The organism is Natronorubrum thiooxidans, from assembly GCF_900156475.1.
Classification (GTDB): domain Archaea; phylum Halobacteriota; class Halobacteria; order Halobacteriales; family Natrialbaceae; genus Natronorubrum; species Natronorubrum thiooxidans.
The window spans coordinates 1-57,671 of the sequence record NZ_FTNR01000011.1 but is presented as its reverse complement, the minus strand read 5'-3'; the positions used below and the strand labels follow the sequence as shown (position 1 = coordinate 57,671).

Below are 57,671 nucleotides of genomic sequence, written 5' to 3'. Positions count from 1 at the left end.
CACCGTCGTGACCAGCCATCGACCTCGGCCATCAACACCTTCTCTTCGTCGGTCCAGGCCGCCCGCGGCCCGACGACGCTCATATCGCCGACGAGAATCGTGATCAGTTGCGGAATCTCGTCCATGTGGGTCTTCCGGAGCACCCGCCCCACACGCGTGATCCGATCGTCGGCATCTCCGGGACGGGCGTCCTCGCTTTCGGGGAGCATCGAGCGGAACTTCCAGACGGGAAACGTCGCCCCCAGCTCCGCCGTCCGCCGCTGACCGTAGAGGACCGGCCCGGGCGAGTCGAGTTTGATCGCGACCGAGATCACGATGATCAGCGGAGCCAGCACGAGCAACCCAACCGTCGCGAACGCGAGGTCGAACGCCCGCTTGGCCAGCCGACTGTACCACGGCCACGGCTCGAGGTCAACCGTTACCAGCTCGTCACCGACCGACGGTCCGGCGAGCAGTTTCTCGCTAAGTGACTCATGGGCGAGCACATCCACCCCATACTCGTGACACACCCGCAACACGCCGAAACACTCCTCGCGGTCACCCTGGCGAAACGCGAGCGCCACGGTATCGACGTCACGTTCACGAAGGACGTGCTCGAGTCGTGAGAGCCCGCTGAGGCGGTCGACGCCGGCGAGTGATTCGACCATCCCACCGTCGGTCGCAACCGTCCGCTCGCCCTCGTCGACCACCGGCGGCTCACGTACCTCACTCGGACCGGAGAGGACGACCTCCTCGTCCTCGGTGACCAGTGCCGGCGAGAGGAAGCCAAGCGCCGGAACGGGCAGCGCTCGGATCGTCGACTCGAGCAGCGAGGGATCGTCGCCGACGACGACCACGCGCTGGGGCTCGCGACGCCGGCGACACGCCCAGAACCAGACCGGGAGTACGAGCGCGAGACCAGCCCCGATCGCGACCACCGTCGCCGGTGACGGAACGGCCCCAATGCCGAGGGCCCCGAGCGAGAGCAGGGAAAGACAGCCGATCCCGACCTGAACGCCGGTCTGTCGAAGGACTGTCAGTACCGGGCGCGGCCGGGGCGAGTACAGCGGTGTAAGCGCGGCCCCCATGATGGCACCGACGAGCACCACCGAGACCACTGCCGATTGTCCGTTCGTAATCGCAAGCGGCTCCGGCCCGACGGCGAAGAGTGCAACACTGGCAGTGAGAACTGAGAGGGCCACCACGCCCACAGCCGCCACGCCGCGATACGTCCATCCAAAGAACATTCAACAAGTCTTTTCTGTAACAGTATCTATTAAAGATTTTGAGACAGTTTCAGTGGCTGCTACAATCATACAACCGATGGTAATCGACACACAGCCAGTCGACAGGTTCCGGTTCTGAGAGCCGGTCGACGATGCTGGCGCGTCGGTGTGCTGTCGATCCGCTCCGTTTGCCGATCGTCACCACAGCAGAACATTATCTTCACACGGTAAATCGATATCACTGATCATATCGGTGTATTATACGGACTCTAGGTGACAACACCGGCCCGAGACCCTACCCGAACGGGGTCGTATCCGATCACAGTGTCACACCGGCAGAGCCCAGGCTACGACCAACAACACCGTCTCCAGACCCCATTCACCGGGGCGTCAGCTGAGCCAAGCCAATCAACGACTCACGCACCCGTCGTAACTCAAGGACGAACCGACCGACAGTCACAGGGTAGTCGTCGATGGTGCTCTCGAGAAGCGGATGATCGCACACGAGGACACAGCCACTCACGAGTACGGGGACGACGCAACTGAGACTGTCTCGCGCCCCCGTCTGAACCGATAGCGGCTGTTGCCGGCGAAGGCATCGAACTCAGCGGTACGCCCAAGACAGTCATGCACGGGACCCCGATCCGATGCGATACCGGCGAGCTGACAGCCACGAACAGCGACATGGGCGGAACAGGGCCCGTAGAGCGCACAACTGAAAGAGCACGAGCCACGACTGCGATGTCCGACGATCGTCTGACTGACATTCTTGAAGGAGATCGTGGACACACCTGCTATGGAGCTGTTACCGACCAACAACCACCCCCGTCTCGGACACCGACCGACGGACCACCGGAGGCGATAACCCATGTCGACGCGATCCGCAACGAGACGCCCGACCCGCCGCGCGCGTCTCAAAACGTGGCCGGCGTACCTCCTGACCGTCTGCTTCCCGGGCACTGGCCACCTCTACGCTCGAGAGTGGAAACGCGGCCTCAGCTGGGCCGCACTGTGCGGTGTGGCGCTCGTCTTTCTCAGCTCCGGCACGCTCCTCACCGACGGGTCGCTCACCGAACCGATCATCGTCACCGCCCTTCGACTCGAGCACACCACCTTCGCGGACATGGCCTTCCCGCTCACGGTCATCATCCTCAGTGTGGTCGACCTCTACGCACTCTCGGGTCGGAGTAGTGAGCCATACTAACCACGTCGCCCGAGTCGCCACCCGGAGAGCACCGCTCCCACCGCCGCAACCGAGAGGGCACAAATTAGGGCTGTCGCGTCCGATTTAGACGTCTCCTCGAGACGAGCGGCATCGGGTCGCCGAAAACACGTCCTCTCGGGCCCGTCACGTCGCGTACCGATCCGACCGAACCCGGGTCCGACTCCAGCGTATCGGTGCCACTTCGATAGCACTGTGGCGTAACGCGAGTCCCTCGCGGACGCCCGGTGAACCACCCAGCCGACCGACTCGACGGACAACATTCGACACGTGATCCGGCGATGATGGCCCACAGCCAGCCATCACCCTTCGAACTGCTGGATACACAAACCGAGTTCTGCGGCCGCTACGGCGCGTCGTGGATGGGGTGTCGGCCGAGTGCCGTCAAGCCTGCTCGACGATTTGGCTGGCGGCGATCATATATTATATCCATTCATTTTCATAAGCATGTAACTAGTTATTTGTACAGGCGGTCAAATCGGATAGTTATGTCGTACAGACGGTCACGAAAATATGAGTCTCTGTCCGGCGGGACGATCGCTGGCGCTATCGTCGCCGGGCTGTTCGCCAGTGTCTCGTTCGGCGGCGTGTTGGCCGCAACCGGACACCTCGAGGCCGTCGCGACGCTGTATGGCCTCGAGGGCCACGACTGGCTGCTCGTCATCATCCACGGCCTTGTCGGCGCGGTGGTGTTCGTCGCGGGGTTGACACGCATCGCGAACCATCGATACGCTCCGGTGCCGCTTACGGCCGCGCTCCGGTCGCCGTTTCTCGGCGGGTGTTTCGGAATCGCCTACGGCACTGTCTGCTGGCTTGTCATCGTCGCATACGGGCTGCCACTCTGGATAGGGGCCACCGGCGGGCACCTGCCACTGCCGTACCAACACGGCGCGAGTCTGCTGGCGTTTATCGGCTACGGCACCGTTCTCGGCGCGTGGTATCCGCTGGTTCGCACCGCCATCGACGACTGAGACAGCCGTCTCGCCCACGGCCATGCGACTCGTACGCCGATCTCTTCTCGCCTATCGATCTGGGTGTGCCCGACGACCAGCCAGTCAGGCATAGTGTCTCGCCGCCAGTGCCGTCCGTGACCCGTCGGCCACACCGCTGGTCACTCGAGCAACCACACCTGTTCTTCGGCGATCGTCCCGTCCGTGCTGATCACCCAGGCGATGATCGGACAGCCGTGACAGCCGCCCTCGAGCGTCAGCGCTGCGGTGTCGGCGGCCCCGCTGACGTCGCTCACACCGAGCAGGCGATCCACATGCCCGAGCCACCAGACTACGCGCTCGAGGTCCCCGTCGAGATGGGTGACGTCCAGTTCGAACTCGAGGTCCCCGTTGCGACCGGCCGCAAGCGAGTCGGCGGCCGGCCGTTTTCCATCGATCGTCGGCGCGGCAGTCCCAGTCGGAGTCACGTGGACCGTCCACGCCGCTCGCGTGATTCCCTCGTCGCCGTCGACGGCGGCCGTCACCTCGTAGGTGCCTGCCGTATCGAAGGTGTGCCGCCAGTACTCGGCCCCCTGGTGGCTGTAGTAGGCGGTGTGCCAGGGACCCTGTGCGTGTCCCGCGTACGCGCCGTCGACGAACCAGTGTGTCCTGCCACCGTACGCACCGAGTGCGTCGGCGGTGAGGTCGAACAGGACCGCTGTGTCCGGCCGCACAGTGATTTCGCGGGCGGGCGTCTGCGCGGCGGCCACCTCATCGGAAGCGAGCACGTCGGCCGTGTGTTCGGCCATCGCCGTCTCGCTCTCGAGTCGAACCGTGACGGTATCGGTATCTGCCACGGGAGCGGGCCGAACGCTCCCGATCTCGAGTGGCTTCGTCTCCCCGGGTGCGACCGTCGTCGTGATCGTCGATTGCCGCTCGCCATCGACGAGGGAGTCGATCGCTGGGCGGCTCACCGTCTCACTCGTGTTCTCGACTTCGGCGGTTATCTCGAGTATGTCACCACCCGTAACGGGCGCGTTCGTCGCCGTAATCCGGAGCGACACGTCACCGGTCGCTTCCTCTCGGTCCGTGTCTGCTGTCGTCTCGTCTTCGCCCCCAGTCTGGTCTACAGTCGTGTCGGCCTTGCTCTCCGCCTGCTCGGCCGGCGTGTCGGTTTCCTGTCCAGCCGAGTCTGTGGTCGTCTCATCCCCGCCACCATATCCGCGGCCCGCAACGAGTGTGCCGATACCCAGTGTGGCCCCGAAGAGATACGGTCGGCGGCCGAGACGCGACCAATTGGTTCCATCCATACTAACTCGAGCCACCAGCGCCGTCCCCTTCAGTATGCACCGCCGGTCGCTGGCTGTGAGAGATTCATCGAATCCCTTCTCTCTCGAGGGAGCCTTCCCGATCGTCCGAACTCTCTACGAAGGTGACTGTTTTGGGCCGCTATTTTCACCGAGGTGTCGGCACAGAAACCGACGGGCAGCAGGCGGAGACCACGCCGTTCAAATCGTCCTACAAATAGAACAGCAGCCCAATTGAGCATTATAGTGACTGTCTGGCCGATCAATACACTCACCTGGTCGCCAATCAAGGCGCGACAGCACACGGAAGGAGTGTGATCACATCGGCCCAGGCGGCGATGGCCAGTTGGGTCACCTACTCATTCAGCTGATCAATACAACACGAGAGACAGTGCAGTTCGTACGTGTTCGGTGCCTGCCAGTGCTCACATTCTACCCAGATCCCTTCCACCGCGTCGCCGTCGATCTCGGTGCCACAGCCAAGACAGTTGTTGGGCTGTCCTGGTGGTGTCGGTTGTGGCCGGTACTGTTGCATGGCTGTCGAAACTGAGAGCCATGGCATAAGCTTTCAGATATGTTTGCCTTCAACAGCATTGGCTACTATCTGAGCACGCAGGTCGTCGGCCATGGGACACCAGCGCTCGCGGGGTTTGTGGCGTTTCCGCGGTACTCACTTGCAACGGCACCGTCGAAAAGCGAGATTCCGACGGACAAAAGAAGTCACACGTCGGTCAGTCGTGCTTAGCTACGCCGACGGACTAACAGCAACGTTCCTGCGAGCAAGGCAGAGAGCGCACCACCGATGCCGAAACCGGGCACCGGTTCATCCTCTTTGGTCTCGCTGTCGTTGTCAGCAGCTTCGGTGTCGTTCTCAGCAGTGTCGTTGTCAGCGGCTTCGGTGTCGTCGTCAGCAGCGCCGTCGTCCGCGGTATCGGTGACAGTGAGGGTCCCTGAACGGATCTCACCACCGGCGGTGACTGTCCACTCGTAGTCGCCTTCAGAGAGGGCAATCCCTTCAGCAGTGAAGGTGACTGCACCCGTGTCGTCGGTGCTGGCAGTGAGTTCCTCCTGGACCTCCTCACCACTGATCTCGAAAACGACGTCAGTCGTGGCTGGCTCGCCATCGGACGTGGTCACGGTGACGTCGAACGTGGCCGATTCAGTTGTTGTGATCGAATTCGGTGCATCGACCGTCATTTCGAGGTCGGAATCAGCACCTCCATCGTCTGCAGCGGCCGCAGTTGCTGCGCCCGCAGCGACTGTCGATAGAGCGACCATCGACACGATCATCACTGCGGCGAGTACGGTCCATCGCGTTGCTCGAGTTGCTGGTTCGAATGTCATGTGTTGTGGGTGGTGTCTGCGCGGATATCCATCGACTCACAGCGCCGGCTGCAGTACCACGCCGGCAGCCTCCGAGTGCAGTACCGGTGGTTTCACGGCGGGCATTCGGCGAGAGTGCGGCGGATGATCACAGTCGGTGGTGGCCGCACGCGAATCCGGTAGCGGCGATCAGTCCTGTTTCTCGGCCGCATCGCCTCGAGTCGACGCCATTTCGCGACTGCGGTCGTTTCGAATCAGTGAGCGATCGCCGCTGTGGTCTGGATCCGTCGGCTATCGCTTCTGTCGGGACCACACGATTATATTTACACTCGAGTTAGCGATGATTTCAGGAAAGTTATACTCAACACATAAATGTCAGCGGACAGTTTCGAGCAACGAAACAACGATTCGAGACCGCGTCTCTCCCGAGCCACCAGGCGTACGCTCGAATATCCGGGTGAGAACGATTACTTTCACCGGCCGAATGGGGTGCAACGCGCTATCAGAACGATAATAAAGGTCTATTTCTCCGAAGTAGCGATCACATGGGGCCATTGCAGACATCTCGACGAACAGTATTGACAGCCGCAGTCAGTTGTACACTCGCCGGCGTCGCTGGTGCTGATTCGAGCGAAGAATCGGACACCGATCTCTCGAGACACTCATATCAAATTCTCGAAGGCACCGATCACGAAACGACAGTGTACCAGACGGCTGCAACCGCCGACGGACCGACCGTACTGGTCATCGGCGGGATACACGGCAACGAGGTTGCAGGATACGAGACAGCGAGCCGTATTGCCGAACGGGAGATCAACGTCGGCACGCTCGTAACAATCCCCTACGCGAACGCCGAGGCTGTCGAGCAGCGGACCCGCACAGGCAGTGATGGCGTCGATCTCAATCGTCAGTTCCTCGAGGGCGAGGAGCCACCGACGGACCTCGCCCAAGAGCTCTGGAACGTCGTCGCCCACTACGATCCCGACGTGGTTATCGACCTCCACGAGTCGATCGGCATCTACGCCGGTGGCCCCGTTGACGGCGTCGGGCAGGCAATCTTCCACTCGGACAGTACCGAGACCACTGCCGATGCCGAGCGGGCTGCCGACACCGTCAACCGAAATCATGTCGAGACACCGGGCCTCGAGTTCACGACCGATACCTTTGCCAAACCGGAACACGAACCGAGCGGGTTGCTCGTCCACAAGGCCGCTCGAGACTTGGGGGCACAGTCGTTTCTCATCGAGACCCTCTCGCGCGGCCCCGACCTCAAGACGCGCATTCACTGGCAGACACGGTTAGTCACAAACTTGATTGAAGAGGGACTGTTCACAAACGAGGCAGCAACTGACAACTCGACTAGTGAGACATCGGATACCCCTGATGAGGAGCCAGTCGTCGAACAGTGCCGCGAAGACGCATCCTGAAAACGCCGCAGGATTTCGCCACCGACGGTCAAATTGTTGAGCTCAACGCGACAGTGCAGCAGGCGACAGGTCCATTTCTGGTGAGAAGATACCATGACATGCAGACTATATTCTTCCGATTTGATGTACGATTAAAAGTCAAACAGCCAACGGTTTTAATTATAAGTAGCCGAAAAGGTCGCTTGGCGAGGAACTGGTGTACTGTCGACATAGACAGTCTCCACCGACACTGAGACATTATATCCCTCGCTACTGACCGCGATCGTGACACTGTCGACCGGCGACAGACGATCGCATCCCCGTTCGGTTGGCACTCCCACCGCGACCGAACAAGGGGGCTCTCACGTCGGCCCACAGCCGACGTTTCGATATCAGTGATGAGCCACCGGAACGCGATGGTACGTTCTCAGCACGAACTCGAAAACGTCGATCCATCATAAAACGTAGCCGAACAGCGACTCGGTCAGAGCTTTTCGATGCTGTCCTCGAGCAACGACTCGAGCGTTCGAATACGCTCTTTGAGAAACGCAACATCGGTCTCTGTCGTCGACTCCGGCTGATCCGTCTGAGAGTCTGAAACGTCGGGAGACCGAACTGCCTGTGCCAGAATATCGTCGAATGCAGTGTCAAGTTCCTGCAATCCAATAGCCATCTGGATACTGTCACGGACGAACTCACTCCGTGTTTGTTCTCGGTGTTCGGCAGCACCGTCAGCGCTGTCGACCAGCGCACGTGGCACACGGACCGTGATTTTTCGCGTCTCTTGGTGTTCGGACTCTGACGTCGTCTCTGTCTCTTGATACGGAGAATCATCTAGAATAGCCGCGACGGTGTAGTGTGTCGGACAGAGCAGCGCCGCTGACTCGGCATCGGACGACGGAGTGAACGTATACACCGAAAGCGAGTCCGTCGAACCACAGATAGCGCATGCATTCTTCGCGCCTTCGACGCGGTCTCGATCGGGATACTGGATGTACTCTTCAGCACTCGAACGTTCTGATGGCATGTGTCTCTCCCTGACCCTCGTTTTCTCAATCATCTCGTTCGATCCACATAATAGTAGCTGCTGTTACCAATCGATCACGTCGTTGTCCGAAGGCATGAGAACCGATAAGTCTGGGTACAGCAGCCAGCGCGCTAGTCTTCGGTGGCCAGAGTTTCAGTCTGGAAGGCATCTTGAATGGCGTTTCGAAACGCCGTGAACTGCTCTATCTGGTCTTGGACTGCCTGCTATGTCTCTTCGACGTCTTCGACTGTCCTTTCGAGTTGCTGCAGTTCACCGTCGACGGCCTCGTGTCGGTTCTCAGCGCTAGCTTCGAGCTGGTGGAGATCCGCATCAACGGTCTCCTGTCGACGCTCGAACGTCGACTCGAGCTGGTCAGTCCGGTCCTCAAGGGCGTCGAGCCGTGTGTCCAAAGTGGTTTGTTCCTCGCGAACGCACTCGAGTTGCTCGCGAACGGCGTGCAGTTCGTCCAGCACCTCGGTGAGCACGTCCTCCCCAGTCCCGTGGTCGTCAAGAAACTCTTCCATGGCATCGATGTAGGTGGCGAGGTCTTGCAACTGGGATTGCAAGTACATGACCCGCAACTCGAGGCTCGAGCGAGAGCCAGCGAGGTCGCTGAGTCCGTCAATTGGCTCATCACCGTCGACGACAGCTTCGTCAACAGCGCAAGCCGCCGCTCCCGTCGCTGTGGCGTCGCCACCATCGGCTGATGCGCGGGTCTCGCTCGAAGGCGAGGATATGCCAGTCCTAGAGTTACCCACCATATCTGTGACGGAGACCTCGTCGCCGGGCATCTCGAACTCCTCGTCTTCGTCGTACGTCGTTGCGTTGTCAGCACCGGCCTGCGTAGCTTCGCCGTCGATGATCAATGTCGGCGCATGGTGACTGGCGGTGTCACCCTCGTCAACAGTGTATTTGTACCCCGTCGTGATCGCCTCCTCCGACTCGAGTGTTCGTTCGTACTCGACCGTTTCATCGTCCGTCGACCAGCACGGTGGATCCGTTTTCGGAACCTGTATAGTCGTGTTCGTCGGGACCGCGTCCAACACACGGACTGTCAGCGGACACTCCCGCGATGAGTCGAGTCGCAGTCCGATCTGAACTACGTCGCCGTCCACATCGACGTGTTTCGTTACCGTGACCCCGGCTTCTTCAGCGGTGAATAGGTCTGGCATTCAAAATTCCCCCTTGTCTTTTGTAGACAATATCAACCAACTAAACTGTTCGTCATTCTTATAGCTATGCGGACGATATGACAACAGAACTATTTCTACAAATTATTTGATTAGTTATCAGTTCTTGGACAATATCACACAACGAGTACTCGAACCACTACATGCAGTGGACACGAAATCTCCAGTCGATGTTCTGCTATTCGACAGTGACGCTTTTCGCTAAGTTCCGCGGCTTGTCGATCGACCGGCCCATCCGATTCGCCACCCAGTACGACACCAACTGTAGTTGAATGTTCGCGAGAATCGGCGTCAGCAGCGGCCCCGCCGATGGCACCTCGAGGACGTGATCGGCGTACTGTCCGACCTGCTCGGGCGAGTCAGTCACCGCAACAACGGGTGCACCGCGAGCTTCCACTTCTTTGATGTTGCCGAGCGTCTTCGAGACGTTCGTGTCGCCAGCGATCACCGCAAACACCGGCGTCTGATCGGTCACCAGCGCCAGCGGCCCGTGTTTCAGTTCGCCGGCAGCAAATCCCTCCGCGTGTTCGTACGAGATCTCTTTCATCTTCAGGGCCCCCTCGAGTGCGACAGGCGCATTGTACCCCCGTCCAATGAAGAAGTACGCATCAGAGCCATCGTATTCCTCGGCGATCTCGCGTGCGTTCGACTCATCCAGAACTTTCTGAATCTGATCAGGCAGGTCGCGCAGTTGTTTGACGAACGCCTGGGAATACTCGCCGGAGAGCACACTCGAGAGCATGGCCAGTGCGACCTGCTGTGAGGCGAACGTCTTCGTTGCGGCGACGCCGATCTCGGGCCCGGCCCGAATGTACATGACGTGGTCACACTCTCGCGCAGCCGAGCTTCCGACGACGTTCGTCAACGCAAGCGTCGTCGCACCGGCGCGGTTGGCCGCTCGAAGGGCACTCATCGTGTCGGCGGTCTCGCCACTCTGCGTGACGCCGACGACCAGCGTCTCCTCTGATACCGGAATCGAGTCGGTCTCGTACTCGCTGGCGAGGAAACACTGAGCCGGAATGCCGCGCTCTCGTATCATTTTCGCCCCATACAGCGCGGCGTGATAGGAAGTCCCGCAGGCGACAAACTGCACTGGGCCGTCACACTCCAGTTCAGCCAACTCCTCGACCATAATGGTCCCCTCGAGTTCACTGACCCGTTCTCGGAGACACTTGCGGATCGCGGTCGGCTGTTCGTGGATCTCCTTGAGCATGTAGTGGTCGTAGCCTGATTTACCGGCGTCTTCTGGATCCCAGTCAATCGTCTCGACGGCTGTCTCGACGACAGCTCCCTGCTCGTCGGTGACGACGATCCCGGACGGGTTGACGCGTGCGAACTGGCCGTCCTCGAGATAGACCACCTGATCGGTGAACTCAATAAACGCCGGGACGTCGCTCGCCAGGTAGTGGCCGTCGTCGCCGATGCCGAGCACCAGCGGCGACTCGTTGCGCGCCGCATACACCGTCTCGCTGCCGTCGAACACGGCGGCGACGGCGTAACTGCCCTCGAGTCGGTGGACGGCTTTCCGAAACGCGTCCTCACGGTTGGCTCCCGCATCGAGTGCTGCCCGGATCAGATGCGGGATAACCTCGGTGTCGGTCTCGCTCGTGAACTCGTAGCCGTCGGCCTCGAGTTCGCGGCGGAGTGCTTGATAGTTCTCGATGATACCGTTGTGGACGACCGCCACTGTCGAGTCAGCGTCCGTATGCGGGTGGGCGTTCGAGTCTGACGGCGGCCCGTGGGTGCTCCACCGTGTATGGCCGATGCCGGCTAACCCGTCGAGATCGCCATCGGGAACGGCGGCCTCGAGTGCCGACACCTCCCCCTCGCGTTTGTGGACGGCCAGCGAGGAGTTCGACACGGCGACGCCAGCCGAATCGTAGCCACGGTACTCGAGGCCCGACAGACCGGTCATCAGAACGTCGAGAACGTTCCCTTGGTTGCCGGTGTAGCCGATGATCCCACACATTACGATCGCACCTCCGTCTCCGCCGGAAGAGTGCCACGAACGGTCGCCCCAGCCTCGACGTTGGCCTCCGGCCCGACGACGGCTCCGGGAACGTACGTCGAGCCACCCTGATCAGTAACACGGTCAGCGAGCAAGGCGCCGAGCGCTTCGCCTTCGAAGACGCGGTCTCCGACGCGGACGTCACCGGGACCGCCGGGAATCACCGTTCCGTTGCCGATCGTCACACCGACACCAGTCACACAGTCAGCGACGGTCGCCGATGCGCCGATACGCGTGTCCGTATCGATCACACTGCGTTCGACAACCGCGTTCGACCCAACAGTGACGTTTTCGCCCAGACAGGCGTAGGGCCCGACGACGGCCCCCGCACCGATCTCACAGTCGGGCGCGATGACGACGGGTTCGCGGATGACAGCCGAGTCATGGATTGCACCAGCGCTCGAGTCTTCGTAATCCCCGTCAACGAGTCCCGCCTCGAACAGTTCGAAGGAGACGTCGAGTAAGTCCCATGGATAGGTTGCGTCAACCCAGAGTCCCTCCGAAACGACACCTCGGACATCAGCACCCGACTCGAGAAGTTCGATGATACCGTCGATCAGCGACTGCTCACCGGCACGCGACTCGGCGGCGCGAATCGCATCGAAAATTGTCGACTCGAACGCGTAGACGCCAGCATTGAACCGGTAGCCGCGCTCGTCCTGTGGGTTTTCGACGAGTTCCGTGACGGCGCCATCCTCGAGAAGGACACCACCGTAGGATTCGACGTCACGGCGGTTGAGCAGTCCGAGTGTTGCCGCCGCATCATCGTGGGCCTCGAGGACGTCACTGATAATTTGGCTGTCGACAATCTGGTCACCGTTGACGACGAGTGTCGTGTCGTCGACCTCGGACTCGGCAGCCAGTAATGCGTGGCCGCTGCCGAGTTGTTGGTTCTGGGTAACGTAGGTCAGCGGGACGTTCCGATAAGTTGGTCCGAAGTACGCTTGCACGCGGTTACGGCCGTAGCCGACGACGACGGTAATCTCGGTGACGCCAGCTTCGAGCAGTTGGTCGAATACGTGCTCGAGGATCGGCGTCGTTGCGGCGGGAAGCAACGGCTTCGGCCGGTTGCGCGTCAGCGGCCGGAGCCGTTCTCCTTCACCGCCAGCGAGGACGACTGCGGAAACAGAATCCATATGACAAGTAGGGGAGGAGAACTATCTTATTAGTATTGGTTCGGAAGGTCGCTCTTTATAAAGAGTATTCAGAATATATACAGACGCATATTCATCACGGAAGAGTCGTAGAAGATACTTGACGGACAGCAAAGGCAAAAAACCGATGTATACGTTATCATGGGATTACCCATGCGAGTCCCCGCCCTGAGCTATCGAATAGCCAACTTGGTTACAGTCACTATTAATTATTTAGCTAACAATAGAGGCTTATTGAGGGTTCAGAAATCGGGACAATTAATTGGAGTGGGCCGACTATGCTCGGTATGGTGCCGCCTTCATCTCCTATTCCCTTGGTATCCGATGATGACCCTGCTGGCGTCGATTTCGAATCTCCAACTGCACCATCTCCTGTTGTCCGCGCTGCCAACGTGACCAAAATCTACACGCGGGGGTCTGACCCAGGCCGACTCGGAACGCTACTCGGTCGGCCGGACGCACCGAGAGTTCGGGCGCTCGAGAATGCGTCAATCACGATCAGCACAGGCGAAATCGTCGGGCTCGCAGGACCGAGCGGCAGCGGCAAATCAACGCTCCTCCACTTGCTTGCCGGCTTGGAACTGCCCACGAAGGGGACTGTGACGTTTCAGGAGACAGACCTTGAGACGCTCTCGACTCGAGAACGGACCCGCCTCCGGCTCGAGCATGTCGGGATCGTGTTTCAACGCTTTCACTTGGTCGAGTCACTCTCCGCGCGGGCGAACGTTGCCCTCCCACTGGTCGAGCTCGGCGTTGGGAAACGTGACCGGCGCAAGCGAGCCACAGCATTACTCGAACGAGTCGGACTCGGCGACCGAGTCGGCCACCGTCCTGGCGAGTTGAGTGGCGGCGAGCAACAGCGGGTAGCGATTGCCCGTGCTCTCGTAACAGATCCGACGCTGGTGATCGCCGACGAGCCAACGGGAGAACTGGACACGGAAACGGGCCAACGCATTTTAAACGAGTTCGAACGCATCGCGGATGACCGAGCGGTCGTTCTTGCGTCGCACGATCGACCAACGTTAGCGATTTCGGACCGAATCGTCCGACTCAAAGACGGGATGATCCGCAGCGACGGCAACAAATGAGTCTGCGACGGCGACTCACACGGTGGGTTGGTCTCACCCGTGTCGGCCTCCGTCAGACGATCACACGTGCGACCGGGACTGATCGAACACGCGTGCGATTTAGCCTCCTCGGCGTCGTGGTCGTGATCGCGTTGCTGGTCGTCGTGACTGGAATCGGCATCGGGCTCGCAACTGGCACAACAGTGTACGATGATGATGTTGACTATTGGATCGTCCCCGAAAGCGACGGCGAGCGATCATCGCTGCTGGCGACCGACCAGCCGCAGTTCGGCACCGTCCACGAGACCACCGAACGGATTCAAGCGACGGACGATGTGACGTTCGCATCGCCAGTTCTTTCGGAGGTGGTTCGTCTCGAGGTCGGAGATAGAAGCGAGTATGTCCTTGTAATTGGTGTCGTCAACTCGCCTGGCTTTGAGCAGATTGCCGGAGTCTCGACAGAGGGGCTGACCGACGACGATCCATACTACGCGAACGGCAGCTACGACGGTGACTGGACCGGCGAAGTCGTCCTCTCGCGGAGTGCCAGCAACCTGCTCAAGGTCGGCGCTGGTGACGGGGTGACAGTCGCCGATAACGACTCCTTCATCGTCACGGCAACTGATGATGGAACGAGTTCGGCCGGCGATATCCCGACCGCCGTTGTCCAGCTCAGCGAGCTTCAGACCTTGACCGGCAACGACGAGTATGATCAGGCCGACCAATTCGTCGTCGGGTCGAACTCGCCAGCGGTCGAGGACGAATTAGCAGGAATCTATCCACAGTCCGATGTCCTCACTCGAGGCGGTCTTACCGCCAGTGAGGTCACGGAGTCGGGGCTCCCGTTTGCACTCGCGCTGACGGCGTTCGTCGTCGCCATTTCTGTCGGAACGCTGTTCGTCCTCACGACGACCGGGCTCGAGGTCGTCGCCGATCGCCGACAGCTGGCGACGCTGTCCGCTCTCGGACTCTCGACACGCAGCCAGCTCGGATTGATCGGCGTCCAGACGCTCGTAATCACTGGACTCGGTGGATTGGTGGGCTCGATCGTCGGCCTTGGCGGCATCAGGCTGACCAACTATATCGCAACTGAGACAATTACTACCGGTCCGATCGCAACGTCCCATCCTCTCTTCGTCGCTTACGGGGTCGCCACCGGGCTCCTGATCGGTATCCTTTCATTACCGATTCTGCTCATACTGACGCGGCGCGTCACCGGAGGTGTTCCGTGATGGATCTCAAGCGCTGGCTTGCTCGCCTTCGTGCCGCCGGCGGAATCACAGTCAGCCAACTCCGCCATCACCGACTGCGACTCGGCCTCGCGATCATCGGCGTGGGGTTGGCCGTCCTCGCGATGACGCTCCTCGCCGGCGTCGGCGTGGGTGTCCTTGAGACTGGCGAACAACAGTTCGGGGCAGCCGACCGAGATCTATGGGTGACTGCAGGCGAAACACGACTCACGTCCGCTGGAGGTGGCGGTTTCGAGAACTCGTTGACCAACTCTCGGAGTGTTGCTACCGAGATGGAATCCCACGAGAGCGTCAGGAGTGCGGTACCGCTTGCGTTCGAAACCGTGTACGTCGGGACCAACGGAGACGGCGAGTTCCAGACATTCATCGGGACAGGTGTTCCCACGAGCGGCAGCGTCGTTCAGGTCACAGCCGGTAATGAACTCAGCGGCGATCCACACTACGCGAACGGCAGCTACGATGGTGAGCGAACCAACGAGGTTCTCATCGACGAGGAGACTGCTCGAGCACTCGACGTCGAGGTTGGCGACACGATTCATGTCGGTGGCTCACTCGCGGTCGCCCGGAACACCGAGATGACTGTCGTCGGGATTTCCCCGACGTTCGAGCGAATGCTCGGTGCCCCGACCGTGGTGATGCCACTGAGCGAGCTCCATCAGGTGACGGGCACAACTCAGACCGAGCCCGCGACGTTCATCACGATCACCCTCGAGGACGGCGCAGATATCGACACCGTGCAAACGAGCCTGGCCAAGGACCACCCCGAGTACGAGATTCGATCGAATCAAGAGCAACTCGAGGCAGTCCTCCAAGAACAGGTGCTTATACTCGCCGCAGGCGGGACACTCGTCGTCCTCGCGCTCGGCGCTGGCATCGCGTTGACACACACCCTGCTCACGCTCGTGATCTTCCAGCAGCGCGCGGCCTTCGGAGCGCTTACGGCACAGGGAATTTCGTCATCAGTGCTAATCCTCTCCGTTATTGGACAGGGTCTCGTAATCGGGATTCTCGGAGGAATCGTTGGGACAGCCCTTACACTGCCAGCGGTGGACCTGTTAAACCGACTTGCGGTGGCTGTTGTCGGCTTCGACGGACTGGTTCAGATGTCACCGGCGATCCTCGCGAGTGCACTGGCAATCGCGGTCGTGATCGGGACGGCTGCGGCCGCACTGGCGGGCTGGCGGCTCAGCCGAACGCCACCGCTCGAGAATCTGTAAACGGTCGCTGACCGAAAATTCAACCGACAAATAAACACTACTCCGCTCAAGAAACACGCCTGTGACACTCGCTGGCGTGTCGGCGACGATGCCGGATCTGTTGCGTCTCGTCGCCGTCCCCGTCTTCGCCTGGATTGCCGTTCGGGATATCAAGACCAGACGGGTCTCCAGTGGCGTCTGGATTCCGCTCACGATACTGGGATTCGTCGCCCTCGTCTGGGAGGGCCGCCTCGCCTGGGCCGCGGGCGACTACGCCTGGCGCTACGCGTTTCTCATCCCGACGGCGGTAAGTCTCGGCTTCGTCGTGCCCATCGCGTACCTGTTCTGGTGGTTCGGGGGCTTCGGCGGAGCCGACGCGAAGGCGTTGCTCGTCCTCGCCCTCCTGTTCCCAACCTTTCCGCAGTATACGATCGGGTCGTGGACGCTGCCCCTGACGACCACCCCAATCGGGACGTTCTCGTTTACGATCCTGACGAACGCCGTCGTCGTCGGGCTGGCTATCCCGCTCGTGATCGCAGTTCGCAACGCCGCCGCGGGCCGCATCACGTCGGTGATGGTCATCGGCTGGCCCGTCTCGTGGGAGGCGATTCCCGAAACGCACGGCCGACTCCTCGAGACGCCCGAGGGGCGCTCCCGTGGCGGCCTCGATCTCGACGCCCTGCGGATGTATCTGCGCTGGCGAGGCCTCTCGCTGGCCGACGTGCGGGATCACCCCGACCGATACCGCGATCCCACGACGCTCCCCGCCGAGCCGAACCCGCCAACCGACGGGGCCGTCACCGCTGCCGTCCGCAGGGACGGCGGGGCAGCACTCGAGGCCAACACCCCCGACACCACCGACGATACCTCAAGCGAGGACGACGACCCGTGGGGCGCTGCGGCGTTCCTCGCGGATATCGAGGGGACGGCCTACGGCACCACGCCCGCAGAGCTTCGGGAAGGCCTCGAGGTCCTCGCGGAGAAAGACACCGTCTGGGTCTCGCCTGGCGCGCCGTTTCTCGTGCCCGTGTTCGTCGGGCTGGCGATCGCGCTGGTCTACGGCGACCTGCTCATCGGGACGCTTCTCTGACAATCACAGCGTCCGTTCGTACAGCGGCACCAACACCGTCCAGAAGATGACGAACGCAACTCCAAGCCCGATAAGCGCGAGCCACAGGTCACCCCGGCCGGTCGGCGGGCCACTCGAGAGCAAGCCGAGCGTCCCGAAGAACAACAGCACACAGACGAGGAGGCTCCCGAGTTCGAGCACCGCGGCGATGGGGATCGCCCGCACCCGGGCGACGAGGTCGGCGATCATCTTGCGGTAGCGAGGAAACCCCGTGTTTTAGCACGGGGAGGAATCGCGTTCGTTTGTGTCTCGACTCGCCCTACAATGGCCCCTCGGTGTCCAACGATTTCGCGCCTTGGAGCAACACCCCCTTCCAAGTGAGGCCGTGTGCGGCTTTGATTTTGCTCAGGCGGTCGTACTCGTCTTGATCTACTTCGATGTTCAGATTGGGCATCTACGCACATAGTTAGTTTTCCGTTAGTTTTTACTATTACGCTCTCGTACTCGTAGTTGTGACGACGACTGCCACGAAAACGCTCGAAGCCACGCTTGCTCCGCCCACTACAGGTAAAGAGCAACGGCTCGAGCGAACCGTGGCGACCTACCGCCGTGCTCTCTCGGATGCTTTCGAGAGTGGCGCGGATACGCAAACGGCAGTCAACGACATTGTCACGGGCTACACGCTCACGTCTTATGCCAAGGACGCCCTCAAGAACTACGTCCCGCAACTCCGCCGGACGTACAACGCGTCGGAACTCGAGGACAACCATCCGGTCCGATTCACGAACCGTGGCTTCCGAATCGATCACTCCGACGAGCGAACGCACGAATTCTGCTGGCGCGTTCCACAGGCCGGACGTGGCAACGCCTTCTGGATTCCACTCCGGATCAATCCCGAACAGGAATCCTTGTGGTTCGACCTGCTCGACGGGGATATATCGGTCGGTGAGTTCCGACTGCAACAGTACCGCACGAGTTGGGTGCTGCACGTCACCGTCGAGTACGAGGTTGCCGACCCAGAGATTCCGGACGATCCGACTCGAATTGGTTTCGATATCGGTGAGTCCAAGCTGCTGACGGGCTGTGCCTGTCAGAACGACACTCCGACTCGACCGTACATCTACGACGGCGGTCGCGCGCGAGCACTTCGCAAGGAAATGCACACGACGCTGAAACGCCTCCAAAAGCGTGATGCCGAGCAATGGCGAGTGGACGAACGCTTCGACCACTACCAGAACGCCCTGACGGACATCGTCGAGAAGGCGTCTCGAGAAGCCGTCGAGTATGCCGAGTCCTTTGATAATCCAGTGATCGTGCTCGAGAACTTGTCGTACATCCGCGAGAATCTGGATTACGGGAAGTACATGAATCGACGCTTGCATTCGTGGGCGTTCGCCCGGGTCACCGACCGTATCGAGGACAAAGCCCTCGAAGCCGGTATCCCGGTTGAGTTCGTGAACCCGCGCTACACGTCCCAGACGTGCCACGCCTGCGGACATATCGGACATCGTGGATCGCAAGCGGAATTTAAGTGTACGAACGCGGAGTGCTGGGTCACGGAGTATCAAGCGGATATCAACGCGGCTGCGAATATCGCCGGTCGCGTTGATCCGTGGGGAGAGAGCGTTCCTTGGAAACCGGAGCGCGATGACTCGCCACGGAACGGGAGCCGTTGTGACACGGCCACAGGACACCGCACGCCGAGTCGGCAATCCCGACAGACGACGCTTGCGGTCTTTGAGACCTGAAACCTCCCTCGACACGAGGCTTCCCTTGTAGGAAGCCCCGTCCTTGAGGACGGGCGAGGATGTCACACCCGAGGCTCACGCGCAACGATCAAAAACGTCACGACGGGGCGTCGACCGGTCGACTCGAGTCCAGTAGTTAGGCTCGAGACTCGATATCCGCCGCGATTTCGTCGAGTTCGTCGTCCGAGAGGTCTTCAGTGATCTGATCCAGGTCGGCAACGTCGAACGTCTCGGCGTCGCTGAAGAGACTGTGGATGGGACCAGCGCCGTCGCCCTCGAAGCGCGGGACGATGTGGCAGTGGACGTGGGGGACTTCCTGGCCGGCCGCCTCGCCGTTGTTGAACGCGACGGTCGAGGCGTCGGCGTCGACGCTGTCCTCGACGGCGGGGACCAGTCGATGAATCGTCGCATAGACATCGGCGGCGACGTCTTCGGGCATGTCGTTTACCCGTTCGTACTCGTCTTTCGGGATGACCAGCGTGTGCCCCGGTGCCAGCGGATTGGCGTCGAGAAAGGCGATCGTCGTCTCGTCTTCGTACACGATTCGGGCGGGAATCTCTCCCTCGACGATCTGCGTGAAGATCGTACTCATATGGGAGTGTGTGTTGGCCGACTGTAAGAAGGTTATCGCCCGCGCCGCGGGCACCCGGCGGCGAATGCCGCTGAAAAGAGGCGAGGACAGCAGTTGAGTCAGACGAAATCGTTTATCAAGTCTATACTTACTGGGAAGCGGATATACTGCGTAGTTGACGGGGAAGGACAACTGTCGTTGCCGACGGTGTCCGACTCTGAGACATCATATGCCCCGTTGAAGAGATCGATCGTCCCAACGTCACCGATCTCTCCCTACCCCTACCCGTTATCATCCCACCACAGATAGGGGGCTCCACTGCCAGCCTTTGGCTGGCGATTTTTGCGTGCGGCAGCAAACGACCGCGAGCAGCCGGCACCCGTTTGAGAGACATGCCGTCGAGTCCGCAGTGACGATCAGCGGCTCCCCGAGTCCCCGCCCGTCGTTCCACGGCAGTCCGCGAGCGTCTCCCCGATCGCCTCGAGATACGTCTCGGGCTCGTAGCCCAGACGCCCCAGCCAGACATCTTGATACGACGGATGCAAAATCGGGACGAGCCAGACGTCGAGGCGAGCACACCACACCGGCTCGAGGACGCTCTCGAGGAAGTCCTCGAGCTCCCGACCCTCGGCGGCAAGGACCGTTTTCGTCGCGTGTTTCCCGGTCGCGAGGACGACGTCGGGGTCGACGGTCTCGAGTTCGGTCAGCAGATGGTCGCGGCAGGTCGCCCGTTCCTCGGCCGTTGGCTCTCGGTTGGTCTCCGGCTCCTCGGAATCGCTGCTCGCGGTTTCACCGTCGTCTCGCGGCTCCGCCGCTTGACTGTCCGCGGAACTCCGTTCCGCGCTACTCGCACTCGAGGCGCGCGGCGCCTCGCTTGCCGGAAAGCATTTGACGGCGTTCGTGTAGTAAGTCGTCTCGTCGTAGCCGAGTCGGGCGAGCATACGGCGAATGCGGCGGCCGGAATGGCGGGAGGTGTACGCTTTCCCGGTCCAGTTGCCGCCCCGCCAGCGGTCGGCGTCGGGGTCGCCGTAGCCGGGTGCTTCCCCGACGACGACGACGGTCGCCTCGAGCGGGCCGGTCCCCCAGGAGATGCGCTCGCGACACTCGGTGAGCGCCGGACAACGCTCACAGTCGGCCTCGAGGACGTTTCGCGTGGTCGGGAACGCCGGATCGTGATCAGGGGCGGGCACACTTGACTCGAGGCGCTGGAGCTGTGTTATCGCGCGCGGTTCGATTCTTCACACGATGCGACCGAGTGGTAGGTTTAACATGGTGTTCGTGGGCACTGTTCCTGATGCCGAGAACACAACAAGCGTCCGAACGGGTCGCAATCGTCGGTGCGTCGATGACCCAGTTCGGCCAGCGCGAGGGCTGGATCATGGATCTCCTCGCAGAGGCCGGACTCGAGTGTCTCGAGGACGCCGGGGTCGACGCCGAAAATGTAGAGCACCTGTACGTCTCGAACATGGCGAGCGGGGAGTTCGAAGGGATGACGGGTGTGCCGAACGCGCTGGCACACGACTTGGACGCGATGCCGGCGTACACCCAGCGTGTCGATCAGACCAGTTCCAGCGGCGGCGCGGGGATCTACGCGGCCTGGCAGTCGATCGCCAGCGGCGCAAGCGACATGACGCTGCTCGTCGGTGGCGAGAAGATGAGCCACCGGTCGACCCCCGAGACGACCGACATCATCGCGTCGGTTACGCATCCCGTCGAGTACAAGACGGGCGTGACACTGCCGTCGTTTGCAGGGCTCACGGCCCGCCACTACTTGGAACGGTTCGACGCGCCGCGCGAGAGCCTCGGGAAGGTCGCCGTCAAGAACCACAAAAACGGTGTCGACAACCCGAATGCCCAGTTCCAGAAGGAAGTCGACCTCGAGACTGTCCTCGAGTCGCCGATCGTTGCGGATCCGCTGCGGCTGTACGACTTCTGTCCGATTACGGATGGCTCGGCCGCGCTCCTGTTCTGTCCCGAATCCGTCGCCGAGGAGTACACGGACGAGTACGTCGTCGTCGCTGGCGTCGACGGCGCGACGGACACCCACGTCGTCCACGAGCGGGAAGACCCGACGATCATGGGCGGGGTCGTCGAGAGCGGCAAGGGAGCCTACAAGATGAGCGGCTACGGCCCCGACGACATCGACGTCGCCGAACTCCACGACATGTTCACCATCCTCGAGTTCCTCCAGATGGAGGGGCTCGGCTTCGCCGACCAGGGCGAGGCCTGGAAGTTGGTCGAGGAGGGCTACACCAAGCGTGACACCGGCGAGTTGCCGGTCAACACCTCCGGCGGACTCAAATCGAAGGGTCATCCACTCGGCGCGAGTGGCATCGCACAGGGTGTCGAAATCTACGAACAGCTCATGGGTGAAGCCGGCCCGCGACAGGTCGACGCCGACATCGGCCTAGCGTGTAACGTCGGCGGCTTCGGCAACTGCGTGATTACCACGATCATGGAGACAGCACAATGACGATGGAAGCAACACGCTACGAAGACGGCTCGATCAGCTACCCCGGGCACCCGCGCGGTCCCGGCGGCACGGAACCGGTCGAGACGATCGATCTCAGCGAGTACACCGCCGAGGTCGTGACGTGGACGACAAGTACGGCCACGCCGCCCGGCGTCCGCGAGCCCAACACGCTCGCGATCGTCGAGTTCGATGTTGACGGCGAATCGGTACGTGCGATCGGGCAGGTGACGACCGATGACGTCGAAACCGGCGACGACGTCGAGCCAGTCTACGTCGAGGAACTCCGCGAACCCGGAGCCGGCATCCGGGAACCCGACAGTCAAGACTGGAACGGCTATCAGTTCGAGCCGGTCTGAGCATCGGAAGCGGGACCGATATCGGTCCCTTCAGCACCGTGGACCGACTCGCTTCGTGAGACCTGGCTCATCGATTCACTCGAGTCCCAATTGAGGGGACAGATTTACAGTGGCTGAGTGGCTTCTCAGTGGTAATGGGATCGGCTACACCGGAACTCCTCTCAGAACTGCTCCCGATGATCGTCTACACGATTCTCGGTGGCGCGCTAACCGCAGGCGGGATCGCCGCCGAATACGCGAGCCTGCAACACCTCGGTGCAGGCGAGGCGATGGTCGGCCTCTGGCTCGCCGCGATCGGCGTGGTCATGCTCTACGGCGGCGTCTACGGGATCGGCTACAAGAAAGTCGCTATGCGGTTGCTCAGCACTGTATAGTAGCGAACGCGACTGTTTTCGACTCGCCGACTCGGTAGCGACGCCGCCTGCAGGACCGATTCCCCTTTAATCACGGAGTGAGTGGAGTGGCATATGAGCAGGTTCGGCGAGGTCGACGACCAGTACGACCCCCACGCCCTAGAGCAGCGGGTGTTCGACTACTGGGACGACGTCGACGCCTACGAGCAGACGGTCGAGCATCGCTCCGACGGTGAATCGTTCTTTTTCGTCGACGGCCCGCCGTACACGTCGGGATCGGCACACATGGGGACGACCTGGAACAAGTCCCTCAAAGACGTCTACATCCGCTTCCTGCGCATGCAGGGGTACGACGTCACCGACCGGCCGGGCTATGACATGCACGGACTCCCGATCGAGACCAAAGTCGAGGAGAAACTCGGCTTCGAGAACAAGAAAGACATCGAGGAGTTCGGCGAGGAGAACTTCATCCAGGAGTGTAAGGACTACGCCGATGAGCAACTCGAGGGCCTCCAGTCCGATTTCAAATCCTTCGGCGTCTGGATGGACTGGGACAATCCGTACCGGACGGTCAGCCCCGAGTACATGGAAGCCGCCTGGTGGGGCTTCTCGAAGGCCGCCGACCGCGGCCTAGTCGAGAAAGGCCACCGGTCGATCTCGCAGTGTCCGCGCTGTGAGACCGCAATCGCGAACAACGAAGTCGAGTACGAGGACGTCGAGGACCCCTCGATCTACGTCAAATTCGACCTCACCGACCGCGAGGGTTCGATCGTCATCTGGACGACGACCCCGTGGACGATTCCGGCGAACACGTTCGTCGCCGTCGACGAGGAGGGTGACTACGTCGGCGTGCGCGCCGAAAAAGACGGTAAAGAGGAACTGCTGTACGTCGCCGAGGCCAAACACGAGGAGGTCCTCAAAGAGGGGCGCTACGAGGAGTACGAGGTCGTCGAAGAGCTGACCGGCGAGGACCTGCTCGGCTGGACGTACGAGCACCCGCTCGCCGAAGAGGTGCCCGACCACGTCGACGGCGACGGCGTGTTCGAAGTGTATACCGGCGAGTACGTCGACACCCACGGCGACGGTACCGGACTTGTTCACTCCGCGCCCGGCCACGGTGAAGAGGACTTCGAGCGCGGGACCGAGCTCGGCTTGCCGATCTTCTGTCCCGTCGGCGGCGACGGCGTCTACACCGACGAGGCCGGCACGTACGAGGGCCAGTTCGTCAAGGAGGCCGACGACAAGATCATGGCCGACCTCGAGGCCAACGGCGCGCTGCTCGCGTCGGGCACGGTCGACCACAGCTACGGCCACTGCTGGCGATGTGATACGGGTATCCTTCAGATCGTCACCGAGCAGTGGTTCATCACGATCACGGACGTCAAAGACGAACTCCTCGACAACATCGAGGACAGCGAGTGGTACCCACAATGGGCTCGCGACAACCGCTTCCGGGATTTCGTCGAAGAGGCTCCAGACTGGAACGTCTCGCGCCAGCGCTACTGGGGCATCCCGCTGCCGGTCTGGACGCCCGAGGATCGGGACGACGACGAGGACATGATCGTCATCGCGACGCGCGAGGAACTCGCCGACCAGGTCGACCAGGACGTCGATTCCGAGGCCGTCGATCTCCACAAGGACACCGTCGACGACCTCACCATCACCCAGGACGGGACCACCTACACCCGTGTTCCCGACGTTTTCGACGTCTGGCTCGACTCCTCCGTGGCGTCGTGGGGCACCCTTGACTTCCCATCCGACGACAGCACGTTCGACGAGCTCTGGCCCGCCGACTTCATCCTCGAGGCCCACGACCAGACCCGCGGCTGGTTCTGGTCCCAGCTGGGGATGGGCACCGCCGCGATGGGCGAGGTGCCATACGATAAGGTCCTGATGCACGGCCACGCCTTAGACGAAGACGGCCGCAAGATGTCGAAATCCGTCGGTAACGTCGTCGAGCCCGACACGGCGATCGAACGCCACGGCTCCGACGCGATGCGCATGTTCCTGCTCTCGGCGAACCCACAGGGTGACGACATGCGCTTCTCGTGGGACGAGATGGGCACGATGGAAAACCACCTCCGGACGCTGTGGAACGTCTTCCGCTTCCCGCTGCCGTACATGCGCCTGGACGGCTTCGATCCGACCGAGACGGACCTCGAAAGCGTCGATGACGATCTTGAACTCGTCGACGAGTGGATCCTCGCTCGGCTGCAGTCCACCAAAGACGAGATGACCGAGCACTTCGAAGAGTTCCGTCAGGACCGCGCGCTCGAGGCACTCCTCGAGTTCGTCGTCGAGGATGTCTCCCGGTTCTACGTGCAGGCCGTCCGCGAGCGCATGTGGGAGGAAGAGGACAGCGCCTCCAAGCAGGCCGCCTACGCGACGATCTACCGGGTGCTTCGGGAGAGCGTCGCCCTGCTCGCCCCGTACGCGCCGTTCGTCACCGAAGAAATCTACGGCACGCTCACCGGCGAGGACGGCCACGACACCGTCCACATGGAAGACTGGCCGGCCGTCGAGGAGTACTGGGTCGACGAACAGCTCGAGGAGGACGTCGCGCTCTTGCGAGCGATCGAGGAAGCCGGCGCGAACGCGCGCCAGCAGGCCGGCCGCAAGCTGCGCTGGCCCGTCCCGCGCGTCGTCGTCGCTGCCGACGACCAGCGCGTGGTCGAGGCCGTCGAACGACACACCACGCTGCTCGAGGAGCGGCTCAACGCTCGCGAGATCGAACTCGTCTCGCCGGACAGCCAGTGGGGCGAACTCGACTACAGCGCCGAAGCCGATATGAGCGAGCTCGGGCCGGCCTTCGGTGGCCGCGCCGGCGAGGTCATGACCGCACTCAACGAGGCCCGTATCGAGGAGACGACCCTCGAGGCACTCGAGGATGCCGTCGAAGACGTACTCGAAGACGGCGAGTCGATCACCGAGGCAATGGTCTCCTTTGTTACCGAGACACCCGACGGCGTCGCCGGCACCGCGTTCGGCCTCGACAACGACGACCGCGGTGTCGTCTACGTCGACGCCTCGCTAACCGTGGACATCGAGAGCGAGGGCTACGCCCGGGAGGTCATCCGCCGCGTCCAGGAGATGCGCAAGGACCTCGACTTAGACGTCGAAGAACGGATCGCACTGGACCTGTCGATCGACGACGACCGCGTGGCCGACCTCGTCGGCGAGCGCGAGGATCTCATCCGCGAGGAGGTTCGCGCCGACGAACTGGGCGACCTCGAGGTCGATACCGGCAACCGCAAGGAGTGGGAGGTCGAAGGCGTGACGATGGAAATCGCAGTCGAGCCGCTGGCGGCTGCGGAAGCGTCGGACTAAGCACCACCGCTAGCGACTCGGAAGCGTCGAAGTAACACTCACGAACGCTCGTTTTTCGCCCCAGTCAGGGCCGATTCGAATCGATACCGTACTCGAGAGCAACTGCTTTGAGCGCAACCCGGCGTCTCCCATCGAGATAGTTCGAATCGTAAACGCTCGATGCAAGAGATTCTCCGAGACGACTTCGGTGTGTCGACCACTCGAGAGTGGCAATCGACTCGGGACGATACCCGCGATAACGACCGTTTTCGTAGGATACGCCAGAACGCAGGCAGTGCTCTCACTTGGGAATCCGTCTCGAATCAGCTCGACTCGAGCAAAACGGTTAAGTCGAATCGGACTTTTTCGATATGTATGGGACTACTCGATCGCATCCTTGGACGCGACACGGACGAAACGGACGACGACTGTTGCTGTGGCGTCGAGATCGAAGAACTCGACTCGAGCGACGATGACTGATCAGCCTGGACTCGACGGGGACGGACCGAGCGAATCGGCAAGCGGGACGATCAATCGGATGAGCGAGGGAGCCTGCTGTGCGGGGACGTTTCCAGCAAACCGGAGGGTCAGCGACGACGTAATCGACAGTGAGCTGACTGTTTTCAAGGCGCTCGCGAACGAAAAGCGACTTCGGATCATCGAGGCGCTCCGGGATGGCGAGTTGTGTGCCTGTGAACTCGAGACGATTCTCGATGCGCCACAGTCGACCGTCGGCTCCCACCTCTCAAAGCTCCGCGAGGCCGGTATCGTTCGCACCCGCAAAGAAGGAAAGTGGACCTACTACCGAATCGCGGATACGGCGAGTCTCCAGGTACTCAATCTCGCCGCCGCGCTGGGTGAAGACGAACAATGATCCCCGCCGGCTACGAGACGGCGCTGGTCGATTCCGCCGAGTACTTCGTCCATCTGGCGCTCATCCTCGCCCCGCTGTTCGTCGGCGCATCGTTTCTCGTCGGCCTCGCACAGGAGTATCTCCCACCGGAGCGAGTCGAGGCGATGCTTCGGTCTCGAGACCACGGGAGCGGGAACGTCCTCGCCGCTGGACTTGGGGCGGTAACGCCGTTCTGTTCGTGTTCGACGGTGCCGGTCCTCGCCGGCTTGCTCGGTGCGGGTGCGCCGATCGGTCTCGCGTTCTCGTTTCTGCTCGCCTCGCCGATCGTCAACTGGATCGCCGTCATCCTGCTGTTCGGGCTCTTCGGGGCCAGCGTGACCGTCGCCTACGTCGTGACGGCGCTGTCCGCGGCGATCGTTGGTGGCATCGTCATCGGCACGCTCGATCTCGAAAACTACATTAAAGACGTTCGCATCACGGCAGGCGGACGTGAGATTACGACCGACGGCGGGACGACAACTGGCGGCGCAAGCTGTGCGTGTAGCGGCTCGGGCTCGGCCACGCGATCACACCGAGAGCGGGTTTCCGAAGCCGGTCGCGGGGCGCTGTCGTTTTTCTGGGATACGCTTCCCTACATCATCATCGGGATCACGATCGGGGCGCTCATCCACGGTGCGGTTCCGGAGGCGTTTCTCCAGCGGATCGCCGGGCCGTCGAATCCGCTCGCGACGCCGATGGCCGCACTGGCCGGCGCACCGATCTACGTGAGCATCAGCGGCATGCTGCCAATCGCCCACTCGCTGGCCGAACAGGGGATTCCCATCGGGACAGTGATCGCGTTTGTCATCGGTGGCGCTGGGATCAGCATCCCGAACCTGATCCTGTTGAACAAGCTCTTCGAACGGCGACTGCTGGCGGTCTATGCCAGCACCGTTGTGACGATCGGAATCACCGTCGGCGTGCTGTTCAATACGGTGCTGGCTGGCCTGCTCTAACGACAGCGCGTTTCGATCGCAGTGCAGGGTTTTCCGAACATCTCCACGTCGTAACAGTCATAATCGCTGACTCGCCAGAGCAGGGTAGTGACTACTCGAGTCGCCGTCTGTCTCGTCGTCGTGGTGTTGCTCGGGGCCGTCCCGGCCGGTGTCGTTGGGGTGTCGACGACAGCGCCCGAGTCCGGACCCAGTGGTGTCGCCCCATCGATCGCGCCCACCGTAAGCGGCGACTCGACCAGTTTAGCCGGTGAAAACGACGTCCTCCATCGGACGACAGAACTCCGACAGCGACCGGCTCAGCCGGGGACGTTCGAGACGACGATGACGTTCGACGTGCCGGAGCCGATGACCGGCCTCGAGGTCGACCTCGGATCAGAAGCTGACGTCCGCGCCGCTGAGGGCTTCGAGGCGACCGGCGAGGGAACGTACCGGTGGACCGAATCGACCGACGAGCCGAGCATCCGGTTTTCGATGCCGGCGAATCGAACGGGAACGGTCGACGGCCACGCACAGACGCGGGCGACCGACGGACAGGAGCAACACGGATCAGCCACGGCGACGGTGACAACACCCACGCAGGAGCGTGGCTACACGTTCATCGAGACCGGCGAGTGGGGGATCGTGCAGGTGCCCAGCGTCGGTCTCTCGTTTCGGACGACCACGCCCGGCCCGATCGGCATCGAGGAGACAGTTACCGTCGATGGCCCCGGCGTAGCCGGGAGCAAAATGGCCGTCTTCGGGCCGGTGACCGAACACGAACGGAGCGTCGATGGGGAGACGATCAGGCTGGCCGTCCCCGACGCGGCCGACCTGCACGAACGGCCGGCGGCCGTCCTCGACGCCCTCGAGGCCGCGAACCAGCGACTCGACGTTGGCTCGAGCCCCGCCGAGACCCTCATTATCGCCGCCCCGAGCGACGTCGACTGGGGGCCACGGGGGCTGCAGTACGGCCCGACTGACGCGTGGGTCGTCGCCGACGCGCCGCTCGAGGAGGCGACAAACGTCTGGCTGCACGAGTACGTCCACGTCCGACAGCGGTTTGCCAACCCGAACGTCGGGACGACGGCCGACAGCGAGTGGCTCGTCGAGGCCCAGGCGGAGTACTACGCCGGCCTGCTCGCGTACGAACAGGGATTGGTCTCGTTTGATGAGTTCAATCGATTCCTCGAGCGAGGCACGGAGTCGCCCGCTGCGGACGGCGTCCTCGCCGACCCGACGACCTGGGGCGAGGACAACACGAACTACCTGAAAGGGGCGCTGGTGTACGGCGAGCTGGATCGACAGGTGCGGCTGGCGACCGACGGCGACCGCAGTCTCGACGACGTGTTCCGGTCGCTAAACGCCCAGGACGAGCAGGTGAGCGAGGCCGACGTGCTGGCGGCACTCGAGACGGTTGGGAACGCCGAGATACGAGACCACGCCGAGCGATACACGCGAACTACGGAAACACCGGAGCTATGGAATCGGGTCGAGCACAGCGCCGCGTTCGACCAGTCGGGGGCGACTATCGAGTACGGACTCGGCTCGGCCCCGATTACGGTCGGCGACCAGCCGTGGGAGCGCTGGGACCGCAGCGACATCGACGGCCTCGATGACCGTTGGGACCCCGACAGCGGGACCGACCGCGGGGTGCTGGCGGTACCGGCCGGCGAGCGCGTCACGGTCCCAGTCACGATGGAAAACGTCGATGAGCGAGCCGGCACCGCCGATGTGAGCCTGCAGGCCGGCGGTGAGATCGTCGATGGCACCCAGCGCCATCTCGAGAGTGGCGAGCGGGCGACCGAGACGCTGTCGTGGACGCCGACGGAACCCGGCGTTTACGACGTTCGACTCGGCTCGGATCGACTGACGGTGGTCGTTCGTTCGGCCTCGAGTCTGACCGTGACCGAGCTGGCCGTCACTCCCGACAGTGTCGAGCCCGGTGAGGCAGTGACCGTGACCGCGACGGTCACAGCCAGTGGCAACCGTCCCGCTGCGGGCACACTCGAGTTCCGGACATCCGTTGAGACCGCCACCGGACAGCCGATCGCGCTCGCCCCCGGCGAAACCGGACTCGTCGAGGTACAGCTCCGGTTCGACGACGAGGGCCGCTACGAGGTCGCCGCTGGCGGGCAGTCAGCAACGGTCACTGTCGGCGGCGCACTCGAGGGACTCGAGTCGATTCCCGGCTTCGGCGTCATCGCCGGCGGTGTCGCGCTCGCAATGGCACTCGCAGTTGCGCTGCTCGGTCGACAGCGATAACGGCTCTCGAGCACCCGGCAGCACATCGAGCCGTCCGTCACTGGCGGTGCAATTAGGCGCGTTCCACCCGAAACACACACGTCCGGTCACCGTCGGCGGGACACGATAGTTCGGTAACTGTCGCGTCCGTCTCGAACGCATCGACCATCCCCTCGAGAACTCCCTGTGCCATCCCGCAGTAACACGGCTCCCGGTGCGTTCGATAGGTCACACGAACGGAGTCAGGTGACTCACGGGTTCCCGAAACGACAGGCACCGCGGTCGCGTTCGCCGTCGTGTCGACGCTCTCGACGATCGACTCGAGACGCTCGAGGACGGCGAACAGGTCCCCATCGTCGCGAACGTGCGCGGCGAACGTCGACAGGAGTTCGGGGGCGAGCGTTCGGCCGAAATCGCGTTCGATCTGCCGGCGATCCTGGACAGCCAGCGACGAGAGCGTCTCGAGGATGGCCTCGATTTCGGCATCGTCGTACGACGAGACAGAGAGATACAACGTGGGCTCGATGTCGGCTTGGTCGACAATTGAGGCCCATGTCTCCTCGTCGGTCTTTGCCATGACGTACTTTTCGAGTGTTTTGTGGATGATTCCGTGCATCAGGTCTCACTCCCTTCGGTTGCCCCCACGGACGACGGCCGGTTACTCGAGCACCCCCTGACAGGACACCAGCAGTCCGGACCGAATGGTCGCTTTGTAAGACTGTTACACAGAATGACTTAACAGTTACACCCACTCGAGCACCGCCACGTCGCGATCGCTCAGAGCTGGTCGGCGATCGCTGGCGCGACCGAGACGGCACTCACCGGTCGTTCGATCGTATCCGTGCCGTAGATCGCCTCGACACCGGCTCGAGAGAGTTTCGTCACTGCGTTATCGGCGAGCAGCGGGTGAACGCAGGTGAGGAACACGCGGCCGACGCCACGGTCTTGCAGGACGGAGACGGATTCACTCATCGTCGAACCCGTCGCGATAATGTCGTCCGCAACGACGACGTCGCGGCCGGCCACGTCGACATCGCTCGGCGTGATCTCGACGTCGGTGCCGGAGTGGCGTGTCTTCTCGAAGTAGTCCGTTTCGCCGCCGCCGTAGGCGTCCCGAACCGTTTCGGCGAGCTCGATCGCGCCCGCGTCGGGCGAGAGGAAGACGGGGTCCTCGAGGTCGGCGGGAAGCGGCTCGGCGAGTCGGCCGGCCGCGTCGACGGCGGTCGCCGTCGGCTCGAAGAACTCACACACCGATTCCTCGTGAGGCGTGACGGTCAGCACGCGATCCGCACCGGTCGAGATGGCTCGGGCGACCGCGCGGGCGGAGATCGGATGGCCCGCCTCGAACGCCTTGTCCTGGCGGCCGTAGCCCATATACGGCAGGACGGTAACGACCTCCTCGGCCCCGGCTTCCCGGACGGCGTCCTGTAACTGGAGCAGTTCGATATGGGCGTCGCTCGAGACGGTCGAAGCGACGACGATCGCGCGGTCGTCGTCGAAGTTGGGGACAGCAGCGAGCCGTTCGCCGTCCGGAAACCGGTCGTACTCGGCTATGGCGAGCGATACCTCGAGTTCACGGGCAAGCGCAGCGGCAAGCGTCTGTGAGTCAGCGCCGCTGACGATCGTGGTCATACTCGAGTGGACAGGACGGAGGATAAAACCCGTTTTCGTTCTCGCGTCCACCGTGAGTGACTGGCAGTGTCGTGATTCCGTCGCAGACAGTCACGCCTCGGCGTCGTCGATATCGGCGTCGCCGTCGCCACAAGGACCACTACCGGTGTCGCTCAGGAACGCCAGCTCGTCCTCACGGTCGATTCGCACGTAGAGGTTGAGACAGTCGGGTTCGTTCCACCTCGCAGGGGTGACTGCAACCGGCTCGCCGTGGTCGAGTCGTGCCGTCACGCGAACCTGGCCCGGATCCGTCGACCAGCTGCGCTCGAGCGTGACGGTTTCGTTTGCCTCGAGTGCCGTGGTCTCCCAGGCTTCGATCTCCCGGTCGAACTCGACGATGACGTCGACCGTGTGAGCGGTCTCATCCACGTTGTCGATCGTAATCTCGCCGAGGATCGTTCCCTCGACGTCGGTCGTACTGCCCGTTTCAGTGGGTTCAACATCGGGTTCATCATCAGGGTCCGCGTCGTCGTCCTCGGTGGGATCGTCATCGCTGCCGGAACAGCCAGCGACGGCACCGGTCAGGGCAGTCCCGGTAACGGCGAGGAGTCGGCGGCGTGGCAAGTCGCTCATGTTCGGAGCGAACGAATTCAGGATAGTTAAACTGTCCGGCAGGCGGCTCAGTATCTGGGAATAGCGAGCCCCGTGACGTCGCCCACACCGATCGTTCGCGACCGCCACTGGCCGTTGTCGTCGTCCGGTGTGGCCGAGAGGAACGTGCCCCGTTCGGTCACGGCATAGCACGTTTGCCCGTAGCCGATGCCGACGATGGACGCACTCGAGCGATCGTACTCCTGCCAGCCGTCCTCGCTGTACGCGTAGACCGTCGCTCCGGAGACCGCGTGAGCCCGCGCGAGTCGCCCCGGTTCGGTCTGCGGGTCCGCGGCGACGGTCTCGAAGTCACCCTCAAGGACTTTCATCCAGCCGTTACCGAGTTTGTAGAGTCCGTCTGCGGTGGCAGCGAGTGGAACACCGGCCGCAGAGACGTCCCGGACGTCCGTGAGGCCGGCGTGGTCGAGTCCATCCTCGTGGACACGGTAGACACCGCTGTCGGTGCCGACGAGGTCGCCATCGATCGCCCGAACCGTCGCGACGCCGTCGCTCTCGAGTGGCACCCAGTCGCCGTTATCAGACGGCACACCACCCTCCAGTCGGGCGACCTCGCCGTCGGGACTGGCTGCGAGTAGTCCGGTGTCGTCAGCGCCGACGGCGACCGCGGGGCCGAACCCGGTTTCGACGACGGTCTCACCGCTAGACTCGTCGCGCTCGTCGGGGAGGCTCAACAGCCGAACGTCTTCGTCGGTTGCGATTGCGACGACACCATCGGCCGCCGCGATATCGCGGGCGGTACAGCGGTCACAGAGGCCGAACTCGCCGACAGTGTCGTCGGCGACACGGACACGGACGACGCCGATCGAACTCGAGACGTAGGCCTCGATGGCTCCCTCGCGATCGCCGTAGACGCGTTTCTCCTCGATCGAGTGCATACGTAGCCGTCGGAGACCCCACCCCGAAAGCGTTCTGTCTGCTCCGGAATCCCTTTGAGGTGGCCACGCGGACTAGCGACTAATGCAAGTGTTCGGATCAAGCGGGACACGGGGCGTCGCCAACGAAGAGCTGACGCCTGCGTTCGTCCTGCGCGTCGCGAAAGCGGCAGGAACGGCCTGGGGAGCCGATCGGGTTGCTATCGCACGCGACACGCGGTACACGGGACGGATGCTCGCTGATGCGGCCGCAAGCGGGCTGGCGAGTACGGGAACCGACGTCGATCGGATCGGAATCGTTCCGACACCGGGGGCACAGTCCTACGCCGAACGGGAAGGCGTCCCCGTCATAATGATCACCGCGTCGCACAACCCGCCCCAGTACAACGGTGTCAAACTCGTCGGCAGCGACGGGATCGAACTCGTCGTCTCGGAACTCGAGCAGATCGAAGAGGTACTCCTCGCAGAAGCGTTCACAGTCGCCCCGTGGGACGAGACCGGTCGGTCCCGGACGATCGACGGCGTCAAAGAGACGTACGTCGACGAACTGCTCGCGGCGGTCGACCGAGAACCGATCGCCGACGCCGACCTGACGGTTGCGCTCGATCCCGGCCACGGTGCCGGCGCGCTCACGAGCCCCGAGTTCTTCCGGCAGCTCGGCTGTCGCGTCGTCACCGTCAACGGCCAGCCCGACGGCAAGTTCCCCGGGCGCAACCCCGAACCCGTCCCGGACAACCTCGAGGACCTGGGCCAACTGGTCCGGGCCACCGACGCCGACATCGGCATCGCTCACGACGGTGACGCCGACCGCGCCATCTTCTTCGACGAAACCGGTGCGTACGTCCAGGGCGACGCGACGCTTGCAGCACTCGCCGCCGCCGAACTCGAGGCCGGCGATACGACCGTCTCGGCGGTCAACGTCTCCCAGCGGCTGGTCGACGTCGTGGGCGACGTCGGGGCCGAACTCGAGCTCACCCCGATCGGCTCGACGAACATCATCACCCGGATCGAGGAACTCGAGGCCAACGGCAAGCGAGTACCGATCGCGGGCGAGGGCAACGGCGGGATCTTCTTCCCGTCGTTTCGGCTCACGCGGGACGGCGCGTTCACCGCAGCCCGGTTTCTCGAACTCGTCGCCGAACGCCCGGTCAGCGAGATCGTCGCCCCCTACGACGGCTACGCGAACGTCAGACACAACCTCGAGTACGAATCGACGGCCGAACGCGACGCGATGTTGGATGCCGCTGCAAACCACGCCCAGTCGTCCGACGCCGACCTCAACACCCGCGACGGCTACCGACTGGACCACGGCGACGCGTGGGTGCTGGCCCGCCCCTCCGGCACCGAACCGCTCGTCCGGGTCTACGCCGAGGCCCGCGACACCGAACGCGCTCGCGAACTGGCCGACGAGCTATACGAGACGCTGTCCGAGGCGAAAGCTAACGCCTAACTAGGATGCTCTCGAGGGCAGATTGCCCCCACCGAACACGTCTCAGCCCGGCACTGGACTGACGAGCACGAGACGCCACGAACGCCCAGGTTGTCAGACCGGATCCTCAACCTCGAGTGCGTCCTCGAGTGCGTCCTCGAGTGCGTCCCGTTCGCGCCGTAACGCCTCGAGTTCGTCCGCGATCCGACCGTCGGCCAGCCGCTCGCGTTCGTCGGGGGTGAGCTGGTCGACGGCCTGCGCGGCGGTCTGCAGCCGATCGTAGTCGAACTCGGGGTCGGTCGTGAGCCGTCGGAGCGAGCGGAGTTGGGCGACGACGTCCTCGTCGGCGACACGAGCCACGAACGGACGGATCTCGCGTATCTTTCGCTGCAGCACCCCCGCTTCGGCCGGCGGCCACGAAATCGTCAGTGGCTCGGCGTCGATCCCATCGAGATACGTCTGCTGGGTTGCGACCTTCCGTTTGAGTTCGTCCGCACTTTCGACGTAATGTGAGAGTTTCGACCGGGAGTAGTCGGCATACTCGAGCAGTTCCGGAATGGTGTACTCGCCAGCCGGGTCCTCCTGAATGTAGGTCGCCAGATCCGCCGGCGGCAGTTCGTAGGGCACGAACGGATACCAGCGGCTGCGATCGACCAGCGCGAACACCTCGCGGGCCGAGGCCTCGAGTCGAAACGCCTCGAACGCCGACTCGATCGCGTCGTTGTACGCCTCGATCGGTTCGCGAAGGTCCTCGACGGGGGCCTCGAGATCGGCAGTTGCGAGTTCGAGCAGCCGTTCGTGCTCGTCGATGTCGTCCGCGAGTTGCCGGCGGCGCTTGGCGGCGGCCGTCCGCGCGTTGGCAATGGCTTCGCGGGCCGTCTCGCGTTCCTCGAGTAACTCGGCATACTGCGCCGCCGGCTCCAGGGCCTCGTGGGCGCGTTCGAAATCCGATTCGCTGAGCCGGCGTTTATCGATCGCCTCGAGGGCGTCCTCGAACGCCGTTCGGCCCTTTAGATCGTCGGAAAGGCTCGTGACCAGCGTGTCGAACTTCCCCTCGAGTTCGATGTAGGCTTTGAAGTTCTCCCGGCCGGTCCCCGTCGCTCGGTCGATGTAGGCCTCGAGCAGGTCCGTCGCGTCTCGATAGGCGCTGGCGGCGTTGGTTACCGCCTCGCGTCCGTGGTCGTCGATCGCCGACTCGGCCTGTGCGAACCGCTTGCGTGCGGCCTCGAGGGCCTCGAGTGGCGTCTGTCCATCGTCGCTGGCGTCCGCGTCAGGGTGGTGAACGCGTTCGCTCATCGGTGATTAGTCGTCGTAGACGGCGTCGGGATCGAACACTTTTTCGCCGACGTTCTCGCCGTCGACCGTCCGGTAGAAACACGACCGGTGGCCGGTGTGGCACGCGCCGCCTGCCTGGTCGACCAGATAGAGCAGCGTGTCGGCATCACAGTCGACCCGGACCTCCTGGACATCCTGCGTGTGGCCACTTGTGGCTCCCTTCTCCCAAAGCTCGTCTCGGCTACGGGAGTAATAATGAGCGGTCCCCGTCTCCCGCGTGCGCTCTAAGGCTTCCGGCGAGACGTACGCGAGCATCAGTACCTCACCGGTGTCGGCGTCCTGTGCAACGGCGGGGACGAGTCCGTTCTCGCCGAAGTCGACCGCAACGTCGTCGGTCATACGTGAGGGGATGGCCGATGGGGCGATAGGTCTTTTGCCGAGAGGGTCAGCGAATCGACAACGACCCGTCGGTGTTCGATCCGAGCAAGTCTGCAGCCAACATTTATTACGATCCGTGTGGGCAGGAGACGGTGATGGCTGACTACACGAAAACCAACTATCGCGACGTCGGTGGGCAGAACGGGATGCATTTCCTCCGTGACGAACTGAACTGCGAGCACATGGGCGTCACCGTCGTCGAGTGCGAGCCCGGCTGGGAGGGGAAAGAACACGACCACGAGGAGGAAGGACACGAAGAAGTCTACCTGTTGATGGAAGGCGAAGCGACGGTCACCATCGACGACGAATCAGTCGACATGACCGACGGCGACGCGGTCCGAATCCCGCCGGACGCGACCCACCAGATCCACAACGGCGACACCGAGAGTCGATTCGTACTGATGGGCGCACCGTAGGCGCTCAGAGCCGTTCGTACGCGACGCCGTCGGTCGTCACGACCGCGAGAGTCACGCTACGGGCCAGCCGACCCCCCGTTCTGACGTGGTGTTCGGGCACCAGCGGCATCGCCACCGGCCGATAGGCGTTGGCGCGCATCGCAGCGATACCAGCGTAGCGACCGACTTCGCGATCCTGATCGAAGACGTGGATACGTCTGTCCGTGCCGCGACTGTACCGGTAGGGAAACGTCTCCGGATCGGGGCCGGAACAGGTCAGCGTGCCGGCCTCGAGGACGGCCTGTACCGAGCTGTCGGCCTCGAGTAGCAGCCGTGGCTCATCGGTATGCGTCCGCTCACGGCCGTCGTCGATCGAGGTCGTCACCGTCGACGACGTCTCCCGCCACTGCGGTTCTGTGTCGGTTCGCACGCAGGCATAGCGTCCGTCGGTCAGCGCAATCCGCTCCGGGGTCGAGTAAAACTGGCGACGGCCGTCGACACGCCCCCGGAGCAAGAACGGCTCGCCGAGAATCTCCCGTGCGTCCTCGAGGCCCCACGTGTCGACGACGAGCACCGGTGTTCGACCGGCGTCGACGGCGGTCGCGATTCGACTGGCGAGCGACAGCGGTGTGACGTCCCGGACGCGGTCGACCGACAGCGGGTCGTCAGGGCCACCGGTTGGGTGGTCGCCGTCGGTCGCCACCGCCGACAGCTCGTCGTTGGCCGACTCCGGACACCGGTAGCCGCGGTCGCGGAGATCCGCGAGAACGGTCGCGAGCCGCGAGGAATCGTAGTGGTGCATTGACAGCACTACGACCTCAGCTAATAAGAGCGCACGGCCAACACAGGCGCTGTCGACCGCCATGAGCGACCGGCGTTTGGCACCAGCCCCATACCCGTTTCGCCCGTCGTCCGAGTATGGACCGGCAAGACATCAGACACGCGTGGGACGCCGTCGCCGACGACTACGCCAGCACCCGCCGCGCCGACGGCGAAGACGCCGCCCTAATCGATGAGTTACTCGAGACGCTGCCCGACGAGCCAACCGTCCTCGATATCGGCTGTGGCGACGGGATGCGAACGCTTGCGAACCTCGCAGACGTCGAATCGATCGGGCTCGACCTCTCGAGTCGCCAGCTCGAGCTCGCTGCTGGCAACGTCCCCGAAGCCCATCTGATCCAGGGCGAGATGACGAGGCTCCCGCTGGCCGCGAACGCCGTCGACGCGATTACGGCGTATCACGCCGTCTTCCACGTTCCTCGAACCGAGCACCCGGCCGTCTACGACGAGTTCGCCCGCGTCCTCCGACCGGGTGGGCGACTCCTCGCAACGGTCGGCTCGAGTCCGTACGAGACGACCCAGCGCAACTGGCTCGGGAGCGGCCAGTCGATGTTCTTCAGCACGCCCGGTCGCCGTCGGACTCAGGACGCACTCGAGGCGGCGGGATTCGAGGTCATCTGGGAGCGAGTCGTCGACGATCCGCTGGGGAGTTCAGTGCCGTTCGTGCTGGCCGAGTATCAGAGATAGCGGACCAGAGCAGGGGACTCTATCGAATCCCTTGGGAGGTGATAGGTTTCAGGAGTCGTGCTGCATACACAGCGCGTGTGTAGCACGATCGCATCTCGATATCCGGAGAAACCATTATCGAGTAGCGGCAATTCCAAACAACTCACTCATGGATAGAGAGCCAGCATTTCGTGAAGTACAGCGGTTTCGCCAGCCGTGGATCTGGGCACTTCTCGGCGGTATCGCGCTTCTCATGCTCGTGTTAGGGCCCATATCGTGGGGAGGGCTCATCGTTATCGGCGCGATCGCTGGACTCATCTACAGTCTTCGTCTCCAGACCGAAGTGAGAGCCGACGGTATCTATCTCAAAATGTGGCCTCTTCACCGATCGTTCCGTCGAATTTCGTGGTCGGAGATCGAGCGATACGAGTCGAAACGGTACAGGCCACTTCGTGAGTTTGGCGGCTGGGGAATCCGGTGGGCACCCGGGAAACTCGCTTACAACGTCAGTGGCGATCAGGGGGTCTGGATCGAACGGACGAACGGGCGTGCAATTCTCGTCGGATCACAACATGCCGAGGAATTTGTCAGGGCCATTGATGAGACAGTACAGTAGCTTTGCCCCGGTTTTGCGTCTTGACCACTATCGAGAGTGAGTAGGCGAAACTTCGTTAGAGATGAGTGCTGAACTAATACTCTGTATCTCGCACACCCCTACGGACAGAAAATCGATATTTCGCTCCACACCCGCAAGGGTACACAGCGCGTATGCAGTGCGAAAGGGCTGGAACGTTCGATCAGTTTATTCGAGATTCTTCACGGCACAGCCACACAACTCTGCACAGAATCTAGACCGAATTTGAACCGAAATGGGTGCGAATTTGTGCGGTTCTTGAAAAATCTATATTTTCGATCTTCTCGTGCGACCAACTGCTATGTCAGACAACAGTACGACACGACGTCGAGTTCTGAAGATCGCAGGTGGCATGACAGTGGTTGCACTCGCCGGATGTACAGGCAGCGAAGACGGCAGCGACGAACCGTCTGGAGATGACTCGATGGATGACGAATCCATGAACGACGATTCGATGGAGGAATCTCGTACAATGGACCCAGAGGAGGCATCCCGGGCGGAGATCGACCGGTTCAGCGAGGAGGCAGGGACGCTGATGGTGCGTACCGAGATGAACGACCTGCCGGACCCCGACGAACCCGTCGACTTCGATCAGGGGCCGTTCATCACGCAGGGACTCGGTCCCGGCGGCGAGGCCGTCGAGTACTACAACTTTGACGTGCAACCGGCCGAGCCCGCGCCCATCTACGCGTTCTTCAGGGAGAATGGCGATCCGGTCGGGGACCAGCTCAACGTCATCGACGTGATTCCCGGTGACGGTGGGTACAACGATTTCTGGCACGTCCACGAGGTCACGGTCCCCGACGACTACGAGGCCAATACGGTAACGAGCGGCGACGATCTGATGGGGTCCGACCTCGAAATCACGGGCACTGACACCATCAAGAACTGTCCAGTCGTCCCCGAGGGCTCCACGGCCACCAAACGCGCAGGCGACGAGGACGAGGGACTGATCGAGGGCTGGTACGAGGGGGAGGTCGTCAGTTACTTCCTCTTCGAGGAGGCGCCGCTGGAGGCGACCGACGGCAACAAGGTGCCGGTTTCGCCCATCTACGTCTCCTTCAACACGAACCCCGACGAGGATGGCGGTGGCCCGCAGTCGGGGTTCATGACCGAGGAGATGAGCGACCAAACGCACAACGTCGTCGCCTCGCTGCCGGGCGACGAGAGCTATTCGCCACTGTGGACGGTCACCGTTTACGACAATGCCGATTTCGAGGACGTTTCGGACCTCGATACGGCCACCTCGGCGACCATCCTCGATACTGACACCGCCACCGTCAACTGTCCCATCGTCTCCGTGGGGATGGAGTGAACGGATGAGCGAGAGGTGGACATAACGATGGTGGAATATCCATCCCGCAACGCTGTCGCGTTCGCGACGCTCGCGGGCATGACCGGCGTCGCAGGATCCTACATGGCGGCGGGATACACCCGGGAGTTCCTCGTCGCGCCCATCGACGACCTCGTCGTCAGGGCCACACCGGGACCAATCGTCGCCTGGATGATAGAGAACGTCGGCGAACAGGGGCATCTACTGCATATTGCGCTTTCGTTCGTTATCGCAACTGGACTGCTCGCGGGCACTGCGATCGTTGGGCTTCATATTGCTCAAGGATTCGAGCAGCCCGTGATCGGTATTGGCCTGTCCGGCGTCCTGGCGTGGAGCCTGACTGCCTTGATTACAGCAGAGCCACTACTCGCAGTCGGTGCTGCTGGCCCTGTAGCAGTACTTACCGCCGTTGGCGCCACGCCGCTCGCCGCTCCCAAACACGACCCATCGCGGCGGCGTGCACTCATCTCGAGCGTGGGCGCTTTGGCCTTCGTCGGCACAGCTATCGGCCTCCGTCGACTGGCGGCCGACGACGACACCACCGGCGGCGAAAGCGAGACGACGGACGACGCGGTGGCCACGCTGCTGCAGGAGGCCGAAGCGAAGTCCCTCGACATCCGTGGCGACGTTCCGGGACTCGTGAGTACGTTCGAGGAGTTCTACAACGTCGACATAGCGGAGTTCGACCCGAACCTCTCGCCCGACGACTGGTCGCTGACGATCACGGGGGAAGTCGGTGACGACGTAACCGTTACGTTCGACGAACTGACGGATATGCCGACCGAGCGGCGGTTCGTGACGCTCCGGTGTGTCGGCGAGGGCCTGAACGGTGCGAAGCTGGACAACGCCGTCTGGACAGGGACGCCGATCGAACCGCTCCTCGAGATGGCCGACCCCGAGGGCGAATGCGGGTGTGCGATGCTCCGTGCGGCGGACGGGTACTTCGTCCAGTTCCCGATCGAGGCCCTCGAAGACGGCTTTCTCGCGTGGGGCATGAACGGTCGGTCGCTCCCCGAGTCTCACGGACATCCGGTGCGTGTGCTGATCCCCGGTCACTGGGGCGAGACGAACGTCAAGTGGCTCACCGAGATCGAACTCCTAGACGAGGAGATGGACGGCTACTGGGAACAGCGCGGTTGGCACGGCACCGGGCCGGTGAACACCGTCGCCAAACTCTGGAGTGACACTGTGCTCGATAACGGGAACGTCGAGGTGGCCGGCCACGCCTACGCCGGGACGCGGGGCATCGAGCGCGTGGAAGTCTCGACGGACGGGGGCGGAACCTGGCAGGACGCGGACCTCTCGGAGCCGCTTCCCGGAATCGACGTGTGGCGACAGTGGCGCTACGAGTTCGAACCCGACGGCAGCCACGAGGTCGTGGTTCGAGCGATCGACGGCGAGGGGGACCTCCAGCCCGAAGAGCGGTCGGACGCGTTCCCGAGCGGGGCGACCGGCTGGGTCACGAAGACGGTACACGGATGACCGCCGGACTCATAGTCTCCCGATACGAGGGCACGCACGGATGGAGAAGGCACTCTGGTATCTCCTCGTTGGCACGCGTGGCGGCGAGAACCGTGTGCGCATTATCGCCGCTCTCGACGATCGACCCCGGAACGCCAATCAGCTCGCGGAGTGCCTCGATGTCGATTACAATACCGTGAGACACCACCTCGACATGTTACAGAAACACGACGTTATTGAATCCGGTGGCGACGAGTACGGGAAGTTGTACTTCCTGACCGATCAGTTCGAGCGACACCGCGAGGAGTTCGAAACCGTTCTGGAGGCGATGTGAATGGCGGGGGCAATGGAACCCTGGATGCTGGCGGCGACCCTCTTCTCGGCAGTGAATGTACTTCTCCTGGCGGTGTTGACGGTTATCTGGGTTCGTAACTACCGAACGTTCGGATCCGAGATGACCGCAGGGTTGGCCATGTTCGGCGTCGTTCTGCTCCTTGAGAATGTCGTCGCAATTTACTTCTTTTTCAGCACCGGGATGCTCTACGCTAATTCCCCAGGCGTCCAGCAGTCCGTAACCACTCTCCGTGCGCTTCAGACCGTCGCTCTGGCTTTCCTCACTTACGTCACCGCTAAGTGACGTGATTTCGATTATCCTCTCGAAAATTCACTCCGGTTTGAAATCCATCCTGAATATATTCTCTGAGTCGGTCACGCCACTCCTGACAGAAGCCGAGTGGTTCGAATAACTTGTGCTGAACTCACAGCGCGTATCGGTTACTGGCCAGTTGGCGTCTATCGGTGGTTGGAAGTGAGAGAGACAGGGTACGTCTCTACCAGTACGAACGCTGGGCGAACAGAGGGTTATTGAGGCTGGTCCTCTGACTCGGTCACCGACTCCTCGACGCTCGTGACAAGTCGTGACTCGAAAGCGCCGTTGAGGGGAACCAGCAATCCCCACGAGAGGACGGCCAGTAGCGGCTTATACTGGGCGAGGATTGCCGACCCCGGTCGGGTAGGCGACAAACACGCTCGTGGCGTACGGAACGAACGCGACCAGGAGTAAGAACATAAGATTGAGCCAGACCACGCTTCGGTCGTGGCCCTCAACGTAGACGAACACGCGCCGATGTAATGTCCAGTAGAGGCCGATCACCAGAAAGCTCAGCACGTACCCGACGAACTCGGGCCATTGCTCAGCGGTGAGGTCAGGCACGACCGCAGTCGTGCTTCCGGCAGGAACCGTCGGAACGCTGATTTCCAGCACCAACAGTGTGATAGCAATTGCGATGACGCCGTCGCTGAGCGCAATCAGTCGGTCTGTTTCCTCGGACTCGCGGCGGAACGGAAGTGCCATACGTGATATAGACTGTTGATTGTCAATCCATTATTGCGTCTCTACCGAGTATTTCTGGCGGACCTGAAACTCACACCGCTGAACAGCAGCTGCCAATCTCGTTCGATGAACGGGACGCGCACGTTCCGTACTTTTCAACTTGAGTCGTTCCTACCACATTCCTAATCAGAAACAAATCCCCAGACCTATCTAACGACTCGCTCGTGGGCGATCGCGCTAATGAATCTATTCTCTGTATTCAGCACTGTACTGGCCAGCTGTGCCGGTTGCTCGGCCCTCTCCTCTCAGCCAGTCATGCTCGGCCTTGTCGTGTTCAACCACACTGACAGCCTGTACACCGTCCAGTTCGACCTGTTTCGGACCGACGGGGAAGTCGTCTCAACCGGAGGGGTCGGCTAATCCGAAAGCAAGGGTGTACAGCGAACGGATAGACATCGGGCCACGGGAGGACGGTGTGAACAGGCCGTCAATGACACGACGGGAAGACGTTGCCGAGACCAGACAGTACGTCGTCCGGTATGAAGTGTGGAAGAACAACAGCACTCCAACCGACGAGGGCCACGTCCACTTCTTTCCGACGGGTGACGACGGCTCCCAGATCGTCGAGAAGGACGTCTTTGGCAGCAGTCAGTGTCACTTATCTTTATCCTCCTTCTCGTAGTCTTTCTCGTCTTTTTCAGGTTCGTCTTCTTTCGGCTCCTTTTCAGGCTCTTTCTCCGGTTCGTCTTCTTCAGGCTTCTCTTCGTCTGGTTCGACGCCCTTCTCGTCCGGGTGGGCGTCCTCCGTGAGGAGTATCTCGAACGGTTCATCGGCGGGTGCATTCTCCGGCTCGAGGTAGCCAATCGCGAACGCGGAGTAGACGGTTCCTCCGGTGAGGGAAACGTCAATTTCGAAGACACTGGTCTCCCGGTCACCCGCGGGATAGATGACGAGCGTATACTCGCCTTCCGGGACTTCGGTGTAGCCGGATTCACCGAACGCGACGTTCTCGAACAGCGCGTCCCCTGTTTCACCGGCAACGACGTCCACCGCAGGCGCATCGGGTGATGCGTGGAGGACGCGAACCCGAGCGGTACCCGGACCGACTGGGCTGTTGTCGTCGTCGAGGAACAGCGCCTCGAGGGGCTGGTTTTCGGCGGCCACTTCGCCGATCACTGCGAGGAGACCGTCGAGGGTGGAGTCCACGTCGCCGGCCTCGACGGTCTCCTCGAGCACTGCTTCGGCCGGGTCTTCACCGGCGGGAACGACCTGGACCGTGTACGTGCCAGGCGGGAGGTCGCGGTAGTCGGTGACCGTCCCGTACGGGATGCCCTCGCGGACCCGCTCTCCGTCAACGTAGATGTCGATGTTGGGTGCATCGGGTGAGAGGTGTGCAACTCGAGTCTGGAAGTTGGTATCGGTTGGCTGGTCGTTCGTTTCGTGGTCACTCGAGGCGGCCGTGGTACTTCCGACGCCACTAACTACCACGAGGCCGCCGCCGATTTGTATAATTCGCCGTCGGCTCACGCCATTTTCAGTCATTAGATTGTCATGAACGGCGATATCGCTAATAGTGCTACCACTTGCAGGCGCAGGCCGATGCAGTTCCGAGCCTCGATATCCAACGCGTTGGGCTTTCCGAGCGAACCACCCGATGTGGGAGAGTCCTCGTCGGCCTGAGGAGATTGCCGACGCCCTCGAGGTCCTCCTCGCGGATCTGGGCTAGGGACTCGAGGACATCTGGCTAGTGACCCTAATTAACCACGACGGGACCACGTCGGCGGGACCGGAGCGGTCCGTGCACGTGCCGATCTGAACGTCACCGCCCATCCGGAAGAGACTGCGTTTCCCACGGGTGAACGTGAGCCGAGAACGGCGATCCACTCTCGCCTTCTAAACAAGGCCGAAGGCGCGAATGCAGCACGAACTCAGGTCCGTGATCGCTCACCACAGGTACAAATAGGATATTGATAATTCAGATACAGTCATCAAACTAACACCATCATCACGCAATGATATTGTTCGAGAGTATCGTCACTGGATTATATGGAATGATGGAGTGCGAACGTGTGAGTCGGTCCCAACTACTGCTGTGGGCCACTCAGAGAGGCATGAGCCATGAGCAACGAACCACACCACAAGACGGCAAAATCGAACTTCAGACCGCTGCGGGCAACGCGCCGAAATGCACTTCGCGGGGCGGGCCTCGCCGGACTGCTCGCGCTGGGTGGTGGCAGTGCCACTGCCAGCCAAAACCCCTCGGAGACGGACACCCAGGGGGCTGAAACCGAGACGTCAGCGGATGACGAGCCACTCCCAGTGACGTGGGAGAACTTCCTCCGCGCCCAGGCGGATGACTACTTCGAATCACATGTCGAAATCGGTGGGTTCGGCGAGTTCAAGCACTACCGAGATATCCCTCCCATCGAGGAGCAGGTCAACCAACCCAAGGCACCGAATCACGAGGTGCTTTACTCGTGGGGAATATTCGACCTGGCCGAGCCGGTGACCATCACGAAACCGGACACCGGTGACCGGTACCAGTCGATAGTTCTTACCAACCAAGACCAATACGTGAAAGGGGTTCTCTCCGATCCCGGCGAGTACACGTTGACACAGGATGAGATCGGAACGCAGTACGTCAGCGCCCTCATGCGCACGTTTGTCGACCTGAACGATCCGGCCGATGTGAACGAAGCTCATAGACTACAGGATGAAACGACGATACGTCAACAATCGTCTGGAACGTTCGAGATTCCCAACTGGGATCGAGAATCGTTGGAAGAAATTCAGGAGGCGCTCATCACGGTCGGAGAGACGATGGACGACTTAGGAGGCGTCTATGGCGACGTCGACGAGGTCGACCCCGTCAAGTTTTACCTCGGTACTGCAGCGTTCGGCCCGGGTGGACTTCCTGAATCAGAGTCGTTACTTGTAATGCGGTACCCCGAACAAAACGACGGCGAAACACCATACACACTCACCGTCGAGGAGCCGGACACCGTCCCCGTCGACGCATTCTGGTCGGTCACCGTCTACAACAGCGACTGGTTGCTCGAGGAGAACGAGTACGATGCGTACTCGATCAACGACGTGACCGCAGAGAGGGCCGACGACGGGAGTGTCACGGTGCACCTCGGCGGTGACCCCGATCAACCGAACTTCCTCTACACCCCGGAGGGCTGGCGCTATATCGTTCGGCTCTACCGACCACGTGAGGAGGTTCTCGACGGGAGCTATCAGTTCCCCGAAGCCGAGCCGCTCGAGTGAAATCACAAGCGACGGGAATTACCGCACCCACAAGGAGAACTATAGTGTCAGAGAAGAACCTGAAAGAGCGAATCGGCCGACGGTTTTCGTCTACTCTCCCGATACTGGAGTGGCTTCCGCGGTACGACGCGTCGTGGCTCCGTTTGGACGTCGTCGCGGGAATCACCGTCGCGGCGGCGGTCATTCCCGAAGGTTTAGCGTACGCATCGCTTGCAAACTTGCCGCCAGAGACTGGCTTGTACGCCGGGTTACTGGCTGCAATCGCGTACCTCTTTCTTGGCACCTCTCGGCAAGTCATGGTGGGACCCACCTCGGCGCTGGCGATTCTGCTCGCGAGCGGTGTCGGAGCAGTCGCTGGCGGAAACAGCGCCTCGTACGCGTCGCTCGTCGTCGTGACGACGATCCTCGTCGGTGTCTTCGCGGTCGTTGCGTGGGCGTTTCGGTTGGGGTTTCTCGTCCACTTTATCTCAGGGTCGGTACTGACGGGGTTTTCCGCCGGGGCGGCGCTATACATAATGTCTACCCAACTAAACAAACTGTTCGGCATTGAGAGTGGCGCGTCGGGCGGCTTCTTCGGGGAAACGTTCTTTGGACGAGTGTGGTACGCCGGAACCCATCTCGCTGAGACGAACCCCGAGACGCTGGCCGTTGGTGTCGCCGGAATCGGGTTGCTCGTGCTCGGAGAACGTTACTTCCCGCGTGTGCCGAGTGCAATCATCGTCGTAGCCCTCTCGATCGTGCTACTGTCGGTCACGAATCTACAGGCACGCGGCGTCGCGATCGTTGGATCGATTCCGAGCGGTCTCCCGTCGCTGACGGTACCGACCGTTCCCAGTATCTCGACGCTGGGTTCCCTCGTCCCCGTCGCCGCGGCGTTGTTTCTTCTTTCGTACGTCGAAGGCATCAGCGCCGTCGAGACGTTCGCCAGACGCCATGACTACCGAACCGATGCGAATCAGGAACTGTTGGCTGATGGCGGTGCCAACCTCGCTGCTGGCTTCGGTGGCGGATTTGTCGTCGGTGGGAGTATGTCTCGGTCAGCGCTCAATGACGCCGTCGGCAGCAAGACACAACTCACGAACGCCGTTGTCGCTCTCGTTCTCGTCGTCGTCTTGCTCTTTCTCACCGAGATGTTTACCAATCTCCCAGAAACGATTCTCGCAGCAATCGTTATCGTCGCCGTTACGGGCCTTATCGATACGAACGCACTCCGCCAACTGTACCACGTGAGCAAGAGCGAATTTGCCATCGCGATGTCGGCCTTACTCGGGGTACTCACAGTCGGGATGCTCTGGGGCGTCTTCGTCGGCGTCGCCCTCTCGTTGCTGATCGCGATTTCTCGGGTCAGCCGTCCAGTGACACATGAACTCGGTCAAATCGACGGGAGGGGACACTTCGTCGCTCACGACTTGTATCCTGCGGCAACGACTATCACCGATGTATTCGTCTACCGCGTCGAAGCCGAGTTGTTCTACGCGAACGCAGATACGGTTCAGACCGACCTCCTCAACCGGATCGAAAAACGTGATTCCGATGTCGAATTAGTCGTGTTCGACCTCACATCGTCATCAACAGTCGATTTCGGGGCCGCACAGATGCTGGAGAAACTCGAGGAAAAACTCGACTCACGCGGAATCGATCTCCGTTTTGCGGGGGCGGAGTCCGAGGTTGTACAGATGTTCGAAACGACGGGACTTGCGGCGAACGTCGGCGGCATGAAGCCCGAGGAATCAATCGATGACGTCATCGACCGCTGGAGAACGGAGTGATCATCCTCGTAGACGGATCTATCTTCATCAGCGGTTTCTCGAACCTCGCTGAGCCGACCGAAAGAACGACGGTTCGCATCCCGGGTGTTCGGTCTGATATTTTCGGTTAGTCCTCTACGGCTGCTTCAGAAGTGTCACGTGTCGAATCCTGGGGCGATTCGGTGCGGTCGGCTCCGTCGTCGGTTTCCGGTATCTGCCGTGGCAAGAACGTCGATGCGATAAGCAGGAGCAGTACGACCAGTACGAGCAGGAGCAGCGTCGCCTGCTGGGCGTCGAACATCGCAGCCTCGAAGCTCCCCTCGAGCAACTGTCGTTGCGTCGGAGTGAGTCGGTTCAGGAACTGTTGCTGCGTGGCTTCGGTCGCCGTCTCTGCTGCATCTTCGAGCGCGATCACCAGATCATTTCGTTGCTCCGTTGAAACGGTCACGTATTCTGCTCGGAGCACTCTATCGACTACACCACCGTAGAACTGGCCGAGAAAATACGAGCCGACAACTGCAGTCCCCATGGCGAATCCGATCGAACTGCTTACGTTCAGGACACCAGATGCCTCAGGGGAGTTCGCGGTCGGGACAGCCGACATCGTCATATTAGAGATCTGTGCCACTATGAGTCCGACACCGGCTCCGTAGAGTGCCACCGGAATGAGCATCCTGCTGATCGTCTGACCGGGACCCGTCTGCTCGTACAATAACACCAGTCCAGCGCCCATACACACGATGCCGACCTGGACGAGCGTCTTCGGTGAGATGTACTTCCGCCAACTGATCGTAAACGTCGCAAAAATGATCGACGCGATGGAATACGGTAACAACGCGAGCCCGGTTTCGAAGGCGGTGTATCCGAGTACCGCCTGGAGATAGACCGGGAAGATAAACATGAACCCGGCCGAGACTATCGAGCGAATATTGTACGTTACAACGCCAGCTAAAAAAGGACGGTTCGTCAGCACATGCAGCGGAACGAGCGGTGATTTCCCAGCGCGTTCCATTCGACGTTCGTACTGAACGAACGCGGCGAACGCGAGCAGTCCGACTCCGAGGAACCAGATCGCCGGCGGCGTCCCGAACGGATTGAACTGCATCTCGCCGACGACGAACGGCCGCCGTTCTACCAACCAGCCGTACTTCCCGCTGAGAAGGAATCCAGTGACGAGTGACGTCGCACCGACGATGGACAGTGACGTCCCGCCTTTATCCAGCGTACTGCGCGTTTCTGACAGCGGGTTCGGAATCACGTACTGTACGAAGAAGAGAATAATTCCCACACCGAGGATTTGGAGCGAAAATCCCCAGCGCCAACTTGCGTACGTAGTTAGTGCCCCACCGATAATCGGACCAAGAGTCGATCCAATCCCGTGCACGCCAGCTAGCAGGCCAAACGCCTTCGCCCGGTCATCGTCTTCATAACTGACTGTCAATACAGTGAACGTCAGTGGAAATATCACAGCGGCCGCGGAACCCTGGACGAGTGACCAGCCGAGATAGAGGATCGTCGTGTTCCAGCTAATCGCCGCTACCAGCGTTCCGCCGGCGTAGACGGTCAGTGCAACTGCCATTACACGCCGAGGACTACGCCGAGTCGGCAGCGTACCGGCTGGCAAAATCAGCGCAGCGATCACCAGCGAGTAGAGCGAAACGGCCCCCTGAATCACGGTGACTGAGGTATCGAACTCATCAACCATCGTGGGGATCGCCACGTTCATCAGGGAAGCGTTGACAACCACGAGGAACGTCGTCAGACTCACGGCGATTGCCGGTGCCCAGTATTCTACCCCGTTCCAAAACCTATCAGAGAGTGAAATTTTCCCATTTGAAGGCGCCCCATCTGGGGTCATAGCGTAGCCTCACGCGTTTGACCGTCAAATAACAGGGACGTGGCCAGTTACGTCGACTCAGCAGAGAGTGACGAGACAGGTATACGCTTACAGCCATCAAATTCGAGATAACGCTTGCCTTTACTATCAGAACACTACCTTTCGGCCCGCGGCGATGATCTCTGTGGACGATATCAGCACTGCATTCACTATCAGCTATGGTGAGTGTTCTTCCCAGCGTGCAGCATACACAGCGCGAGTACAACACGAACTGAAGTCCGTCATCGCTCGCTACACGTACAGATAGCCGATCAAGAATTTAGTGCCGTCTATCACTATCATCATGTCACGAGTTTCTTCTCGAGTATCGTCACTGTATTATATGGAATCCTGAAGTGCGAGTGTGTGAGTCGGTCGCAACTGCTGCTGTGGACCACTCAGAGAGGCATGAGTCATGAGCGAAGAGCCATACCACGCGACGTCAGAATCGGACTTTGAACCGCTGCGGGCGACACGCCGAAACGCACTTCGTGGGGCGGGCCTCGCCGGAATGCTCGCGATGGGCGGCGCCAGTGCCCGCCAAGACTCCGGTGTGCGACTTCACTGGCACCGCCGTGATCTTCGTGTGACCGACAACCCGGCGCTGGCGGGCGACGACCGCCTCCTCCCAGTGTTCGTCCACGATCCCGCGATACTCGCCTACGGCGCGCCGCCCGTGGTATCGTTCCTGCTCGGTGCGCTGGACTCGTTGCGCGAGCAGTACCGCGAGCGCGGCGGCGAACTGCTCCTCGCCCGCGGCGACCCGAGGACGGTACTTCCCGACCTCGCTGAGGCCTGCGACGCCGATGCGGTCACCTGGAACCGCGACTACTCCGGACTGGCGGGCGAACGCGACCGTGCGGTCGCGGCGGCGCTCGCCGACGCTGGCGTCAGCGTCGACGTCGAGCGGTTCGGCGGCACCCTCCTCCACAAACCGGAGACCATCACGACGGCCGACGGGAGCCACCACTCTGTCTTCTCGGACTTCTGGCGGGAGTGGCGCGACCGGGAGAAGGCCGCCCCCGTCGCCGCGCCGGTTCGCGGTGACGTCGTCGACCCACGCGACAGCCTCGACGAGGAGTGGCTCGGCGAGGCCTCCGAGACCGCCGGCACGCTACCGTCACTCGCCGAGCTGGGCTTCGACGATCCCGAAGCCGACGTGCAGCCAGCGGGCACCGACGCCGCCCACGACCTACTCGCCGACTTCCGCGAGGACACTATCTACCGCTACGGGGACGACCGCGAGTACCCCGCCCGAGAGTCGACCTCGCGCCTCTCGCCGCACCTGAAGTTCGGGACAGTCGGCGTCCGAACGGTCTGGAAAGCAACTGAAGACGCGGCGGCCGCCGCCAGCGACGGAGACGCCCGAGAGTCGGTCGAGGCGTTCCGGCGACGGCTCGCCTGGCGGGAGTTCTACGCGCACGTCCTGGACGCGCGTCCCGACGTCGTTACCGAGAACTACCGCGAGTACCCGAACGAAATCCAGTGGCGCGACGATCCCGAGGGTCTCCGGGCGTGGAAGGACGGCGAGACGGGCTATCCGCTCGTCGACGCCGGGATGCGGCAGTTGCGCGCCGAGGCGTGGGTTCACAACCGCGTCCGGATGGTGGCCGCCTCGTTCCTCACGAAGGACCTGCTGATTGACTGGCGCGAGGGGTACGACTGGTACCGCCGAAAGCTCGTGGACCACGACACCGCCCACGCCGCCGGCGGCTGGCAGTGGGCCGCCTCGACGGGAGCGAACGCCCAGCCGTACGTCCGCTTCTTCGACCCCGTAACCCAGTCGGAGGAGTACGATCCGGACGGCGAGTACGTCAGGGAACACGTCCCCGAACTCCGGGACGCGCCGACCGACGCCATCCACGAGTGGCCCACGCTGGACGACGAGAAACGAGCCGCCATCGCGCCCGATTACCCCGCCCCCATCGTCGACTACGGCGAACACCACGAGCGCGCAATCGAGGCGTTCGAAGCCGCGCGCGGCGACGACTGACGGGGCACGCGAGAAGCGGCACCGTCGAGGGCGAGGACACGGTGCGGCTGCTTTTCGTGGGGCAGAGATACCGAACCGACGAAACACCACCGTCAGGCCGAACACAACAGGTACAGATGGTCGATCAGGAACTCGGAGATAGTCATCGAACGGCCACCATCATCGCGTCGCGAAATTATTCTCGAGGGTCGTCGGCGAATTATGTGGAACGCTGGAGTACGAGCGTGTGAGTTGGTCCCAACCGCTGCTGTGGGCCACTCGGAGCGACATGAGCTATGAGCAACGAGACAAATCACACGACGCCAGAATCTAATTCCGAACTCCTGCGGGCAACGCGCCGAACCGCACTTCGCGGGGCGGGCCTCGCCGGACTGCTCGCACTGGGCGGTGGCAGCGCCACTGCCAGCCAAAACTCTTCGGAAGGGAACACCCAGGGGACTGAAAATGAGATGGCAGCGCCCGACGAGTCAGTCCCAGTGACCTGGGAGAATTTTCCCCGGTCACAGATCCATCTAATGATGGAGAACATCGTCGAACGAGGCGGGTTCGGCGAATTCCACCATTTCCGAACGGTAGTCGGGCCTGACGTGCGGATCGCAGCCTTGCCCAATCGCGACACGATCTATTCGATCGGCGTCTTCGACCTGTCCGAGCCGGTCACCATTACCAAACCGGACGCCGGTGACCGCCACCAGTCGATGGTCGTCATGGACGAGGACGCGTACGTGAAAGAGGCGTATCAGGATCCCGGCGAGTACACATTGACCCGGGACGGGGTCGGGACGCGGTACGTGTGGGTCATCGTCCGCACGTTCGTCGACCCGAACGATCCGGACGACGTAGAGACCGTCTATGGACTACAGGACGAACTCGCAGTGAGCCAAGACTCGGTCGGTACGTTCGATATTCCCGATTGGGACCGCCAGACACATCAAGAACTCTTCGACGCGCTCGTCACAGTCATGAAAACGATGGACGACTTCAGCGGTGCTTATGGCGACGTCGACGAGATCGACCCCGTCAAGTACTATCTTGCCACTGTGACACCGGGCGGCGTTCCGGAGCCAGAAACGATCTATCTGCAACGAGTCCCAGAACAGAACGACGGTAACACGCCACACACGTTCACTGTCCAGGACGTCCCCGTCGACGGATTCTGGTCGGTCACCGTCTACAACAGCGACGGGTTTCTCGAGGAGAACGAGTACGACGCGTACTCGTTCAACAACGTAACTGCAGAGTCAGCCGATGACGGCACTATCACGATCCATTTCGGCGGTGACCCCGATCAACCGAACTTCCTCTACACCCCAGCGGAGTGGTTCTACCTGGTTCGGCTCTACGGGCCCCGCGAGGAGATTCTCGACGGGAGCTATCAGTTCCCCGAGGCCGAGCCGATCGAGTGAGAAGGACGCGAATATCACTATTCTGACGAGCACGTCGGTGTGTCCCGACCGTCGTTTGTTTTCCCCTCGTACTGGCAGTCGTGACGAACTCACGCTCAGAGTCGATCACATCGTTTCTGATGAGATCCAGGTAGTTCACTGGGTGCTGGACTCATCGCGAGTGCAACACGAACTGAGGTCTGTGGTCGATTACCCCACGTCCAGATAGTTGATCGAGAGTTCAAAGATGAGTAGTCATGTATCACTATTGTCATCACATGGACGTATTCTCGAGTGGCGTCGATGTTTTATATGAAATGCTGGTGTGCGATTGTCTGAGTCGGCCCCAACCGCTGCTGTGGGCCACCCGGAGAGGTACGAGTCATGAGCAACGAAACAGATCACACGACGTCAGATTCCAGTTCCGAACTGCTGTGGGCGACGCGCCGAAATGCACTTCGCGGGGCGGGCCTCGCCGGACTGCTCGCACTGGGCAGTGGCAGCGCCACTGCCGGCCAACATGCCTCGGAGGCGAACACCCAGGGGGCTGAAAACGAGACGGCAGCAGACGGCGAGTCGGTCCCAGTGACGTGGGAGAACTACCCGCGCGCCAACTGTCATGTCGTGTTCCAGTCAACCGTCGACGCGGGCGGGTTCGGACAATTCTACCATCGCAGAGATGTCTCCCCCATCGAGGATCAGGTCTATGTCGGGGAGGACCGGGACGTGCTCGGCTCGTTCGGGGTCTTCGATCTAACCGAGCCGGTCACCATCACGCTCCCAGACAGCGGTGACCGATACCGGTCGATGAACGTCCAGAACGAGAACCAATACGTGAAGATGTTCGCCACCGACCCCGGCGAGTACACGATAACCCAGGACCTCGTCGGCACCCGGTATGCTGGCGTCGTGATTCGCGCGTTCGTCGACCCGACCGATCCAGACGATCTAGACCAAGTCCGGCAACTCCAGGACGAGACCGAGGCGGAGCAATCGTCGGCTGGCTCGTTCGAGATCCCTAACTGGGATCAGCAATCATACGAACAACTCAACGACGCGCTCGTACCGGTCGGACTCACAGTTGACGACTACTCGGGCGCGTATGGCGACGTCGATGAGGTCGACCCCGTGAAGCATTTCATCGCCAGTACGGCAGGGTGGACCGGTGTTCCGGAGCCGTCGGAAGCGTTGGCTCTTCAACGGACTCCCGCCCAGAATGACGGCACGACGCCACACACACTCACCGTCGAGGACGTCCCCGTCGACGGGTTCTGGTCGGTCAGCGTCTACAACAGCGACTTCTACTTCGAGGAGAACGAGTACGATGCCTATACTGTGAGTAACGCGACCGCAGAGCCAGCCGACGACGGCAGTGTCACGATCCATTTCGGTGGTGACCCCGACCAGCCGAACTTCCTCTATACACCAGAGGGATGGACCTACACGGTTCGGCTCTACCAGCCGCGCGAGGAGATTCTCGACGGGAGCTACCAGTTCCCCGAGGCCGAGCCGGTCGAGTGACAATGCCCCAAATCCCCGTCTTAGCGACTCTGAAGGTCGAAACGTGCAATATCGACTGGTGGCTCGACACCCGTTTGTGCCCGCGTCGCGCTGAACGCACCTTCTCTATACAGTGCGGCGTGTCTCTCCGTTTCAAACGAGTCAACAGCGCTAATCCGGGCCACCTGTCCGTTCGATCCGGAGAACGCCCGAAGGACCGTGGTGATTCCGAACGATGCTCGAACCGAACCCGGTAATACTCGATAGCCGTCGGTTGTCGCTGAGTCTGCGGATATTTGTGACTGGGCGTGGGAGCACGTCGCATGTCGGGCGCATGGATCGGGAACTACCCGTGGAGCCGTAGCTCGTTGAGTGCATGGTGCGCGGATAGCCGTACTTCCTCTCTTGGAGGTCGATAACCGGTGTCCATTCACGTCAGCCTCGACGCCGTCGCCCTCATTGCGGCCATCGTCGGCCTCGGTGTGACGGCGCAGTTTCTCGCCGCGAAGTACCGGGTGCCAAGCGTGTTGTTTCTAATTCTCATGGGCGTCGCCATCGGTCCCGAGGGTCTCGGGTTGATAACGCCCGCCGTCGTCGGCGACGCGCTCTCGACCATCGTCGGCGTGAGCGTCGCCATCATCATCTTTGAAGGCACGTTTCGCCTCGAGTACGAGGCCATTTGGAAGACGTCGAAGGCGGTCAGCCGGATGATCACGGTCGGAGCGGTCATCGCGTTCGTCGGGACGGCGCTGACCGTGCGCCTGCTACTGGGAGCGAGTTGGGATATCGCGTTTCTCATCGGCGCGCTGCTGGTCGCCACCGGGCCGACGGTCATCGCGCCGATTCTCGCGGTGGTCCCCGTTCGCGAGGAGGTCGCCACGACGCTCGAAGTCGAAGGGATCGTCAACGACGTCACGGCCGCGGTGCTGGCTGTCGTCCTCTTCAAAGCCATGACGGCCCGGCAGCTCGCACCGGGCGGGTACGTGTGGCTCTTCGTCCAGCGTCTCGCGCTGGGAGTGGTCGTCGGGTTCGTGGTCGCCGGGGTCGTCTGGTACCTCCTCGCGCAGGTCGAACAGCCATCCGAGACCGCGCCGCAGACGGCCCGACTGGTCGCGCTGGCCGGTGCCGTTATCGCGTTCGCCGCCGCCGATTCGGTGTTCTCGGAGGCGGGGATCGTGGCCGCCGCCACTTCGGGATTCATCCTCGGGAGCCTCGAACTTCCCCATCAGGAGGCGATCCGACAGTTTATGCGGGACGTGACATTGCTGGTTCTCGCGTTCGTCTTCATCACGCTGGCGGCGTTGCTCGAGTTCGCGGAACTCCTCGCGCTGGGCGTCGCCGGGCTCGCGGTCGTCGCGGTTCTGATGGTCGTGATCCGCCCACTTGCTGTCTTCGTCTCGACGGTCGGGGTCGGCTTCACGCCGAGCGAACGGCTGTTCGTGAGTTTCGTCGGTCCGCGGGGAATTATTCCAGCATCGGTCGCGACGCTGTTCGCCGTCCGGCTGCTGACGGAGGCGCCCCCGTCGGATCCGTCGGGGGCGCATTTGCTGCTCGGCACTGTCTTTCTCGTCATTCTCGTCACGGTCGTCGTCGAAGCGGGCTTCGCGAGACAGATCGCCGGTGTGCTTGGGGTAACCGAGGCGGAGTATTGAGTGCTGAACTCGATCCGTAATTTGCGAGTGTTTCGTAGAGAATCACAGTGTGACACGGTGAGTCCCTGCTGTTTCGGCCGATTCGAAACGAGAAGAGACGTGATAGGTGGTAAAAGCTCACGTTCGTCCGTCGAACGGCTCGACCTTTACGACGTGATCGCCCGAATTTGGGGATTCAAACTTCTCCGTTAGGCATATTTGGCCCTGTTGAAATCCTCTCTGACTGATGGTTTAGAGAGGCCATGCTGAATACAAGGCGCGTATCTTGCAGGTTCATAGAAACCAACGTTGTGTGCGAAACACCCACATTGACAGGTGACGTATGGAGAGCCGAGGAACTGAAATGATTGTCTACGTAGACCAATCAGCGGTGCACGACGGGAAGCTGGACGAACTCAAGGGAGCGATAACTGATCTGGTGGAGTTCGTTGACGCCAACGAACCCGACATCCTGTCGTATGACGTTTACTTCAGTGAGGACGGCACCCGAATGACCGTCGTGCACACACACGCCGATTCGGCATCATTAGCGTATCACATGGAGGTTGCGGGGCCCAAGTTCCCTCCAATCGGCGAGTTCATTGATCTCGAAGCCATCGACGTGTATGGACGACCCAGTGCGGAACTCGTCCACCAACTTGAGAAGAAAGCCTCGACACTGGGACACGGACGCGTGTCGATCCACGACCGCCACGACGGAATTGATCGAGTCCCTGCTGAGTAATCCGTGTGCTGAACCCATCCTCCTATGAAAATCCCGCACCGAGCTATACCACACCACTCCTATGAAAATCCCGCACCGAGCTATACCACACCACTCCTATGAAAATCCCGCACCGAGCTATACCACACCACTCCTATGAAAATCCCGCACCGAGCTATACCACACCACTCCTATGAAAATCCCGCACCGAGCTATACCACACCACTCCTATGAAAATCCCGCACCGAGCTATACCACACCACTCCTATGAAAATCCCGCACCGAGCTATACCACACCACTGACAATAGTTGTTCGGGTGAGCCGCCTGGCTCACCCGAACGCAGCTGCGGAATCAC

General features: G+C 61.7%; 53 protein-coding genes (1 of these 53 running past the window's edge). 31 read left to right on the top strand and 22 right to left on the bottom strand.

The genetic code is table 11. The features are described 5' to 3' along the window. A protein-coding gene (locus BW940_RS14560; protein WP_076609945.1) for a sugar transferase crosses the window boundary here: on the bottom strand, window positions 1–1,226 show its 5' portion. It extends 187 nt beyond the left edge of the window; 1,226 of the gene's 1,413 nt are visible here — the first part of the coding sequence; it begins with the start codon at window positions 1,224–1,226; its stop codon lies off the left edge, out of view. An 847-nt stretch (window positions 1,227–2,073) separates the two neighbouring features. On the opposite strand from BW940_RS14560, the gene BW940_RS14555 reads away from it, so the two are divergent. Together BW940_RS14555 and BW940_RS14550 are read left to right on the top strand one after the other, a co-directional pair. Then, the gene (locus tag BW940_RS14555) at window positions 2,074–2,409 is read left to right on the top strand and encodes a hypothetical protein (protein ID WP_076609944.1); all 336 of its coding nucleotides are present in this window, start codon (window positions 2,074–2,076) and stop codon (window positions 2,407–2,409) included. A 506-nt stretch (window positions 2,410–2,915) separates the two neighbouring features. Next, on the top strand, window positions 2,916–3,398 hold the full coding sequence (locus BW940_RS14550; RefSeq protein ID WP_084776774.1) for a hypothetical protein: 483 nt from the start codon (window positions 2,916–2,918) through the stop codon (window positions 3,396–3,398). A gap of 140 nt (window positions 3,399–3,538) precedes the next feature. Here the strand turns inward: BW940_RS14550 and BW940_RS14545 are convergent, their stop codons facing one another. The 3 genes from BW940_RS14545 to BW940_RS14535 all read right to left on the bottom strand — a co-directional run bounded on the left by BW940_RS14545 (window position 3,539) and on the right by BW940_RS14535 (window position 6,007). Next, window positions 3,539–4,666 (bottom strand): hypothetical protein, encoded by a 1,128-nt coding sequence (locus BW940_RS14545; protein ID WP_076609943.1) that lies wholly within the window; start codon window positions 4,664–4,666, stop codon window positions 3,539–3,541. 352 nt (window positions 4,667–5,018) lie between these two features. Further along, entirely contained in the window at window positions 5,019–5,198 is a 180-nt protein-coding gene (locus tag BW940_RS14540) for a hypothetical protein (RefSeq protein WP_076609942.1), read from the bottom strand. Between the two features lie 206 nt (window positions 5,199–5,404). After that, complete coding sequence (locus tag BW940_RS14535; protein WP_235847816.1) at window positions 5,405–6,007, bottom strand: PGF-CTERM sorting domain-containing protein; 603 nt, start codon at window positions 6,005–6,007, stop codon at window positions 5,405–5,407. Between the two features lie 557 nt (window positions 6,008–6,564). Between BW940_RS14535 and BW940_RS14530 the strand changes: the two genes are divergently transcribed. Beyond that, a complete protein-coding gene (locus BW940_RS14530; protein WP_235847815.1) occupies window positions 6,565–7,413 on the top strand; it encodes a M14 family metallopeptidase in 849 nt (282 codons plus the stop codon). A 463-nt stretch (window positions 7,414–7,876) separates the two neighbouring features. On the opposite strand, the gene BW940_RS14525 is transcribed toward BW940_RS14530, so the two are convergent. The 4 genes from BW940_RS14525 to BW940_RS14510 form a co-directional block, all read right to left on the bottom strand. After that, on the bottom strand, window positions 7,877–8,419 hold the full coding sequence (locus BW940_RS14525; RefSeq protein ID WP_235847814.1) for a hypothetical protein: 543 nt from the start codon (window positions 8,417–8,419) through the stop codon (window positions 7,877–7,879). 224 nt (window positions 8,420–8,643) lie between these two features. After that, entirely contained in the window at window positions 8,644–9,591 is a 948-nt protein-coding gene (locus tag BW940_RS14520) for a coiled-coil domain-containing protein (RefSeq protein ID WP_076609940.1), read from the bottom strand. Window positions 9,592–9,787: 196 nt separating this feature from the next. Continuing rightward, window positions 9,788–11,578, bottom strand: coding sequence for a glutamine--fructose-6-phosphate transaminase (isomerizing) (glmS, locus tag BW940_RS14515; RefSeq protein ID WP_076609939.1), 1,791 nt, complete (start codon window positions 11,576–11,578; stop codon window positions 9,788–9,790). After that, complete coding sequence (locus tag BW940_RS14510) at window positions 11,578–12,753, bottom strand: sugar phosphate nucleotidyltransferase (protein WP_076609938.1); 1,176 nt, start codon at window positions 12,751–12,753, stop codon at window positions 11,578–11,580. The genes glmS and BW940_RS14510 overlap by 1 nt, the downstream gene beginning before the upstream one ends. Window positions 12,754–13,163: 410 nt before the next feature. On the opposite strand from BW940_RS14510, the gene BW940_RS14505 reads away from it, so the two are divergent. From BW940_RS14505 to BW940_RS14490, 4 genes are all read left to right on the top strand, one after another. Next, window positions 13,164–13,859 carry an ABC transporter ATP-binding protein gene (locus BW940_RS14505; protein ID WP_328586626.1) on the top strand — a complete coding sequence of 232 codons (696 nt, stop codon included), beginning with the start codon at window positions 13,164–13,166 and terminating at the stop codon, window positions 13,857–13,859. Beyond that, window positions 13,856–15,070, top strand: a complete 1,215-nt coding sequence (locus tag BW940_RS14500; protein ID WP_076609936.1) for an ABC transporter permease — start codon at window positions 13,856–13,858, stop codon at window positions 15,068–15,070. Before BW940_RS14505 ends, BW940_RS14500 begins: the two co-directional genes overlap by 4 nt. Further along, window positions 15,070–16,305 carry an ABC transporter permease gene (locus BW940_RS14495; protein ID WP_076609935.1) on the top strand — a complete coding sequence of 412 codons (1,236 nt, stop codon included), beginning with the start codon at window positions 15,070–15,072 and terminating at the stop codon, window positions 16,303–16,305. Before BW940_RS14500 ends, BW940_RS14495 begins: the two co-directional genes overlap by 1 nt. A gap of 61 nt (window positions 16,306–16,366) precedes the next feature. Then, window positions 16,367–17,374, top strand: a complete 1,008-nt coding sequence (locus BW940_RS14490; RefSeq protein ID WP_076609934.1) for an A24 family peptidase C-terminal domain-containing protein — start codon at window positions 16,367–16,369, stop codon at window positions 17,372–17,374. Between the two features lie 3 nt (window positions 17,375–17,377). On the opposite strand, the gene BW940_RS14485 is transcribed toward BW940_RS14490, so the two are convergent. Next, window positions 17,378–17,602 (bottom strand): hypothetical protein, encoded by a 225-nt coding sequence (locus BW940_RS14485; RefSeq protein ID WP_076609933.1) that lies wholly within the window; start codon window positions 17,600–17,602, stop codon window positions 17,378–17,380. Between the two features lie 70 nt (window positions 17,603–17,672). Next, window positions 17,673–17,807, bottom strand: a complete 135-nt coding sequence (locus BW940_RS22375) for a hypothetical protein (RefSeq protein WP_268875548.1) — start codon at window positions 17,805–17,807, stop codon at window positions 17,673–17,675. A 58-nt stretch (window positions 17,808–17,865) separates the two neighbouring features. Between BW940_RS22375 and BW940_RS14480 the strand changes: the two genes are divergently transcribed. Beyond that, complete coding sequence (locus BW940_RS14480; RefSeq protein WP_076609932.1) at window positions 17,866–19,101, top strand: RNA-guided endonuclease TnpB family protein; 1,236 nt, start codon at window positions 17,866–17,868, stop codon at window positions 19,099–19,101. Window positions 19,102–19,237: 136 nt separating this feature from the next. Here BW940_RS14480 and BW940_RS14475 read toward each other — a convergent pair whose 3' ends face one another. Further along, a complete protein-coding gene (locus tag BW940_RS14475; protein WP_076609931.1) occupies window positions 19,238–19,693 on the bottom strand; it encodes an HIT family protein in 456 nt (151 codons plus the stop codon). 395 nt (window positions 19,694–20,088) lie between these two features. Next, on the bottom strand, window positions 20,089–20,862 hold the full coding sequence (locus tag BW940_RS14470; protein ID WP_076609930.1) for a uracil-DNA glycosylase: 774 nt from the start codon (window positions 20,860–20,862) through the stop codon (window positions 20,089–20,091). 104 nt (window positions 20,863–20,966) lie between these two features. Here BW940_RS14470 and BW940_RS14465 point away from each other — a divergent pair, with 104 nt between their 5' ends. The 7 genes from BW940_RS14465 (at window position 20,967) to BW940_RS14430 (ending at window position 30,249) form a co-directional block, all read left to right on the top strand. Next, on the top strand, window positions 20,967–22,145 hold the full coding sequence (locus BW940_RS14465; RefSeq protein ID WP_076609929.1) for a thiolase family protein: 1,179 nt from the start codon (window positions 20,967–20,969) through the stop codon (window positions 22,143–22,145). Next, window positions 22,142–22,501, top strand: coding sequence for a PhlB family protein (locus BW940_RS14460; RefSeq protein ID WP_076609928.1), 360 nt, complete (start codon window positions 22,142–22,144; stop codon window positions 22,499–22,501). The genes BW940_RS14465 and BW940_RS14460 overlap by 4 nt, the downstream gene beginning before the upstream one ends. A gap of 134 nt (window positions 22,502–22,635) precedes the next feature. Further along, window positions 22,636–22,875 (top strand): hypothetical protein, encoded by a 240-nt coding sequence (locus tag BW940_RS14455; protein WP_076609927.1) that lies wholly within the window; start codon window positions 22,636–22,638, stop codon window positions 22,873–22,875. A 93-nt stretch (window positions 22,876–22,968) separates the two neighbouring features. After that, a complete protein-coding gene (gene ileS / locus BW940_RS14450; protein WP_076609926.1) occupies window positions 22,969–26,181 on the top strand; it encodes an isoleucine--tRNA ligase in 3,213 nt (1,070 codons plus the stop codon). Window positions 26,182–26,632: 451 nt separating this feature from the next. Continuing rightward, window positions 26,633–27,034, top strand: coding sequence for an ArsR/SmtB family transcription factor (locus tag BW940_RS14440; RefSeq protein ID WP_076609924.1), 402 nt, complete (start codon window positions 26,633–26,635; stop codon window positions 27,032–27,034). Further along, window positions 27,031–28,008, top strand: a complete 978-nt coding sequence (locus BW940_RS14435; RefSeq protein WP_076609923.1) for a permease — start codon at window positions 27,031–27,033, stop codon at window positions 28,006–28,008. The genes BW940_RS14440 and BW940_RS14435 overlap by 4 nt, the downstream gene beginning before the upstream one ends. An 87-nt stretch (window positions 28,009–28,095) precedes the next feature. After that, window positions 28,096–30,249, top strand: coding sequence for a hypothetical protein (locus BW940_RS14430; RefSeq protein ID WP_076609922.1), 2,154 nt, complete (start codon window positions 28,096–28,098; stop codon window positions 30,247–30,249). A gap of 52 nt (window positions 30,250–30,301) precedes the next feature. On the opposite strand, the gene BW940_RS14425 is transcribed toward BW940_RS14430, so the two are convergent. The 4 genes from BW940_RS14425 to BW940_RS14410 form a co-directional block, all read right to left on the bottom strand. Next, entirely contained in the window at window positions 30,302–30,844 is a 543-nt protein-coding gene (locus BW940_RS14425) for a heme NO-binding domain-containing protein (RefSeq protein WP_076609921.1), read from the bottom strand. Window positions 30,845–31,005: 161 nt separating this feature from the next. After that, window positions 31,006–31,860: a ribose-phosphate diphosphokinase gene (locus BW940_RS14420; protein WP_076609920.1), complete on the bottom strand. Its 855-nt coding sequence runs from the start codon at window positions 31,858–31,860 to the stop codon at window positions 31,006–31,008. 90 nt (window positions 31,861–31,950) lie between these two features. Next, complete coding sequence (locus tag BW940_RS14415) at window positions 31,951–32,472, bottom strand: hypothetical protein (protein ID WP_076609919.1); 522 nt, start codon at window positions 32,470–32,472, stop codon at window positions 31,951–31,953. 47 nt (window positions 32,473–32,519) lie between these two features. Further along, the gene (locus BW940_RS14410; RefSeq protein ID WP_076609918.1) at window positions 32,520–33,386 is read right to left on the bottom strand and encodes an HVO_0234 family beta-propeller protein; all 867 of its coding nucleotides are present in this window, start codon (window positions 33,384–33,386) and stop codon (window positions 32,520–32,522) included. A gap of 82 nt (window positions 33,387–33,468) precedes the next feature. Between BW940_RS14410 and glmM the strand changes: the two genes are divergently transcribed. Beyond that, a complete protein-coding gene (glmM, locus tag BW940_RS14405; protein ID WP_076609917.1) occupies window positions 33,469–34,833 on the top strand; it encodes a phosphoglucosamine mutase in 1,365 nt (454 codons plus the stop codon). Between the two features lie 93 nt (window positions 34,834–34,926). On the opposite strand, the gene BW940_RS14400 is transcribed toward glmM, so the two are convergent. Together BW940_RS14400 and hisI are read right to left on the bottom strand one after the other, a co-directional pair. Next, window positions 34,927–36,108, bottom strand: a complete 1,182-nt coding sequence (locus tag BW940_RS14400) for a DUF7118 family protein (RefSeq protein ID WP_076609916.1) — start codon at window positions 36,106–36,108, stop codon at window positions 34,927–34,929. 6 nt (window positions 36,109–36,114) lie between these two features. After that, on the bottom strand, window positions 36,115–36,486 hold the full coding sequence (gene hisI, locus BW940_RS14395; protein WP_076609915.1) for a phosphoribosyl-AMP cyclohydrolase: 372 nt from the start codon (window positions 36,484–36,486) through the stop codon (window positions 36,115–36,117). 134 nt (window positions 36,487–36,620) lie between these two features. On the opposite strand from hisI, the gene BW940_RS14390 reads away from it, so the two are divergent. Continuing rightward, entirely contained in the window at window positions 36,621–36,941 is a 321-nt protein-coding gene (locus BW940_RS14390; protein WP_076610027.1) for a cupin domain-containing protein, read from the top strand. 4 nt (window positions 36,942–36,945) lie between these two features. On the opposite strand, the gene BW940_RS14385 is transcribed toward BW940_RS14390, so the two are convergent. After that, window positions 36,946–37,722 carry a hypothetical protein gene (locus tag BW940_RS14385; RefSeq protein ID WP_076609914.1) on the bottom strand — a complete coding sequence of 259 codons (777 nt, stop codon included), beginning with the start codon at window positions 37,720–37,722 and terminating at the stop codon, window positions 36,946–36,948. A 116-nt stretch (window positions 37,723–37,838) separates the two neighbouring features. Here BW940_RS14385 and BW940_RS14380 point away from each other — a divergent pair, with 116 nt between their 5' ends. The 6 genes from BW940_RS14380 (at window position 37,839) to BW940_RS14355 (ending at window position 42,491) form a co-directional block, all read left to right on the top strand. Then, window positions 37,839–38,447, top strand: a complete 609-nt coding sequence (locus BW940_RS14380; protein WP_076609913.1) for a class I SAM-dependent methyltransferase — start codon at window positions 37,839–37,841, stop codon at window positions 38,445–38,447. A 148-nt stretch (window positions 38,448–38,595) separates the two neighbouring features. After that, complete coding sequence (locus BW940_RS14375) at window positions 38,596–39,042, top strand: hypothetical protein (RefSeq protein ID WP_076609912.1); 447 nt, start codon at window positions 38,596–38,598, stop codon at window positions 39,040–39,042. A 319-nt stretch (window positions 39,043–39,361) separates the two neighbouring features. Further along, window positions 39,362–40,375, top strand: coding sequence for a hypothetical protein (locus tag BW940_RS14370; RefSeq protein ID WP_076609911.1), 1,014 nt, complete (start codon window positions 39,362–39,364; stop codon window positions 40,373–40,375). Window positions 40,376–40,402: 27 nt separating this feature from the next. Then, window positions 40,403–41,875, top strand: a complete 1,473-nt coding sequence (locus BW940_RS14365; protein WP_076609910.1) for a molybdopterin-dependent oxidoreductase — start codon at window positions 40,403–40,405, stop codon at window positions 41,873–41,875. A 40-nt stretch (window positions 41,876–41,915) separates the two neighbouring features. Further along, on the top strand, window positions 41,916–42,188 hold the full coding sequence (locus tag BW940_RS14360; RefSeq protein WP_076609909.1) for a winged helix-turn-helix domain-containing protein: 273 nt from the start codon (window positions 41,916–41,918) through the stop codon (window positions 42,186–42,188). Continuing rightward, complete coding sequence (locus BW940_RS14355; protein WP_076609908.1) at window positions 42,189–42,491, top strand: hypothetical protein; 303 nt, start codon at window positions 42,189–42,191, stop codon at window positions 42,489–42,491. A gap of 342 nt (window positions 42,492–42,833) precedes the next feature. On the opposite strand, the gene BW940_RS14350 is transcribed toward BW940_RS14355, so the two are convergent. Next, a complete protein-coding gene (locus tag BW940_RS14350) occupies window positions 42,834–43,208 on the bottom strand; it encodes a TMEM175 family protein (RefSeq protein ID WP_076609907.1) in 375 nt (124 codons plus the stop codon). Between the two features lie 469 nt (window positions 43,209–43,677). On the opposite strand from BW940_RS14350, the gene BW940_RS21095 reads away from it, so the two are divergent. After that, window positions 43,678–43,869 carry a hypothetical protein gene (locus BW940_RS21095; RefSeq protein WP_143823906.1) on the top strand — a complete coding sequence of 64 codons (192 nt, stop codon included), beginning with the start codon at window positions 43,678–43,680 and terminating at the stop codon, window positions 43,867–43,869. Here the strand turns inward: BW940_RS21095 and BW940_RS14345 are convergent. Then, window positions 43,842–44,729, bottom strand: a complete 888-nt coding sequence (locus tag BW940_RS14345) for a DUF4397 domain-containing protein (protein WP_076609906.1) — start codon at window positions 44,727–44,729, stop codon at window positions 43,842–43,844. The genes BW940_RS21095 and BW940_RS14345 overlap by 28 nt on opposite strands. Before the next feature lie 576 nt (window positions 44,730–45,305). Here BW940_RS14345 and BW940_RS14340 point away from each other — a divergent pair. Together BW940_RS14340 and BW940_RS14335 are read left to right on the top strand one after the other, a co-directional pair. After that, on the top strand, window positions 45,306–46,457 hold the full coding sequence (locus BW940_RS14340) for a DUF1214 domain-containing protein (RefSeq protein ID WP_076609905.1): 1,152 nt from the start codon (window positions 45,306–45,308) through the stop codon (window positions 46,455–46,457). Window positions 46,458–46,501: 44 nt separating this feature from the next. Further along, window positions 46,502–48,226, top strand: coding sequence for a SulP family inorganic anion transporter (locus BW940_RS14335; protein ID WP_084776773.1), 1,725 nt, complete (start codon window positions 46,502–46,504; stop codon window positions 48,224–48,226). Between the two features lie 106 nt (window positions 48,227–48,332). Here the strand turns inward: BW940_RS14335 and BW940_RS14330 are convergent, their stop codons facing one another. Then, the gene (locus tag BW940_RS14330) at window positions 48,333–49,973 is read right to left on the bottom strand and encodes an MFS transporter (RefSeq protein ID WP_076609904.1); all 1,641 of its coding nucleotides are present in this window, start codon (window positions 49,971–49,973) and stop codon (window positions 48,333–48,335) included. 661 nt (window positions 49,974–50,634) lie between these two features. Here BW940_RS14330 and BW940_RS14325 point away from each other — a divergent pair. The 5 genes from BW940_RS14325 (at window position 50,635) to BW940_RS14305 (ending at window position 57,335) form a co-directional block, all read left to right on the top strand. After that, entirely contained in the window at window positions 50,635–52,074 is a 1,440-nt protein-coding gene (locus BW940_RS14325) for a cryptochrome/photolyase family protein (protein WP_076610025.1), read from the top strand. Between the two features lie 275 nt (window positions 52,075–52,349). Further along, window positions 52,350–53,480 (top strand): DUF1214 domain-containing protein, encoded by a 1,131-nt coding sequence (locus BW940_RS14320; RefSeq protein ID WP_235847813.1) that lies wholly within the window; start codon window positions 52,350–52,352, stop codon window positions 53,478–53,480. A 363-nt stretch (window positions 53,481–53,843) separates the two neighbouring features. Beyond that, the gene (locus BW940_RS14315; RefSeq protein WP_084776772.1) at window positions 53,844–54,980 is read left to right on the top strand and encodes a DUF1214 domain-containing protein; all 1,137 of its coding nucleotides are present in this window, start codon (window positions 53,844–53,846) and stop codon (window positions 54,978–54,980) included. A gap of 401 nt (window positions 54,981–55,381) precedes the next feature. Then, complete coding sequence (locus BW940_RS14310) at window positions 55,382–56,611, top strand: cation:proton antiporter (RefSeq protein ID WP_076609903.1); 1,230 nt, start codon at window positions 55,382–55,384, stop codon at window positions 56,609–56,611. 343 nt (window positions 56,612–56,954) lie between these two features. Then, window positions 56,955–57,335 (top strand): putative quinol monooxygenase, encoded by a 381-nt coding sequence (locus tag BW940_RS14305; RefSeq protein ID WP_076610022.1) that lies wholly within the window; start codon window positions 56,955–56,957, stop codon window positions 57,333–57,335. Window positions 57,336–57,671: the final 336 nt, after the last annotated feature.

Excerpts from the sequence above, each read along its gene's own strand:
- BW940_RS14545 (WP_076609943.1), bottom strand. The coding sequence starts at position 4,666 with ATGGATGGAACCAATTGGTCGCGTCTCGGCCGCCGACCGTATCTCTTC.
- BW940_RS14400 (WP_076609916.1), bottom strand. The coding sequence starts at position 36,108 with ATGAGCGAACGCGTTCACCACCCTGACGCGGACGCCAGCGACGATGGA.
- BW940_RS14475 (WP_076609931.1), bottom strand. The coding sequence starts at position 19,693 with ATGAGTACGATCTTCACGCAGATCGTCGAGGGAGAGATTCCCGCCCGA.
- BW940_RS14485 (WP_076609933.1), bottom strand. The coding sequence starts at position 17,602 with ATGATCGCCGACCTCGTCGCCCGGGTGCGGGCGATCCCCATCGCCGCG.
- BW940_RS14360 (WP_076609909.1), top strand. The coding sequence starts at position 41,916 with ATGGAGAAGGCACTCTGGTATCTCCTCGTTGGCACGCGTGGCGGCGAG.
- BW940_RS14500 (WP_076609936.1), top strand. The coding sequence starts at position 13,856 with ATGAGTCTGCGACGGCGACTCACACGGTGGGTTGGTCTCACCCGTGTC.
- BW940_RS14535 (WP_235847816.1), bottom strand. The coding sequence starts at position 6,007 with ATGACATTCGAACCAGCAACTCGAGCAACGCGATGGACCGTACTCGCC.
- BW940_RS22375 (WP_268875548.1), bottom strand. The coding sequence starts at position 17,807 with ATGCCCAATCTGAACATCGAAGTAGATCAAGACGAGTACGACCGCCTG.
- BW940_RS14440 (WP_076609924.1), top strand. The coding sequence starts at position 26,633 with ATGACTGATCAGCCTGGACTCGACGGGGACGGACCGAGCGAATCGGCA.
- BW940_RS14305 (WP_076610022.1), top strand. The coding sequence starts at position 56,955 with ATGATTGTCTACGTAGACCAATCAGCGGTGCACGACGGGAAGCTGGAC.
- BW940_RS14455 (WP_076609927.1), top strand. The coding sequence starts at position 22,636 with ATGGGATCGGCTACACCGGAACTCCTCTCAGAACTGCTCCCGATGATC.
- BW940_RS14390 (WP_076610027.1), top strand. The coding sequence starts at position 36,621 with ATGGCTGACTACACGAAAACCAACTATCGCGACGTCGGTGGGCAGAAC.
- BW940_RS14385 (WP_076609914.1), bottom strand. The coding sequence starts at position 37,722 with ATGCACCACTACGATTCCTCGCGGCTCGCGACCGTTCTCGCGGATCTC.
- hisI (WP_076609915.1), bottom strand. The coding sequence starts at position 36,486 with ATGACCGACGACGTTGCGGTCGACTTCGGCGAGAACGGACTCGTCCCC.
- BW940_RS14495 (WP_076609935.1), top strand. The coding sequence starts at position 15,070 with ATGGATCTCAAGCGCTGGCTTGCTCGCCTTCGTGCCGCCGGCGGAATC.
- ileS (WP_076609926.1), top strand. The coding sequence starts at position 22,969 with ATGAGCAGGTTCGGCGAGGTCGACGACCAGTACGACCCCCACGCCCTA.
- BW940_RS14410 (WP_076609918.1), bottom strand. The coding sequence starts at position 33,386 with ATGCACTCGATCGAGGAGAAACGCGTCTACGGCGATCGCGAGGGAGCC.
- BW940_RS14355 (WP_076609908.1), top strand. The coding sequence starts at position 42,189 with ATGGCGGGGGCAATGGAACCCTGGATGCTGGCGGCGACCCTCTTCTCG.
- BW940_RS14525 (WP_235847814.1), bottom strand. The coding sequence starts at position 8,419 with ATGCCATCAGAACGTTCGAGTGCTGAAGAGTACATCCAGTATCCCGAT.
- BW940_RS14320 (WP_235847813.1), top strand. The coding sequence starts at position 52,350 with ATGAGCAACGAGACAAATCACACGACGCCAGAATCTAATTCCGAACTC.
- BW940_RS14460 (WP_076609928.1), top strand. The coding sequence starts at position 22,142 with ATGACGATGGAAGCAACACGCTACGAAGACGGCTCGATCAGCTACCCC.
- BW940_RS14345 (WP_076609906.1), bottom strand. The coding sequence starts at position 44,729 with ATGACTGAAAATGGCGTGAGCCGACGGCGAATTATACAAATCGGCGGC.
- BW940_RS14550 (WP_084776774.1), top strand. The coding sequence starts at position 2,916 with ATGTCGTACAGACGGTCACGAAAATATGAGTCTCTGTCCGGCGGGACG.
- BW940_RS14520 (WP_076609940.1), bottom strand. The coding sequence starts at position 9,591 with ATGCCAGACCTATTCACCGCTGAAGAAGCCGGGGTCACGGTAACGAAA.
- BW940_RS21095 (WP_143823906.1), top strand. The coding sequence starts at position 43,678 with ATGACACGACGGGAAGACGTTGCCGAGACCAGACAGTACGTCGTCCGG.
- glmS (WP_076609939.1), bottom strand. The coding sequence starts at position 11,578 with ATGTGTGGGATCATCGGCTACACCGGCAACCAAGGGAACGTTCTCGAC.
- BW940_RS14350 (WP_076609907.1), bottom strand. The coding sequence starts at position 43,208 with ATGGCACTTCCGTTCCGCCGCGAGTCCGAGGAAACAGACCGACTGATT.
- glmM (WP_076609917.1), top strand. The coding sequence starts at position 33,469 with ATGCAAGTGTTCGGATCAAGCGGGACACGGGGCGTCGCCAACGAAGAG.
- BW940_RS14435 (WP_076609923.1), top strand. The coding sequence starts at position 27,031 with ATGATCCCCGCCGGCTACGAGACGGCGCTGGTCGATTCCGCCGAGTAC.
- BW940_RS14465 (WP_076609929.1), top strand. The coding sequence starts at position 20,967 with ATGCCGAGAACACAACAAGCGTCCGAACGGGTCGCAATCGTCGGTGCG.
- BW940_RS14315 (WP_084776772.1), top strand. The coding sequence starts at position 53,844 with ATGAGCAACGAAACAGATCACACGACGTCAGATTCCAGTTCCGAACTG.
- BW940_RS14365 (WP_076609910.1), top strand. The coding sequence starts at position 40,403 with ATGGTGGAATATCCATCCCGCAACGCTGTCGCGTTCGCGACGCTCGCG.
- BW940_RS14425 (WP_076609921.1), bottom strand. The coding sequence starts at position 30,844 with ATGCACGGAATCATCCACAAAACACTCGAAAAGTACGTCATGGCAAAG.
- BW940_RS14540 (WP_076609942.1), bottom strand. The coding sequence starts at position 5,198 with ATGCAACAGTACCGGCCACAACCGACACCACCAGGACAGCCCAACAAC.
- BW940_RS14380 (WP_076609913.1), top strand. The coding sequence starts at position 37,839 with ATGGACCGGCAAGACATCAGACACGCGTGGGACGCCGTCGCCGACGAC.
- BW940_RS14375 (WP_076609912.1), top strand. The coding sequence starts at position 38,596 with ATGGATAGAGAGCCAGCATTTCGTGAAGTACAGCGGTTTCGCCAGCCG.
- BW940_RS14415 (WP_076609919.1), bottom strand. The coding sequence starts at position 32,472 with ATGAGCGACTTGCCACGCCGCCGACTCCTCGCCGTTACCGGGACTGCC.
- BW940_RS14510 (WP_076609938.1), bottom strand. The coding sequence starts at position 12,753 with ATGGATTCTGTTTCCGCAGTCGTCCTCGCTGGCGGTGAAGGAGAACGG.
- BW940_RS14340 (WP_076609905.1), top strand. The coding sequence starts at position 45,306 with ATGAGCAACGAACCACACCACAAGACGGCAAAATCGAACTTCAGACCG.
- BW940_RS14555 (WP_076609944.1), top strand. The coding sequence starts at position 2,074 with ATGTCGACGCGATCCGCAACGAGACGCCCGACCCGCCGCGCGCGTCTC.
- BW940_RS14420 (WP_076609920.1), bottom strand. The coding sequence starts at position 31,860 with ATGACCACGATCGTCAGCGGCGCTGACTCACAGACGCTTGCCGCTGCG.
- BW940_RS14370 (WP_076609911.1), top strand. The coding sequence starts at position 39,362 with ATGTCAGACAACAGTACGACACGACGTCGAGTTCTGAAGATCGCAGGT.